The organism is Streptomyces sp. NBRC 110035 (assembly GCF_000829695.1).
Lineage (GTDB): Bacteria > Actinomycetota > Actinomycetes > Streptomycetales > Streptomycetaceae > Streptomyces.
The window spans coordinates 1-56,709 of sequence record NZ_BBNN01000026.1 but is presented as its reverse complement, the minus strand read 5'-3'; the positions used below and the strand labels follow the sequence as shown (position 1 = coordinate 56,709).

Annotated in this window: 50 protein-coding genes and 2 pseudogenes (1 of these 52 only partly in view); 24 read left to right on the top strand and 28 right to left on the bottom strand. The window is 72.7% G+C overall.

The annotated features are described in order from the left end of the window. A protein-coding gene (locus TU30_RS16395; protein WP_042170500.1) for a hypothetical protein crosses the window boundary here: on the bottom strand, positions 1–48 show its 5' portion. It extends 174 nt beyond the left edge of the window; 48 of the gene's 222 nt are visible here — the first part of the coding sequence; the start codon lies at positions 46–48; the stop codon falls past the left edge of the window. A 171-nt stretch (positions 49–219) separates the two neighbouring features. After that, entirely contained in the window at positions 220–690 is a 471-nt protein-coding gene (locus TU30_RS16390; protein WP_042170497.1) for a hypothetical protein, read from the bottom strand. 198 nt (positions 691–888) lie between these two features. Here TU30_RS16390 and TU30_RS16385 point away from each other — a divergent pair, with 198 nt between their 5' ends. After that, positions 889–1,863, top strand: a complete 975-nt coding sequence (locus TU30_RS16385; RefSeq protein ID WP_042170774.1) for a GlxA family transcriptional regulator — start codon at positions 889–891, stop codon at positions 1,861–1,863. Between the two features lie 19 nt (positions 1,864–1,882). Here the strand turns inward: TU30_RS16385 and TU30_RS16380 are convergent, their stop codons facing one another. Together TU30_RS16380 and TU30_RS16375 are read right to left on the bottom strand one after the other, a co-directional pair. Next, positions 1,883–2,143, bottom strand: coding sequence for a DUF5133 domain-containing protein (locus TU30_RS16380; RefSeq protein ID WP_042170495.1), 261 nt, complete (start codon positions 2,141–2,143; stop codon positions 1,883–1,885). A 60-nt stretch (positions 2,144–2,203) separates the two neighbouring features. After that, positions 2,204–3,973 (bottom strand): ABC transporter ATP-binding protein, encoded by a 1,770-nt coding sequence (locus TU30_RS16375; protein ID WP_042170493.1) that lies wholly within the window; start codon positions 3,971–3,973, stop codon positions 2,204–2,206. Between the two features lie 599 nt (positions 3,974–4,572). On the opposite strand from TU30_RS16375, the gene TU30_RS16370 reads away from it, so the two are divergent. After that, the gene (locus tag TU30_RS16370) at positions 4,573–5,775 is read left to right on the top strand and encodes a beta-1,3-glucanase family protein (protein WP_042170492.1); all 1,203 of its coding nucleotides are present in this window, start codon (positions 4,573–4,575) and stop codon (positions 5,773–5,775) included. Positions 5,776–6,042: 267 nt separating this feature from the next. Beyond that, complete coding sequence (locus TU30_RS16365; protein WP_042170491.1) at positions 6,043–6,249, top strand: hypothetical protein; 207 nt, start codon at positions 6,043–6,045, stop codon at positions 6,247–6,249. A 31-nt stretch (positions 6,250–6,280) separates the two neighbouring features. Here the strand turns inward: TU30_RS16365 and TU30_RS16360 are convergent, their stop codons facing one another. Both TU30_RS16360 and TU30_RS16355 read right to left on the bottom strand, forming a co-directional pair. Next, positions 6,281–7,801 carry a hypothetical protein gene (locus TU30_RS16360; protein WP_042170490.1) on the bottom strand — a complete coding sequence of 507 codons (1,521 nt, stop codon included), beginning with the start codon at positions 7,799–7,801 and terminating at the stop codon, positions 6,281–6,283. Positions 7,802–7,909: 108 nt separating this feature from the next. Next, positions 7,910–8,665: an HAD family phosphatase gene (locus tag TU30_RS16355; RefSeq protein WP_042170488.1), complete on the bottom strand. Its 756-nt coding sequence runs from the start codon at positions 8,663–8,665 to the stop codon at positions 7,910–7,912. 87 nt (positions 8,666–8,752) lie between these two features. On the opposite strand from TU30_RS16355, the gene TU30_RS16350 reads away from it, so the two are divergent. From TU30_RS16350 to TU30_RS16340, 3 genes are all read left to right on the top strand, one after another. Continuing rightward, a complete protein-coding gene (locus TU30_RS16350) occupies positions 8,753–9,409 on the top strand; it encodes a nucleoside/nucleotide kinase family protein (RefSeq protein ID WP_042170486.1) in 657 nt (218 codons plus the stop codon). Positions 9,410–9,452: 43 nt separating this feature from the next. Then, complete coding sequence (locus TU30_RS16345; RefSeq protein ID WP_042170483.1) at positions 9,453–10,370, top strand: MurR/RpiR family transcriptional regulator; 918 nt, start codon at positions 9,453–9,455, stop codon at positions 10,368–10,370. A gap of 214 nt (positions 10,371–10,584) precedes the next feature. Next, the gene (locus tag TU30_RS16340; RefSeq protein WP_042170479.1) at positions 10,585–10,959 is read left to right on the top strand and encodes a hypothetical protein; all 375 of its coding nucleotides are present in this window, start codon (positions 10,585–10,587) and stop codon (positions 10,957–10,959) included. Between the two features lie 26 nt (positions 10,960–10,985). Here TU30_RS16340 and TU30_RS16335 read toward each other — a convergent pair whose 3' ends face one another. Then, the gene (locus TU30_RS16335) at positions 10,986–11,762 is read right to left on the bottom strand and encodes a peptidoglycan-binding protein (RefSeq protein ID WP_042170477.1); all 777 of its coding nucleotides are present in this window, start codon (positions 11,760–11,762) and stop codon (positions 10,986–10,988) included. Between the two features lie 73 nt (positions 11,763–11,835). Continuing rightward, a complete protein-coding gene (locus tag TU30_RS16330; protein WP_042170475.1) occupies positions 11,836–12,675 on the bottom strand; it encodes a hypothetical protein in 840 nt (279 codons plus the stop codon). A 226-nt stretch (positions 12,676–12,901) separates the two neighbouring features. Between TU30_RS16330 and TU30_RS16325 the strand changes: the two genes are divergently transcribed. Continuing rightward, positions 12,902–13,318: a Zn-ribbon domain-containing OB-fold protein gene (locus tag TU30_RS16325; protein ID WP_042170472.1), complete on the top strand. Its 417-nt coding sequence runs from the start codon at positions 12,902–12,904 to the stop codon at positions 13,316–13,318. A 52-nt stretch (positions 13,319–13,370) separates the two neighbouring features. On the opposite strand, the gene TU30_RS16320 is transcribed toward TU30_RS16325, so the two are convergent. Beyond that, positions 13,371–13,757: a PPOX class F420-dependent oxidoreductase gene (locus tag TU30_RS16320; protein WP_042170470.1), complete on the bottom strand. Its 387-nt coding sequence runs from the start codon at positions 13,755–13,757 to the stop codon at positions 13,371–13,373. Between the two features lie 184 nt (positions 13,758–13,941). Between TU30_RS16320 and TU30_RS16315 the strand changes: the two genes are divergently transcribed. Further along, positions 13,942–15,306: a S1 family peptidase gene (locus TU30_RS16315; protein WP_078878315.1), complete on the top strand. Its 1,365-nt coding sequence runs from the start codon at positions 13,942–13,944 to the stop codon at positions 15,304–15,306. Between the two features lie 159 nt (positions 15,307–15,465). On the opposite strand, the gene TU30_RS16310 is transcribed toward TU30_RS16315, so the two are convergent. The 4 genes from TU30_RS16310 to TU30_RS16290 form a co-directional block, all read right to left on the bottom strand. Next, the gene (locus TU30_RS16310; protein ID WP_042170465.1) at positions 15,466–15,651 is read right to left on the bottom strand and encodes a hypothetical protein; all 186 of its coding nucleotides are present in this window, start codon (positions 15,649–15,651) and stop codon (positions 15,466–15,468) included. 457 nt (positions 15,652–16,108) lie between these two features. Continuing rightward, positions 16,109–17,071: an SDR family oxidoreductase gene (locus TU30_RS16300; RefSeq protein ID WP_234307881.1), complete on the bottom strand. Its 963-nt coding sequence runs from the start codon at positions 17,069–17,071 to the stop codon at positions 16,109–16,111. A gap of 105 nt (positions 17,072–17,176) precedes the next feature. Continuing rightward, positions 17,177–17,806 (bottom strand): MBL fold metallo-hydrolase, encoded by a 630-nt coding sequence (locus TU30_RS16295; RefSeq protein WP_042170461.1) that lies wholly within the window; start codon positions 17,804–17,806, stop codon positions 17,177–17,179. Next, entirely contained in the window at positions 17,806–18,891 is a 1,086-nt protein-coding gene (locus TU30_RS16290; protein ID WP_042170459.1) for an S-(hydroxymethyl)mycothiol dehydrogenase, read from the bottom strand. Before TU30_RS16290 ends, TU30_RS16295 begins: the two co-directional genes overlap by 1 nt. Before the next feature lie 212 nt (positions 18,892–19,103). Here TU30_RS16290 and TU30_RS16285 point away from each other — a divergent pair, with 212 nt between their 5' ends. The 11 genes from TU30_RS16285 to rfbC all read left to right on the top strand — a co-directional run bounded on the left by TU30_RS16285 (position 19,104) and on the right by rfbC (position 32,575). After that, complete coding sequence (locus TU30_RS16285; RefSeq protein WP_042170457.1) at positions 19,104–20,870, top strand: ABC transporter ATP-binding protein; 1,767 nt, start codon at positions 19,104–19,106, stop codon at positions 20,868–20,870. Positions 20,871–21,067: 197 nt separating this feature from the next. Next, entirely contained in the window at positions 21,068–21,433 is a 366-nt protein-coding gene (locus tag TU30_RS16280) for a nuclear transport factor 2 family protein (protein WP_042170454.1), read from the top strand. Positions 21,434–21,692: 259 nt separating this feature from the next. Continuing rightward, on the top strand, positions 21,693–22,166 hold the full coding sequence (locus TU30_RS16275) for a (2Fe-2S)-binding protein (protein ID WP_042170452.1): 474 nt from the start codon (positions 21,693–21,695) through the stop codon (positions 22,164–22,166). Continuing rightward, a complete protein-coding gene (locus tag TU30_RS16270; RefSeq protein ID WP_042170450.1) occupies positions 22,163–24,547 on the top strand; it encodes a xanthine dehydrogenase family protein molybdopterin-binding subunit in 2,385 nt (794 codons plus the stop codon). The genes TU30_RS16275 and TU30_RS16270 overlap by 4 nt, the downstream gene beginning before the upstream one ends. Further along, on the top strand, positions 24,544–25,398 hold the full coding sequence (locus tag TU30_RS16265; protein ID WP_042170449.1) for a xanthine dehydrogenase family protein subunit M: 855 nt from the start codon (positions 24,544–24,546) through the stop codon (positions 25,396–25,398). Before TU30_RS16270 ends, TU30_RS16265 begins: the two co-directional genes overlap by 4 nt. 194 nt (positions 25,399–25,592) lie before the next feature. Next, a complete protein-coding gene (locus tag TU30_RS16260) occupies positions 25,593–26,603 on the top strand; it encodes an AAA family ATPase (RefSeq protein WP_370626660.1) in 1,011 nt (336 codons plus the stop codon). Positions 26,604–26,608: 5 nt separating this feature from the next. Further along, positions 26,609–27,811 (top strand): VWA domain-containing protein, encoded by a 1,203-nt coding sequence (locus TU30_RS16255; RefSeq protein WP_078878321.1) that lies wholly within the window; start codon positions 26,609–26,611, stop codon positions 27,809–27,811. Continuing rightward, entirely contained in the window at positions 27,804–28,913 is a 1,110-nt protein-coding gene (locus tag TU30_RS16250; protein WP_042170766.1) for an XdhC family protein, read from the top strand. The genes TU30_RS16255 and TU30_RS16250 overlap by 8 nt, the downstream gene beginning before the upstream one ends. A gap of 41 nt (positions 28,914–28,954) precedes the next feature. Then, positions 28,955–29,662: an SRPBCC family protein gene (locus tag TU30_RS16245; protein WP_042170446.1), complete on the top strand. Its 708-nt coding sequence runs from the start codon at positions 28,955–28,957 to the stop codon at positions 29,660–29,662. Between the two features lie 363 nt (positions 29,663–30,025). Continuing rightward, positions 30,026–31,963 carry a glycosyltransferase family 2 protein gene (locus TU30_RS16240; RefSeq protein ID WP_042170443.1) on the top strand — a complete coding sequence of 646 codons (1,938 nt, stop codon included), beginning with the start codon at positions 30,026–30,028 and terminating at the stop codon, positions 31,961–31,963. A 3-nt stretch (positions 31,964–31,966) separates the two neighbouring features. Continuing rightward, on the top strand, positions 31,967–32,575 hold the full coding sequence (rfbC, locus tag TU30_RS16235; RefSeq protein ID WP_042170441.1) for a dTDP-4-dehydrorhamnose 3,5-epimerase: 609 nt from the start codon (positions 31,967–31,969) through the stop codon (positions 32,573–32,575). Here the strand turns inward: rfbC and TU30_RS16230 are convergent. The 6 genes from TU30_RS16230 to TU30_RS16205 all read right to left on the bottom strand — a co-directional run bounded on the left by TU30_RS16230 (position 32,565) and on the right by TU30_RS16205 (position 40,588). Beyond that, a complete protein-coding gene (locus TU30_RS16230; RefSeq protein WP_042170439.1) occupies positions 32,565–33,368 on the bottom strand; it encodes a methyltransferase type 11 in 804 nt (267 codons plus the stop codon). The two genes, rfbC and TU30_RS16230, sit on opposite strands and share 11 nt — an antisense overlap. Continuing rightward, positions 33,355–34,242: a dTDP-4-dehydrorhamnose reductase gene (gene rfbD / locus TU30_RS16225; RefSeq protein ID WP_042170435.1), complete on the bottom strand. Its 888-nt coding sequence runs from the start codon at positions 34,240–34,242 to the stop codon at positions 33,355–33,357. Before rfbD ends, TU30_RS16230 begins: the two co-directional genes overlap by 14 nt. Next, positions 34,239–35,228: a dTDP-glucose 4,6-dehydratase gene (rfbB, locus tag TU30_RS16220; protein ID WP_042170432.1), complete on the bottom strand. Its 990-nt coding sequence runs from the start codon at positions 35,226–35,228 to the stop codon at positions 34,239–34,241. Before rfbB ends, rfbD begins: the two co-directional genes overlap by 4 nt. After that, positions 35,225–36,292: a glucose-1-phosphate thymidylyltransferase gene (locus TU30_RS16215; RefSeq protein ID WP_042170428.1), complete on the bottom strand. Its 1,068-nt coding sequence runs from the start codon at positions 36,290–36,292 to the stop codon at positions 35,225–35,227. Before TU30_RS16215 ends, rfbB begins: the two co-directional genes overlap by 4 nt. A gap of 350 nt (positions 36,293–36,642) precedes the next feature. Beyond that, complete coding sequence (locus tag TU30_RS16210) at positions 36,643–39,096, bottom strand: SpoIIE family protein phosphatase (RefSeq protein WP_042170425.1); 2,454 nt, start codon at positions 39,094–39,096, stop codon at positions 36,643–36,645. Positions 39,097–39,301: 205 nt separating this feature from the next. After that, positions 39,302–40,588: a S1 family peptidase gene (locus TU30_RS16205; protein ID WP_042170423.1), complete on the bottom strand. Its 1,287-nt coding sequence runs from the start codon at positions 40,586–40,588 to the stop codon at positions 39,302–39,304. A 533-nt stretch (positions 40,589–41,121) separates the two neighbouring features. On the opposite strand from TU30_RS16205, the gene TU30_RS16200 reads away from it, so the two are divergent. Beyond that, a complete protein-coding gene (locus TU30_RS16200) occupies positions 41,122–41,835 on the top strand; it encodes an ATP-binding cassette domain-containing protein (protein ID WP_042170420.1) in 714 nt (237 codons plus the stop codon). Between the two features lie 155 nt (positions 41,836–41,990). Here TU30_RS16200 and TU30_RS16195 read toward each other — a convergent pair whose 3' ends face one another. Beyond that, complete coding sequence (locus tag TU30_RS16195; RefSeq protein ID WP_042170418.1) at positions 41,991–42,425, bottom strand: subtilase-type protease inhibitor; 435 nt, start codon at positions 42,423–42,425, stop codon at positions 41,991–41,993. 336 nt (positions 42,426–42,761) lie between these two features. Here TU30_RS16195 and TU30_RS34155 point away from each other — a divergent pair. Beyond that, positions 42,762–43,915, top strand: a pseudogene (locus tag TU30_RS34155) (alpha-hydroxy-acid oxidizing protein); the annotation flags it as partial. A 99-nt stretch (positions 43,916–44,014) separates the two neighbouring features. Here the strand turns inward: TU30_RS34155 and TU30_RS16185 are convergent. The 4 genes from TU30_RS16185 to TU30_RS16170 form a co-directional block, all read right to left on the bottom strand. Next, the gene (locus TU30_RS16185; protein WP_042170415.1) at positions 44,015–45,658 is read right to left on the bottom strand and encodes an RICIN domain-containing protein; all 1,644 of its coding nucleotides are present in this window, start codon (positions 45,656–45,658) and stop codon (positions 44,015–44,017) included. A 338-nt stretch (positions 45,659–45,996) separates the two neighbouring features. Beyond that, complete coding sequence (locus tag TU30_RS16180) at positions 45,997–46,374, bottom strand: hypothetical protein (RefSeq protein WP_042170412.1); 378 nt, start codon at positions 46,372–46,374, stop codon at positions 45,997–45,999. 3 nt (positions 46,375–46,377) lie between these two features. After that, positions 46,378–46,623: a hypothetical protein gene (locus tag TU30_RS16175; protein ID WP_042170409.1), complete on the bottom strand. Its 246-nt coding sequence runs from the start codon at positions 46,621–46,623 to the stop codon at positions 46,378–46,380. 143 nt (positions 46,624–46,766) lie between these two features. Next, entirely contained in the window at positions 46,767–49,010 is a 2,244-nt protein-coding gene (locus TU30_RS16170; protein WP_042170406.1) for a glycoside hydrolase family 9 protein, read from the bottom strand. 365 nt (positions 49,011–49,375) lie between these two features. Between TU30_RS16170 and TU30_RS16165 the strand changes: the two genes are divergently transcribed. Beyond that, positions 49,376–51,763: a SpoIIE family protein phosphatase gene (locus TU30_RS16165; RefSeq protein ID WP_042170405.1), complete on the top strand. Its 2,388-nt coding sequence runs from the start codon at positions 49,376–49,378 to the stop codon at positions 51,761–51,763. Positions 51,764–51,819: 56 nt separating this feature from the next. Here TU30_RS16165 and TU30_RS16160 read toward each other — a convergent pair whose 3' ends face one another. The 3 genes from TU30_RS16160 to TU30_RS36060 all read right to left on the bottom strand — a co-directional run bounded on the left by TU30_RS16160 (position 51,820) and on the right by TU30_RS36060 (position 54,868). Further along, positions 51,820–53,721, bottom strand: coding sequence for a ricin-type beta-trefoil lectin domain protein (locus TU30_RS16160; RefSeq protein ID WP_234307880.1), 1,902 nt, complete (start codon positions 53,719–53,721; stop codon positions 51,820–51,822). Between the two features lie 463 nt (positions 53,722–54,184). Then, positions 54,185–54,718 (bottom strand): flavoprotein, encoded by a 534-nt coding sequence (locus tag TU30_RS16155; RefSeq protein WP_042170402.1) that lies wholly within the window; start codon positions 54,716–54,718, stop codon positions 54,185–54,187. Positions 54,719–54,727: 9 nt separating this feature from the next. Beyond that, positions 54,728–54,868 (bottom strand): hypothetical protein, encoded by a 141-nt coding sequence (locus TU30_RS36060; protein ID WP_158719331.1) that lies wholly within the window; start codon positions 54,866–54,868, stop codon positions 54,728–54,730. Between the two features lie 270 nt (positions 54,869–55,138). Here TU30_RS36060 and TU30_RS16145 point away from each other — a divergent pair, with 270 nt between their 5' ends. Together TU30_RS16145 and TU30_RS16140 are read left to right on the top strand one after the other, a co-directional pair. After that, positions 55,139–55,576 (top strand): nitroreductase family deazaflavin-dependent oxidoreductase, encoded by a 438-nt coding sequence (locus tag TU30_RS16145; RefSeq protein WP_042170761.1) that lies wholly within the window; start codon positions 55,139–55,141, stop codon positions 55,574–55,576. 261 nt (positions 55,577–55,837) lie between these two features. Then, entirely contained in the window at positions 55,838–56,131 is a 294-nt protein-coding gene (locus TU30_RS16140) for a DUF4235 domain-containing protein (RefSeq protein WP_042170758.1), read from the top strand. A 58-nt stretch (positions 56,132–56,189) separates the two neighbouring features. On the opposite strand, the pseudogene TU30_RS34150 reads toward TU30_RS16140, so the two are convergent. Continuing rightward, positions 56,190–56,709: pseudogene (locus TU30_RS34150) on the bottom strand (transposase); the annotation flags it as partial.

Below are 56,709 nucleotides of genomic sequence, written 5' to 3'. Positions count from 1 at the left end.
ACCGCGCTCCGTGACGAGTCGGTCGTAGATGGGGGATTCCTTGAACACCCGGCAACGTGCCTCTCTGTCTTGTCGGCCCCGGGGCGGGGACGCGACTGACGAGTGTAAGCGCCCGGACATCATTCAGGGGGAATTCACCCATACGGCTTGACGCAGACCTGCACACGAGGGACAGCCGCCGCGCCCCGGGGCGGGAGGCACGGGCCGCGGCGGCTCCGCTCAGGCACCCGTGGTCGAACCGGGACGGACGATCATGAGGACCGTCACGGTCGCCCACAGCAGGCTGAACACGCCGGTGAACATGGCCAGCCGCACTGTCTTCTGCCGGTCGACGGACCGGTGCCGGGCCAGCTGCTCGACGAGTTCGTCCTGGCGGGGCAGGACGAACGCGACCAGGACGGCCGCGGCCGCCGCCGTCAGGCCGATGGAGGTGACGAGCCGGCCGTCGCCCAGGACACCCATGGCGAGTGCTGTGGCCAGTCCCAGCACGGGTACCGCGATGCCGATGCGGGCGTAGACCCGGCAGCGGTGCAGCACCTCGACGGTGGTCACCGCCGTCACGACGGGCCCGTCGCCCCCGGCCGGGGCGGCGCGGCGCACGGCCGGCGGGAACATGCTCGCCGCGACGGTCACGGGACCGACGGCGAGGATGGCGGCGAGGACGTGGAGAGACAGCAGGAACTTGGTCACCGGGGCTCTTTCCTTGGCGTGATCAGCGGCGAGGGCTCACGCTAGGGGCCTGCCGGGCCTCCACCCAGGGGCTGGATCGACAGCTTCCGACGGATTCCCGCCAACCCCGGCCACCTGCTCCCTCTCCGGTCGCTGCCCCACGGTGCTGCCCCCACCCCGGTTCTCACAAGTGGCGGGAATCCGATTACCGTGGCGTTCATGCACTCCGTGGCGATTCTGCTGCTCGACCGGGTCATCCCCTTCGACATGGCCGCCCCCATGCAGACCTTCGACTGGACGCTGCTGCCCGACGGCCGCCCCGCCTACCGGGTGCGGCCGTGCGCCGAGACACCTGAGGTGGCGGCGGACGGCGGGCTGTTCCTGCGCGTCGGCCGCGGGCTGGAGGCGCTGGCGGACGCCGACACGATCATCGTCCCGGGCCGCGCCGAGGGCGCCGCTCCGCCCTCCCCCGCCGTCGTCGCGGCGCTGCGCCGGGCGGCCGGAGCGGGCACCCGGATCGCCTCGGTGTGCGTGGGCGCGTTCGTGCTGGCGGAGGCGGGGCTGCTGGACGGGCTGCGCGCCACCACGCACTGGGTGGCCGCGGACCGGCTGGCCCGCGCCTTTCCGCACGTCGAGGTGGAGCCGGACGTGCTCTACGTCGACAACGGGCAGATCCTCACCTCGGCCGGTGCGGCAGCCGCGCTGGACATGTGCCTGCACATGATCCGTCGGGACCTCGGCTCGGCCGCGGCCGCGAACACGGCCCGGATGTCCGTCATGCCGCTGGAACGGGAGGGCGGGCAGGCCCAGTTCATCGTGCACAAGCAGCCGCCCGTGCCCCGCGGGTCGGCTCTCGAGCCGCTTTTCGAATGGATCGAGGACAACCTGGCGCACGAGGTCACCCTCAAGACGATGGCGGCGCGTGCCGGGATGAGCGAGCGCACCTTCGGCCGCCGTTTCCGCGAGCAGACGGGCACCACTCCGGTGCAGTGGCTGCTGCGGGCCCGGGTACGGCGCGCCCAGTACATGCTGGAGAACAGCGACCACACGGTCGAACGCATCGCCCAGCAGTCCGGGTTCGGCTCGCCCACGGCGTTCCGCGAGCGGTTCCGCAAAGTGGTGGGTACCACGCCGTACGCCTACCGGTCGGCGTTCCACGGGCGACGGGCCGTCGCGGGCACCGGCGGCTCGTAGCGGCCCGGGCGACGGCCCGTCACACGGTCAGGCAGCGGCCGTTCTCGCCGTCCGGGTCGGCGGTCCGGCCATCGGCCACGGTCCGCCCCCGGGCGAGCAGCGCGTCCGCGCGGGTGACGGCCTCGCGGACACCGGTCGTTCCCGTCATCACGCAGAGCGTGTACGTGATGTCCTCCAGCTCGCGCGCCGCGACGGGCGAGGGCCGCTCCGCCTGCGCGATCTGCAGCGTCGCGTAACGCGTCAACAGTTGCCTGAGGGTCTTCGGATCCGGTACCAGCACGAACGGCGCCTCTCTCTGGGTGTGTGGCTGCGCCTACCCCCGTCCCGTGCGAACATTCCCTCAGGCCACCTGCCCGCTGTGCAGCGCGGTGTACGCCCCTCCCCGGCGCAGCAGTTCGTCGTGGGTGCCGATCTCCTGGATCCGGCCGTCCGCCATCACCACGATCCGGTCGGCACCGCGCACGGTGGACAGCCGGTGCGCCACGACGAATGTGGTCCGTCCGCGCAACAACCGGGCGAGCGCCCCCTGGACCAGCGCCTCGGAGCGGGTGTCCAGCGCCGAGGTCGCCTCGTCGAGAACGAGCACCTTGGGGTCCCTGATCAGGGCGCGGGCGATGGCCAGGCGCTGGCGCTGTCCGCCGGACAGGCGTGCACCGCGCTCCCCGACGAGGGTGTCGAGACCCCGGGGCAGCCGGTCGACGAACTCCAGCGCGTTGGCGTCGCGCAGCGCGGACCGCACCGACTCGTCGTCGGCGTCGTCCATGCCGTAGGCGACGTTCTCCCGGATCGTGCCGTCGAAGAGGATCGACTCCTGGGGCACGACCGACAGGAAGCGCCGGTAGGTACGCAGGTCGAGACCGTTCATGTCGGCGCCGTCCAGGAGCAGGCGGCCGGAGGTCGGGCGGATGAAGCCGATGACGAGGTTGAGCACAGTGGACTTGCCCGCGCCCGAGGCACCCACGAAGGCGACGGTCTCGCCGGGGGCGACGTCGAGTGTGAAGTCGCACACGGCAGGGCTCTCGTCCCGCTGGTAGGCGTGGCCCACGCCCTCGAACGTCACCGCGCCGCGCAGGGCGGTGACCTCCGCCCTGCCCTCGTTGTCCTCCAGTTCAGGCGCTTGGAGCACCTCGCCGACCGACCGGACGGACTCGAGGCCCTTGGTGATGACCGGAGCCAGGCTCGCCAGCGTCGTCGTGGAGTTGGTGAGCGTGGTCAGGAAGGCGCTCAGCATCACGACGTCGCCGGCGGTGACGCCCCAGACGTCGTAGTACGAGATCAGCGCAGCGCCGGCCAGGACGAGGACGCCCACCACGTTGAGCACGACCCAGGCCAGCGAGCCGAACCGGCCGTTGACCAGGTCCAGGCGCATGCCGGAGGTGAGCAGTCTGTTCAGGGTGCCGTCCATCCGGCGCAGGGCCTTGCCCTCCAGGCCGTGGGCGCGGGTGACCGGGATGAGCCGGGTCATCTCCGTGACCCGGGAGGACAGGGTCTCCACCTCGTGCCGGAAGTGCTCGTTGTGGGTCCGCAGCCGGGACCGGAGCCGGGCCACGAGCAGGGCGGCGGTGGGCACGACGACCAGGAAGACGGGCAGGAACTCGGGCGTGCGGATGCCGATGATGACCAGTCCGCCGATGAGTACGGTGGTCGCGCCGAGCCCCATCTCCGCGGTCTGCTGCACCATCTGTTCGACGGTCTCCACGTCCCGCACCACCTTGGCCTGGAGCACGCCGGCGCTCACGCGGGAGTGGTAGCCGATGGAGAGCTGCTGCATCCGCGTGCACAGGGCGGAGCGCAGGGCGGTACCCATGCGGCGCACGCTGCCGTACAGGAGACGCACGTAGAGCAGGTGCAGCGGGTAGTTGACCAGCAGGATGAACATGATGACGCCGGTGCTGGTCCAGAGCTGTGAGATCGGCCGGTGCTGCACCACGGTGTCGATGATGGACGCGGTGATCAGCGGCAGCAGCCAGATGGGACTGTGCTTGACCGTGAAGACGCCGACCGCGGCGGCGAGCCGGCCGCGGTCGGCGCGGAGCAGATAGGCGAGGGTGCGGACCGGGTGCTCGCCCCGGTAGCGGTGGTCGAGCGGTCTTGCCGGCGACGACGCCATCGGCGGTGGTCCTCCCCTGAGGCCGGGTACGGCGGTTGAAGCCTGGTGACGGCGGTGCGGCGAGCACCGACTCAGTACACGCTTTCCCCGGGCCGGGGCAGCACCTTTGGATGCCGCCCCACCGCATCTGACAAGCGGTTCCAGCCTGGTCTCCGCAGCGCGGGAAATCCAATAGAAGAACGCGAACGCATTCAGCGGGGACGGCTCTGAATCGCGTGCGGGGCGGGCACCGGAGCCCGGACCCCTCCGGGGAGGGCGACTGCCGGCCGACCACGGGGTGGAGTGCTCTCCACACGCTCCGCTCACCGCCGCCGCGGCCGGACTTAAGTGACCCTTAAGAAGCACTCAAGCACGCGTGCGGCTCCCCCGGACGCTCAAGAAACCGCTGTTCAGGGCAGGTCGAGGGACAAGTCGGACCTCTTGGCGGAGGTGGTTGCGGCCCGTACCGTCAAAGCCGCGCACCGGACATCGACGCACGGCGTGAGAGCGCTCTCATCACACGAGCGAGGGAGTACTCCGGATCCGGGCCCCACACCCGGTCGGCACGTTGTCGGGTACCGCTCACCAGGAACAGCTCGATCACCTCAGGAGACCCCCACATGACCCCCCGTCACCAGCGCTCCCTCGGCCGCCGGAAGGTTCTGTTCGCCCTCGGCGGGGCGGCCGTGGCCGTGCCCGCCGCCGCGCTCGCCCCCCACGCCCTCGCGGAGGCCTCCCCGGACACGCGGTCCGCAACGGCCGCCACGGGCCCGCTCCCGCTGACGGTCGTCAACGACAGCGGCTCCTTCGGCAACGCGAACGTGCACCTCTACATCGTGGGAAACCAGGACGGCCGTCAGGTCCGGGTCGCCCCGGACGGCAGCCTGGCCCCGGTCTCCCTGTCGGACAACGGTGCCGACGGCTTCACCGACTACGCGATCAGCCTGGCCGGCAGTGGCGACATCCGGCTGTCCCTGCCGTACATGTCCGGCCGCATCTACGTGGCCCTCGGCCAGAAGCTCAAGTTCAAGGCCGTCGCGGACGGCAACGGCAACGCGGCGTTGCAGTACCCGGCGGGCTGGGTCGCCTCGGACCCCAACCACGGTGTGCTGCACGACTGTGCGGAGTTCACCCACAACTCCGCCGGCATGTTCTGCAACACCACGATGGTCGACGTGTTCAGCGTGCCGATGAACATCCGGCTCACCGGTTCCAAGGACCAGTCCGTCGGCGTGTTCCGGGACGGGGGCCGCGGTGCCGCTTTCGACGCGCTCAGGCAGGTGGAAGCGTTCTCGCGGCTCGTCGTGGGCGACACCCGGATCATCGCGCCGGGGCACGGCCTGGACGCGGGCCTGTTCGCCGAGGACCACCTCGCCCCGTACATCGACGAGGTGTGGAGCACCTACACCGGACGTGACCTCAGGGTGACCACGAACGCCGGTACCTTCACCGGCCGGGTGCGCGGCGACCGGTTCACCTTCGACGGGCCCGCCCAGGTCTCCTTCGCCAGGCCGTCCACCCGGGACGTCCTCTTCTGCGACGGGGCGCTCGCCGCCCCGAACGACGGCACGACCGGCCCGGTGGCCGCCGTGCTCGGCGCCGGCTTCAACCGTTCGACCCTGCTCAGCCATCCCGACCAGCCGACCACCGACGCCTCGGCCTTCTACCGGACCGAGTTCACCAACCATTACTCAAAGGCCGTGCACACGGCCACGGAGGACGGCAGGGCGTACGGCTTCGCCTTCGACGACGTCGCCGGCTTCGCCTCGTACATCCAGGACACGGCTCCCACGGGCATACGTCTGACGCTGTCGCCCATCTAGTCCGGAAAGCCGGGGCGGTGGAGCGTCGAAGGGCCGGCGGACGGAGGGCGCCCCGGCTCGCGTCCGTGGTGGCCCCAACGGCGTGTGCCGCCGGCGCGGGCAGGTTTTCCACGGGCCGGGGAAGGTACTCCTGCACATGAGGAGCGGCCCCTTCGAGGCGGCGCCCCCGTGTTCCGGATGCACGGCGGGCTCCCGCGTTGAATGGTGATACCGGACCCGATGACCGCACCGGGGCCACCACAGCCATCCGGACCCGAGGAGTAAGAGATGCCGACGTCCCAGCCCGAGGAGTCACGGCCGCCCGAGGAGCGCACCACTCCGGACGGCCTGCTCCACGCCCGTACCGGCACCGACGTGTCACCGGAGGACCTCGTCCTTGCCTCCGGCAAGGATCTCACCCCGCAGAATCTCGAATGGGCCAGGCGCAAGCTCGAGGAGGAAGGTCCCGCCGCACTGGACAAGATCCTCCCCTGACCCCTGCCCGGCCCTCCCCGTTGCCCGCCCGTCACCCCGGCCCGACCGTGGCCGCGGTCCTCGGGGCGGCCTGCCCCGGCGTCGGCGCGATCCTGGCCCGGAGGTCGCCGATCGTGTGCGCGGACCAGGCGCGGGCGTAGCAGGGCGGGGTTCCGCCGGGGCCGGTGAGCGCGGCGACGGGCACGCGGTCCGCGGCGCTCAGGATCTCCGCCACCGTGATGTTCTCGTTGTTCCCGCCCGTTCCGCCGGAGGAACAGCCGGTGTAGTAGGCCACGGGAATGGCTTCGTGACCGGTGATCAGGCAGGGCGGGCGGACGCCGAGCCGGTGCAGTTCGCCGGCGGTGCGGGCCCAGTCCCGGCGGTTGCCGGTGGTGCGGTCCACGATGTGCACCAGGACGGCCGACTGCACGGTCAGATGCCCGGCCAGCGCGAGCGCGACCAGTGACGTCACGACCGGCCGCCGTCTCCCGGACGGTGTGCCGACCAGATGCCACAGCGCGTCGGCGACGGGGATCGCGAGCAGGGCGTAGGCGGGCTGGAGGAAGCGGGGAGCCGCGTACCCGATCATGAAGAGGTACGGGAGGGCGGCCGTGACGGCGCAGGCCAGCGGCAGCACGGTGCGCAGCACGCGCCGGGCCCGTACGGCGACGACCAGCGCGATGACGGCCAGGAGCGGCAGGGCCAACCACCAGAGGGTGATCACCGGATGGGGCATCGCCCCGGTGCACGGACGGCACAGACCGCGCCCGCCCAGGCTGCGCATGTGGTCGTCGACGGCGAGGTGCAGGCCGAGTCCTCCCTGGATGCGGGAGGCCTCGGCCAGCCGCTCCCCCGGGCCGCCGTACCAGGCGTAGGCCTCGGCCAGCCACTCGGCCGCGCCCGCCCCGAGACCCGCCGCGAGTGCGAGCAGCGGGCGGACGCGCCGGCCGGCCAGGGCGAGGGCCAGCAGCGGAACCGTCACCCATACGGCGTCGGTGGGCCGCATCAGCGCCATCAGCGCGGCCCCCGCCGCGATGCCCCGAAGCGCTCCGCGCGCGGAGCGGTCGGCGTGGTGGCGCAGGAAGCAGCCGACGGCGATCAGGGCTCCGAGTGCGACCCACTGGTTGGGCATGGCCTGGGGGCCGTAGAAGAGGGTCACCCACAAGGACGCGAAGAGGACGCCGCCCGTGACCAGGACCCGGGTGGGAAACAGCCCGCGCCAGGCGCGCAGCGCCAGGTACAGGCCCAGGCCGGACAGGACGGCGAGGTAGACCCGCAGCAGTGCGGTGGACTCCGACCAGGAGGCGACGGGCGCCACCAGGAGGGGGACGCCCCGGGAGCGCGGGGCGCTGAAGAAGGCGGCCGGATGGTGGGAGGTGACCTGACTGACGTAGACGATCTCGTCCCAGCCGAGTCCCAGCGCGGGGCGGACGAGAACGAGTTGGGCGACGGCGAAGACGGCGGCCAGGACCGCGAGCGGTGCGGTGCCGCTCGCGGGACGGGATGCGCCCGGCGAGGGCGTACGTCCGCGTCGCCGTCCTCCGGCGAGAAGGTCGCTCCTGCCGTCGGCCATCGTCCGTCCTTTGTCCTGTGTGCCGCTGATCCAGCCGATCACCTACGCGCAAAAAGGTACAAATTAACCCGCTAAACGCGCCGGGGCAGGCGGGGGCGTCGGATGCGGTCACCGCTCTGCGGGACCTGCGGGTCCTCCGGTGAGTTCGGCGAGGTCCGTCACGACCCGGTCGGCGCCACGGGCGTAGAGCGCGTTTGGCCGGCCGACGCGGTCCACGCCGACGACGTATCCGAAACGACCGGCGCGGCCCGCGTCCATGCCGGCCAGCGCGTCCTCGAACACGGCGGCCCGGCCGGGCGGGACCCCGAGGTCCCTGGCGGCGGCGAGGAAGGTGTCCGGGCGCGGCTTGCCGGGGAGGCCGCGCTCGGCGGCGACCACACCGTCCACACGGGTGTCGAAGAGGCGCTCGGCATCGATGGCGCGCAGCACGTCCCGGCAGTTGGCGCTGGCGGAGACGACGGCCGTGCGCAGGCCGTCGGCACGGGCTGCCCGGACGTAGCGCAAGGTGCCGTCGTAGGCCTCCACTCCGCCGGCGCGGATCCGTTCCAGGAACAGCTCGTTCTTGCGGCGGGCGAGCCCGTGCACGGTCGCGGCCCCGGGCGGATCGTCCGGCGCGCCCTCGGGCAGGTCGAGACCGCGGGAGGCGAGGAAGACGCGTACGCCGTCGGACCGCGGGCGGCCGTCGACGTACGCGGCGTAGTCGGCGTCGGTGAACGGCCGGAAGCGCGTGCCGTCCCGCTCGCGCAGGAAGGTGTCGAACGCCTGCTTCCAGGCCGCCGCGTGAACGGCGGCGGTCCTGGTGATGACACCGTCGAGGTCGAAGAGGCAGGCCAGGATGTTCTCGGGCAGACCCAGATCCGTCATACGGGACATGGTCCCCCGTCCCGGTGGACCGCACCCGGCGACGGGCGGGCAGCGGGCGGGGCAGCCGGGGGTGGCACACTCTCCCGTATGGCGCCGACCTTCGACGATCTCCTCCACCGGGCCCGAGCCCTCGGCCGGGACGGCCGGCGCGCGGTACTCGGCATCGCGGGCAGTCCCGGGGCCGGAAAGTCCACGCTCGCCGGGGAGTTGGTACGGGTACTGAACGGCACCGGGGAGCCGTGGGCCGCCCACGTCCCGATGGACGGCTTCCATCTCGCCGACGTCGAACTGGACCGGCTCGGCCGCCGGGACCGCAAGGGCGCCCCGGACACCTTCGACGCGGCCGGGTACGCGGCTCTGCTGCGGCGGCTGCGCGAGGAGACATACGGGGACGTCGTGTACGCACCCGGTTTCGAACGGGTGCTGGAGCAGCCGGTCGCGGGGGCCGTCGCGGTGCCGCCGACGGCCCGGCTGGTGGTGACGGAGGGGAACTATCTGCTGCTGGACACCGGCGCGTGGGCGCGGGTGCGGCCGCAGCTCGACGAGGTGTGGTTCTGCGAGCTGGACGAGAAGGAGCGGGTCCGGCGGCTGGTGGCCCGGCACGTGGAGTTCGGCAAGCCCCGGGACGAGGCGGTGGCCTGGGTCACGCGCTCGGACGGACCCAACGCCGAGTTGGTGACGCGGACCCGGCACCGCGCGGACCTCGTGGTTCCGGCGTCGGCGGTGCCGTGTGTCCACAGGTGACGGACCCAATCGAACCGTCGTGGGAGACGAAGGAGGCGCCCCGGTGCCATCGCCGCAGCAGACACGCGCACAGGCATCCGCGATCACCTCGGGGAGCGCGGACCGGGACACGGAGGTGTCCCCGACGTCCCAGCTCCGCACACTGTTCGACCGGCCCCGCCTCTCCCCCGGGCAGCGGCGCATCGCCCAGTATCTGATCGAGCACCTCACGGAGGCCGCGTTCCTGTCGATCACGGACCTCGCCGAGCGCGTCGGGGTGAGCCAGCCCTCGGTGACCCGGTTCGCCTCTGCGGTCGGCTTCAGCGGCTACCCCGCGCTGCGGGAGAAGCTCCAGGCGATCGCCCTCGGCGCGCTCCCCGGCGGGCCCGCGGAGGAGAACCGGGGCAACGAGCTGCAGGCGGCGGTGGACGCCGAGATCGAGAACCTGGAGAACCTGCGGCGGGACTTCGCCGATCCCGGCCGGGTCGTCGAGATCGGCCGCACGCTGGCGGCGTCCGTGCCGCTGACCGTCCTCGGGCTGCGCATCTCCGTGTCCCTCGCCGAGTACTTCGGCTACGCCGCCCGCCGTATCCACCCGGACGTCCGGCTGGTGACCCGCGGCGGCAGCGTCGCCTACGACGCACTGCTGCAGTCACGGGAGGCCGGCGGCTCGTGGGTGCTGGCGTTCTCCATGCCGCGGCATGCCCAGGAGACCCTGACGGCGGTGCGGGTCGCCCGGGACGCGGGACTGAAGGTCGCGCTGATCACCGACCTGGCGCTGGGCCCTCTCGCGGACGAGGCCGACGTCACCTTCGCGACCGGCACCGGGTCACGTCTGGTGTTCGACTCGTACGCCGCCGCGGGCGTGATGTGCGCGGCACTGCTCCAGGCCATGACGGACGCGGACCCGGAGCGGACACAGGCACGGCTCGACGAGTACGAGCAGGTCGCCGACCAGCATCAGTTCTTCCTCCGGGACTGACGGCACCATCGGGCGGACCCTCCCCTTCAAAGCACGCATGAATGTTTTCATGCGCCTTGAAAACCGGATGGCATATATAAATACTGCTGGCGGATCACGGCATGTCCTGCGCGAACGCCCAAGACCGTCGGACCGCCCCCCGGACCGGGCGCCGCACCGGACCGGGGCAGCCCCACCCGTCGCCCACCCCAGCGACGCCGCACACCCGGAAGCGATGATCATGACCGTGACGTCCACGCGCCTCAGTCCGGACTGGCCCTGCCAGGTCAAGGCACCCGGCAGCTACGACTGGGAGCGCTCGGCGGCCAGGTGGCTGCGCGAGCTGGTACCGGCGCGCTACGCGAGCTACCCCGCGTTCATCCGGCACCCCGTCCTGCTGGCGCGGCACGCCCAGATCCAGGTCGAGCACGAGATCCGGGTGGCGCGCACCGCCCTGCAGACGGCACGGGCCGACCTGCCCCGGCTGGGCCTGCACGAAGGGGTCATCGAGCACACGATCAAGCTGTACGCGGCCGAGGTCATGCAGTTGCAGCACATCGCCCGCAGCGTGCGCGCGGTCACCCGGGCACTGGCGGAATCGGGCCGCTGACCGGGGCGGGGCGCGCCGGTCGGGCGTCATCCCGTACGGGACTCCAGCGCGCGGCGGGTGTCGTCGCCGTAGACGCCGGTCTCGTCGCCCCGGACGCCGTACCAGAGCTGGAACCGGGCGACGGCCGCCGACAGGGTGGCGTCGTAGCGGCCGCTGGCGGCGCCGTCGCGGTAGACGTCCGGGATGCGCAGGAGACGTTCCTGGAGTTCGGTCACCTCGGGTCCCGAGTCGCCCTCGCTGAGGAACCCGGGGGCGTCCGGGGCCCGCGCGGGCGGTGCGGCGGGCGCGGTCGCGGGCGGACTCACGGAGGGGCGGGAGCCGGGCGTGGCACGGACGTCGGAGTTCTGCCCCAGGAGCAGGACCGCTCCGCCGAAGCCGAGGACCGCCGCCGCGGCCACGGCGATCGCCACGGCGGCCCGTCGCGTCGCGGGACTGTGCGTGCCGGCGTGCGGGGAGCGGCCGGGCGCAGTGCCGTCACGCGAAGGGCCGTGGGGTGAGCGGCGCCGGGGGGCGGTGCGGCCGGACGCGGGAGCGTGGTGCGTGAAGCTCTCGTGCGCCGGGCCGGGCACGGCCGCCGGCGGCCGGCTGGGGGGTTCGGGGGCGGCCGGCGGGAACTCCTGCGTCTCGTCCTGCGCACCGGCCACGGGCCGGGGCAGGGTGACGGACTCGTAGCCCTCGCGCTCCTCCCGTTCGAACTCCTTGAACAGTTCGGCGAGCGCGTCCGTGCGGCGGGGGCGCAGGACGCGGACGGGCTCGAGGGGCGGGCCGTCGTGCGGCTGCCCGGGGTCGGACGGCGTCGGCACGCTGCTCTCCTTCCGCTGCGCACGAGGGCGGGACCGCCCACGGGAGGAGATACGCACCGGGAGTGGCGGAGGTTCAACCGGCGGCACGCAGAAAGCGGTGCAGGGAAGCCGTCATGGTGGACGCGAAGGACTCCCGGGACGCCGCGTCCAGGGCGTCGAGGGACAGGTACGGGTTCAGGTCCTCCAGCTCGACCAGCAGCAGTCCGCCGTCCGGGGCACGGCAGGCGTCGACCCGTTGGATGCCGTGGTCGAGGGTGTTCCAGTCGACGAAGCCCCGGGCGAACTCCAGGTCGCGCGGGGTGGCTTCGTACGGCTCCAGCCGCCAGCGCCGACCGGGGTCCGGGGCGTACAGGGCGTACTGGATGTCGTGGTCGACGAAGTAGAAGGAGACCTCGTACGCGAAGTCGATGTACGGCTGCACCAGCACGCTGCCGACGACGAGCTCCCGTACGGCGTCCGCGGCGACGACACGCAGCCCCGTCGAGTCGGCGCCGAGCCTGGGTTTGACCACGTACCGGTCCGCCGGGGGCAGCAGGTGCAGGTCCTCCGCGCGGTCGACGGTGGGGATCACCGGCCGCCCGGCGGTGCCCAGTTCGAGCAGATACCCCTTGCCGGCCATGTCGCCCCGGCCCGTGAGCGGGTTGCAGACCGGCTTCCCGGTCTCCGTGGCCCGCTCGCGGAAGGCGTCGTAGGCGTCCGGGTACGTCATGACCGGGCCGCTGTTGCGGACGACCACGGCGTCGAAGCCGTCCAGCCGCGCAGCCGCGTCCCGGGGGTGACAGAGCGTCAGGTCGAAGTCGGCGCGCAGCCGGGAGGCGAGCCGGACGTCCTCGTCGCCGTAGCGGCGCCCGCGGGCCGGATACGTCGGATCGGTGACGTACAGGAGGCGGGGACGGGGGCGGGCGGGCGCCATGCGGGGCTCCTCGGGGGACACAGGGACCTGATCATACGAATGATCCACCGGTGCCGGAACGGCGCGGGAACACGGCGGACACCATCAGAGGGTACGGAGTGCCTTTACGGGTGACACTGAGTGCCATACCCTGTCGCTGTGCACGGTGGCGCAGGACACACCGGGCACATGCGCGCCGGGGCACCGTGCGCGCGGGATGGCGGCCGGGTGCAGGGAGTTGACCAGCGTGTACCACCACTCAGGAAGCGCGGCCCAGCAGGCAGCCGGCACCACGACGGGTCTGCTCGATCACCAGGCGGCGAACAGTGCGGAGGCCTTGGCCTTCCAGCGGTGCACCTGGTGCGGCACCGCGATGTACCACCGGCTGCTGTGCCCCGTCTGTCAGGGCAGCGACCTGCGTACGGAGCGCAGCGCGGGCGTCGGCACGGTCCGCCACTCCACGACGCTGCACCGCAATACGCCGGCCGCCCGGAACGTGTCTCTGATCGAGATGGCCGAGGGCTTCGTCGTCCGCGGCAGGGTCATGGGACCGCCGATCGGCATCCACGGCGGGGACCGGGTGCGGCTGTCCACGGCCAAGGACCCGGTGCGCGGGGAGCCGGTCTTCCAGCTCGTCGACGAGCCCTGCCGCGCCTGGACCTGACCGTCCGCCCGGCAGCCCCCTCCGGACAGCAGGAGTTCAGTCGGCCGGAGCTTCAGTCGGCGAGCGTGACCCGGATGCCGACGGTGCCGTCCCGGCCCCGGCGCAGTCGGCTGCCGAGCAGCGTCAGCCGGCCCGGCAGGCCGTACTTGCGAGCGATCAGCTCGCGGTAGCGGGCAGTGGTGTCCGCATCGCAGATCGCCGCGGTGGCCGGGACCTGGTCACCGCTCGGGCGGCCGCGCACGTCACAGGGGCCGACCAGGACATCGGCGCGGGCCCGGATGCGCTTCACCTTCCAGGAGTCGGCGGCGGTCCAGACCCCGAGCGTGTCCCCGTCCCGCACCACCCACACCGGGGTGGCCACCGGCGTGCCGTTCCGCCGGTGGCTGGTGACCAGCAGGTACTTTCCCGCTCCGAGCCGCTCGAGCAACGCGTTGTCCATATCCGGCAGTCTAGGTCCGGCCGGCGCCTCCTGCGGTCGGTGCGCGGGCCGGTCGACACCTCCCGGCATCGGATCGCTCCGGCGGTGAACACGGCGGGGCCCGTGTCCGTATGGACTGAGGGCACTCGACTCAGGGGAGGCCCCGCGGTGTTCGCACCGCGCTGCTCTGGTTCGGGAGTCATGCATGAGGCACGCACGACGACGGGTCGTCCGGCGAGTGACACGGCTGGCTGCCGTCGGCGGACTCCTCCTCGGAGCGACGATGGTGACCCGCGCCGTCGCGAGCGAACCCCCGGCGCCGGCCCCGGTTCCGTACGCCGCGTCCGAGGAGGACACCGGTCCCGGCTCCGCGCTCGTGTCGCGGCTCGGCTCCTCCCGTACGGCGGGCAGCTGGCTCGGCGAGGACGGGCGGACGGTCGTCGCAGTCACCGACGAGAAGGCCGCGGCCGAGGTGCGGAAGGCCGGCGCGGACCCGAAGATGGTGCGCCACAGCATGCGCGACCTGAAGTCGGCCACTCGGACGCTGGGGTCGGCGCCGCGCGTACCGGGGACGGCCTGGGCCATGGACTACCGGTCGAACGAGGTGGTGGTACGCGGCGACAGCACGGTGTCCGCGGACGACTGGTCCGATCTGACCCGAGTGGCGGAAGGAGCCGGTGGTTTCGTTCGCATGGAACGCACCGAGGGCACCTTCACCACGCGGATCAACGGGGCGGAGCCCATCCTGTCGACCGCCGGGCGCTGCTCCGCGGGCTTCAACGTGACCGACGGCAAGCGTGAGTTCATCCTCACGGCCGGGCACTGCGGGCCGGACGGGTCGGTCTGGTTCGCCGACGACGGAGGCAGGAGGAAGGTCGGCACCACGGTCGGCGGCAGCTTCCCCGGCGACGACTACTCCCTGATCGAGTACGACGGCGGCCGGGCCGGTGAGGACGCCGGTGTCGTCTCGGTCGGCAACGGCCAGGGCGTACGGATCACGGGCGTCGGCGACCCCACCGTCGGCCAGCGGGTGTTCCGCAGCGGCAGCACCAGCGGGCTGCGCGACGGGGAGGTGACGGCGCTCAACGCGACGGTGAACTACCCGGAGGGCACGGTCGGCGGCCTCATCGAGACCAATGTGTGCGCAGAGCCCGGTGACAGCGGCGGCCCGATGTTCTCCGAGGGCATCGCACTCGGTGTGACGTCGGGCGGCAGCGGCGACTGCCGGCAGGCGAACGGTACGACGTTCTTCCAGCCGGTCACGAAGGCACTGGCGCAGCTGAAGGTGGACCTCCTCGTGGCCCCGGCGGCCGGGGGCGACGCGGACACGGCCGCCCCCGCTCCGTCGACGGAGGGCGCGGCGGCGGCTCCGGACACCGCGTCACCGGGTTCGTCGGCGGCGGGGACCAGTACGTCGACACTGCTGTCCCGCCTGGCCGACCCTCGGAACGTGGGACCCGGGATGCTGGTCATCGGGGGCAGCCTGATGGCTCTGATGGCGACCCGCTGGATCCGGTCGGAGCAGGACCGCAAGGCGTACCAGCGGTACTACTCGGCGACATGGGGCTGAGCCGGGCACCGGCCCGGGCATCTGCGGGGATGCTCACCCGTGCCCCGGGCGGCCCCGGCCACGAGGAAGGCGGATGCGTCCCGGCCGAGGCCGGGGCGGAGGGAGGGAGGGAGGGAGGACCGGCGAGGGGAAAAAAGGCGGCAGAGCCCGTGCGGCGCCTCAGGCCGCCTCGGCCCGCTCGGGGAGGGCCGCGGCCCACTCCTGGACGAGGCGCTGGTACTCCGCGCGCTGCTCGCCGCTCAGCGTCCCGCCCGACCGGAGCCACAGGGCCCGGATCTCCTCGTTGACCTCGGCAGCCGATCGCTCGGGTGACGGTTCGAGAGTGGTGGACATGCTGTGAAGCATAGGGCCACCGACGTGAAAGCCGCGTGAGCATTAATGACCCAATCCGACATAACGGACAGTGTTGCTGATCACGTCCATCTGCCATGGAACGTGGGCGATTTCACATCCCCGAGCCCCCGTCCGCAGCCCTTTCCATCCCTGGTGAAGGGCACGCGTTCATGACGTCCTCGCCCGGTGTCGTCGGCGCCGGCCGGTTCGCCGCCCTGTTCCAGGCGCGCCCCGGCCTCGGTGACCTCCACGTCGGCGAGCCACTGCAGCCCAACGGTCACGAGGGCGTCCACACCTGCCTCGTGGACGACTTCGTGACCGCCGGGAGCACCCGTGCCCTGCCCTCGGTGAGCGCCCGGGCGGCCGCCCGTCGCCCACCCGTCGGCACCGCAGGGCGGTACCCGGCTGAAAATCCCGGGCTTCGGGGACGCGCCGCAGGCGTGACCGCGGCAACGGGGAGAGCGAACCGTCAGCGGTAGCCCGTGACGTCCGCCGGCTTGCCCGGGTCCTGGACCTCGACGAGGTAGCGCCAGGCGTCCGGACGGCTGCCGTCGAGGTCGGTGAAGCCGTACTCGCGGGCGAGGCCGCCGCTGGAGAGGGAGGTGCCGTTGAAGCGGGACACCCGTGGGTCGGCGGCAAGCGCGGCGACGGCCCGGCCCACGTAGCGCGGGGTCTCGGAGATGGCGAAGTGGGGCACGCGGGTCAGGGCGTCCCGCCAGTTGTCCTCCCCCACCCCGAACTCGTCGAGCATGATCTCCGAGCGGAGCCAGCCGGGGGTGAGCGCGAGGGCCGTGGCGCCGCGCGGGCCGAGTTCGTGGCCGAGGGCGAAGGCCATGCGCAGGACGGACGTCTTGGCGAGGTCGTAGAAGAAGGAGACGCGGTAGGCGTCGCGGTTGTAGTCCGCGGTGCCGTCGGTGACCTCGACGACCAGGCCGCCGGGGTGACGCAGCAGCAGGGGCAGGGCGTGGTGGCTGGTGACGGCGTGGGTGTCCACCGCGAGCCGGAGCAGGCGCAGACCCTTGTCGAGGTCGTGCTCCCAGACGGGGGCGTCCCATTCGAAGAGCTTCTCGCCGCCCCAGATGTCGTTGACGAGGACGTCGAGGCGGCCCTGCTCGTCGGCGATGCGCTCGACGAGGGCCTTGACCTGGGCGGGGTCCAGGTGGTCGGTGGGGACGGCGATGCCCCGCCCGCCGGCCTCGGTGACCAGGTCGGCGGTGTCCTCGATGGTCTCCGGGCGATCGTACTCGGAGCGCTCGGCGCGGGTGCTGCGTCCGGTGACGTAGACGGTGGCGCCCACCGCGCCCAGTTCGACGGCGATGCCCCGTCCGGCTCCCCGGGTCGCTCCCGCGACCAGTGCGACCTTGTGCTGCGACGACCCGTCGTTGCTCGACGGGCCGTTGCTGTTCGACGACCCGGTGGTCGACTCCGGCATGATCCGGCCTCCCGTCACGTGCGACAGCGATCTGCTGTCGTTACGAGCGTGACGGGTAAGCCGGACATCCTCTGTCACCTTTTCCCGGCAGTCACCGAAGCGGCCTCAGTGGCCGCGGGCGATCCACTCCTCGAGGTGCGGGGCCTCCGCGCCGATGGTGGTCGGATCGCCGTGGCCGGTGCGGACCGTGGTCCGGGGCGGGAGCGTGAGCAGCCGGTCCCGGATCGAGTCGATGATCGTCGGGAAGTGGGAGAACGAACGGCCGGTGGCGCCGGGACCGCCCTGGAACAGGGTGTCGCCGGTGAACACGGTGGCGAGCCCGGGATCGTACAGGCAGACCGCCCCGGGCGCGTGCCCCGGCGTGTGCAGCACGGTGAGGTCGGCGCCGGCCGCCTCGATCACCTGGCCGTCGACCAGCCAGGCGTCGGGGTCGCGGTCCGGGTGGGTCTGCCTCCACAGCGGCAGGTCGTCGTGGTGCAGCCAGATGGTGGCCCCGGTGCGCTCGGCCAGGGCGGGTGCGGCGTCGATGTGGTCGTTGTGGGCGTGGGTGCACACGATCGCCTTCAGGTGGCGGTCGCCCACGGCCTCGGCGATGGCGTCGGCGTCGTGGGCGGCGTCGATGACGATCACCTCGTGGTCGTCGCCGACGATCCACACGTTGTTGTCGACGTCCCAGGTTCCGCCGTCGAGGCTGAACTGCCCGGAGGTGACGAGGTGTTCGATGCGGGTGGTCATCAGAGCACCACCACCGAGCGCAGCACGTCACCGTGGTGCATCCGCTCGAAGGCCTTCTCGATCTCGTCGAGCCGGATCGTCTCGGTGACGAACGCCCCGAGGTCCAGACGGCCTTGCTGGTGCAGGTCGATCAGCATGGGAAAGTCGCGCGAGGGCAGGCAGTCGCCGTACCAGGACGACTTCAGGGAGCCGCCGCGGCCGAACACGTCGGCGAGCGGCAGTTCGAGCTTCATCTCCGGGGTGGGCACGCCGACGAGGACGACGGTGCCGGCCAGGTCGCGGGCGTAGAAGGCCTGTTCGTACGTCTCGGGGCGGCCCACGGCCTCGATGACGACGTCGGCGCCGAAGCCGCCGGTGAGTTCGCGGATCGCCTCGACCGGGTCGGCTGTACGGGAGTTGACGGTGTGGGTGGCGCCCATGGAGCGGGCGGTCTCCAGCTTGCGGTCGTCGATGTCGACGGCGATGATCCGCGCCGCTCCGGCGAGCTGGGCGCCGGCGATGGCGGCGTCGCCGACGCCGCCGCAGCCGATGACGGCGACGGAGTCGCCCCGGCCGACGCTGCCGGTGTTGATCGCGGCACCGATGCCGGCCATCACACCGCAGCCGAGCAGGCCGGCGACCTGCGGGGAGACCGTGGGGTCGACCTTGGTGCACTGTCCGGCGGCGACGAGCGTCTTCTCGGCGAAGGCTCCGATGCCGAGCGCCGGGGAGAGTTCGGTGCCGTCGGTGAGGGTCATCTTCTGCTTCGCGTTGTGCGTGTCGAAGCAGTACCAGGGGCGTCCGCGCAGACAGGCACGGCACTTGCCGCACACCGCACGCCAGTTGAGGACGACGAAGTCGCCGGGGGCGACGTCGGTCACGTCGTCGCCCACCGCCTCCACGACACCCGCGGCCTCGTGGCCGAGCAGGAAGGGGAAGTCGTCGTTGATGCCACCCTGCTTGTAGTGCAGGTCGGTGTGGCACACCCCGCAGGCCTGGATGCGGACGACCGCCTCGCCCGGCCCCGGGTCGGGTACGACGATCGTCTCGATGCGTACCGGCTCGTCCTTGCCCGGTGCGATCACGCCGCGTACTTCCTGCGCCATGGTGCTGGCTCCTTCGTCTCCCGGTGGTACGTCCTGTCGACCCTATGCGACCTGCCCGTGACCCGGCCGGTCGGCTCCACAGCAGGTCGTGGCGTTCGTACCGGTGTTCCGCATCCGTGTTCCGTGCCGGGTGGACGGGGGGCGACCCTGCGTGTCCCGGGGCCACCGCTGCGACGTAGCCTGAACTCTCCGCCCGACGCCCAGGGAGTGACGTGACCAGCGCAGCGCCGAAGGCAGTACAGAAGTCGGGTCCGCCCGCCTGGCGGACACTCCTCGGTTACGTGCGGCCTCACCGGTGGGCCCTGCTGGGCGGTGCCTCGTTGTCCCTGTTGACGGGCGCGACCGGTCTGATGCTGCCGCTGGTCGCCCGGGGCCTGATCGACGACCTGTCGGACGACCGGGCCATCACCGGCGCCCTGGTGCTGATGTCCGCCCTCGTCGTCGCCAACGCCGCGCTGGGCGCGCTGGGTTCGTACGTGCTGCGGCGTACCGCCGAATCGGTGGTGCTGGGGGCGCGGCGCTCGCTGTCGTCGTATCTGCTGCGCCTGCGGATCACGGCCGTGGACCGCAGTGAGCCCGGCGACCTGATGGCCCGCATCACCTCCGACACCACGCTGCTGCGGGAGGTCACCACGGACTCGCTGGTGGGCCTCGGCACGGGCGGTCTGACGCTGGTCGCGACCATCGCACTGATGGGCTTCGTCGACCCGGTACTGCTGGGGGTCACCCTGGCCGTGATCGTGGGTGCGGGGACGGTCCTGGCGCTCATCGTGCCGCACATCAGCCGGGCCAGCCGGCAGGCACAGGACGCGGTCGGCGTGATGGGGGCCTCCCTGGAACGGGTGCTGGGCGCGCTGCGCACGGTGAAGGCCTCCGGTGCCGAGCCACGGGAGGAGCGCGCGCTGCACGAGGCGGCCGAGGAGTCGTGGCGGCAGAGCGTGCGCGCCGCCAAGTGGTCGGCGGCGGCGGGCAACACGGCGGGGCTCGCGATGCAGGTCGCCTTCATCACGGTGCTCGCGGTGGGCGGGGCGCGGGTGGCGACGGGCGCCATCGACATCGGCACGCTGGTGGCGTTCCTGCTGTTCGTCTTCTACCTCATGATGCCGATCCAGAGTGTCGTCGGCGCGATCACGCAGTACCAGACGGGCAGCGCCGCCCTGGCCCGTATCCAGGAGGCGCTGCGGCTGCCCGCGGAGCCGGCCGCGGGGCCCGCGCTCCTGCCCGCGCCGGGTGCCGCGCCCGCCGCGCTCGCCTTCGACGACGTACGCTTCCGCTACGCGGACGATCTGCCGTACGTGCACCACGGAGTCTCGTTCACCGTGCCCGCGCAGGGCATGACCGCGTTCGTCGGCCCGTCCGGCGCGGGCAAGACCACCGTCTTCTCGCTCATCGAGCGCTTCTACGACCCGGACTCCGGGGTGATCACCCTCGACGGGCGGGATCTGGCCGACTGGGAGCTGTCGCGGCTGCGGTCCTCGATCGGCTACGTGGAACAGGACGCGCCCGTCCTGTCGGGTTCCCTGCGCGACAACCTCCTGCTCGGGAACCGGGAGGCGGACGACGACGCGGTGGCGCGGGTGGTGAAGACGACCCGGCTCGACGGGCTCGTCGCCAGGCTCCCGGACGGGCTCGACACCCTGGTGGGGCATCGGGGCACCAAACTGTCCGGCGGAGAGCGCCAGCGGGTGGCCATAGCCCGCGCGCTGCTGCGCGGCCCCCGGCTGCTGCTGCTCGACGAGGCCACCTCGCAGCTCGACGCGGTGAACGAGGCGGCGCTGCGCGACACCGTCGCCGATGTGGCCCGGACGACGACGGTGCTGGTGGTCGCGCACCGGCTGTCGACGGTGACGATGGCCGACCGGATCGTGGTGATGGACGCGGGCCGGGTCCGCGCGGTCGGCACGCACCGGGAACTGGTGACCGCCGACCCGCTGTACGCGGAGCTGGCGGCGACGCAGTTCCTCGCGACGAGCGGGTGATCCCTCTCAGCCGGTCCGCCCCGGACCCGGACAAACGGTTCCGCCCGCCGGCCGGGGGAATCGGGCGGGGCGGGGAGCGGGCGGGCCGGGGAGCGGGCGGGGCGGGCTTGCCGTACTCACCGGGCAGGGGGAGGCTCGTAGGTGAGGCCCGGCGTGGCCCGCTCCGGACCGGGCCGAGGCCCTCGAAGGAGGTCATCATGACAACCTCGGCAGGACCCCGCTTCGGTACCGACACACTGCGCCGGGGTCTCGAGGCCCCGACGGCCGCGCCCCTGACGGCGCTCTACGCGGACGACGCCGAGCTGCGCATCGTGGACCGCAACACCCAGCCCAGCCACCCCATGGTCCTGCGCGGCCGGGACGAGATCGCCACCATGCTCGACGACGTCTACAGCCGTGACATGACGCACCAGCTGGAGCGGTGCGTCATCCAGGACGACCGGGCCGCCTTCAGCGAGACCTGTGTCTACCCGGACGGGGTGCGGGTGTACTCGGAGTCGATGGTCTCGCTGCACGACGGCAGGATCACCGACCAGACGATGATCCAGGCCTGGGACGAGTGAGCGGTCCGTTCCGGCCGGGCGCGGTGTAGGGCGCCGGGAAGCACAGGACACGGACCGGGCACCCGTGCTCCGGTCATGGAGCGCGGGTGCCGGCACCGCGGACGTCTGCCGTGAACGCGCCGGAGCTCAGCGGTGGATCGACGCCCGACAGGTCGGTGCGCACCACTCGCCGTCCTGCGGGACCGGCCCTAGAGTGACCTGCGTCACCCCCATGGTCCGCCGACACTCCGTATCCGCCCGCACGGTCTCTGGAGAGCACATGACCCGTATCTCGGTGAAAGTGGACGGCACGACGTACGAGGACGAGGTGGAGCCCCGTCTGCTGCTGGTCCACTACCTGCGCGACCGGCTCGGCCTGACCGGTACCCCGGTCGGCTGCGACACCTCGAGCTGCGGAGCCTGCACGATCGAACTGGACGGCATGAGCGTGAAGAGCTGCTCGGTGCTGGCAGTCCAGGCCGACGGGGGCGAGGTGACCACCGTCCAGGGGCTGGCCCGGGACGGCGAGTGGACACCGTTGCAGCGCGCCTTCCACGAGCAGCACGCGTTGCAGTGCGGCTACTGCACCCCCGGGATGATCATGGCGGCGCGTGATCTGCTGCGCGAGAACCCGGACCCCGACGCGGACGAGGTGCGCGATGCGCTCGAGGGCAACATGTGCCGCTGCACCGGTTACCAGAACATCGTCCGCGCGGTCCTCGCCGCCGCCGTGTCGGAGGAGGTCACGGCATGACCGACCAGAGCACCGACCGGAACGTCGAGCGCGAGGTGGGCCGGGGCCGGCTCCGCAAGGAGGACGCCCGGCTGGTCACCGGGCAGACCAACTGGACCGACAACATCTCCGTCACCGGTCTGCTGCACATCGCGATCCTGCGCAGCCCCGTGGCGCACGCCCGAATCGAGCGGGTCGACGTCTCCCCCGCCCTCGAACGCCCCGGTGTGGTCGCCGCGTTCAGCGGACGTGACCTGGCCGAGGGACTCGGTTCGCTGCCCTGCGCCTGGCCGGTCACCGAGGACATCGTGCTGCCGGACCATCCGCCGGTCGCGGTCGACGAGGTGCGGCACGCGGGCGATCCGGTGGCGGTCGTGGTGGCCCGCGACCGCTACGCGGCGGCCGACGCGCTGGAGGCGGTCGAGGTCGACTACGAACCGCTGGAGCCGGTACTCGACCTGGAGGCGGCACTCGCCGAGGGCGCCCCGCTGGTCCACGCGGACAAGGGCACCAACCGCAGCTACGTGTGGCCGCTGAAGGCGGGCGAGGACTACGAGACGGTCAAGCGGCGTGCCGACGTGGTCGTCAGCCGCCGCTTCCACCAGCAGCGGCTGATCGCGAACGCGATGGAGCCGCGCGCGGTCGTCGTCACGCCGCTCGCCGCCTCCGGCGAGTACACAGTCTATTCGGCCACCCAGGTCCCGCACATCCTGCGGGTGATGCTGGCGACGGTCACGGGGATCCCGGAACAGAAGCTGCGGGTGGTCGCCCCCGACGTGGGCGGCGGGTTCGGTTCCAAACTCCAGGTGTACGGGGAGGAGGCCGTCGCGCTGGAGGTCGCCCGGCGGCTGGGGCGGCCGGTGAAGTGGACCGAGTCCCGTTCCGAGGGCTATCTGGCCACCCACCACGGCCGCGGCATGATCCAGGACGTCGAGGTCGCCGCGACCGGCGAGGGCAGGCTGCTCGGTCTGAAGGTCGACCTGCTCGCCGACATGGGCGCCTATCTGATGCTGGTCACGCCCGGCATCCCGATCCTCGGCGCCTTCATGTACCCGGCGATCTACAAGATGGACTCCTACGACTTCACCTGTACGGGTGTGTTCACGACGAAGACACCGACGGACGCGTACCGCGGCGCCGGGCGCCCGGAGGCCACGTTCGCCATCGAGCGGATCATGGACGAGCTGGCGGCCGAGCTCGGCATCGACCCCGTGGAGGTACGGCGCCGGAACTGGATCCGGCACGAGGAGTTCCCGTACGACTCGATCGCGGGCCTGACGTACGACAGCGGCAACTACGAGGCGGCCACCGAGAAAGCGCTCGCGCTGTTCGGGTACGACGATCTGCGGGCCGAGCAGCAGAAGCGCAACGAGCGCGGCGACACCGTACGGCTCGGCATCGGTGTGTCGACGTACACCGAGATGTGCGGGCTCGCCCCGAGCCGGGTGCTGCGGGACCTGCGGTACGCGGCCGGCGGCTGGGAGGCGGCGAGCATCCGCATGCTGCCCACCGGCAAGGTCGAGGTGGTCACCGGCACCAGCCCGCACGGGCAGGGGCACGTGACGAGCTGGAGCCAGATCGCCGCGGACGTGCTGGGCGTGCCGTTCGAGGACATCGAGGTGGTGCACGGCGACACCAGGGCGGCCCCTCAGGGCATGGACACGTACGGTTCGCGATCGCTGGTGGTCGGCGGGTCGGCGGTGCACCACGCGGCCGGGAAGGTGGTCGAGAAGGCCCGCAAGGTCGCTGCGCACCTGCTGGAGGCGAACGAGAACGACCTCGACTTCACCGACGGCGTGTTCAGCGTCAAGGGCTCGCCCGAGGCGCGCAGGACGATCCAGGAGATCGCGTTCGAGGCGTTCACCTCGCACGACGTGCCCGACGGCATGGAACCCACCATCAACGCCGACCAGGTGGTCGATCCGGAGAACTTCTCGTACCCGCACGGCACCCACCTGTGTGCCGTCGAGGTCGACACCGAGACGGGCAGGACCCGGATCCGCTCCTACGTCTGCGTCGACGACGTGGGCCGGGTGATCAACCCGGTGATCGTGGAGGGACAGGTGCACGGTGGTCTCGCCCAGGGCATCGCGCAGGCGCTGTACGAGGAGGCCGTGTACGACGACGAGGGCAACCTGGTCACGGGCACCATGGCCGACTATCCGGTCCCGGTGGCCGGTGACCTCCCGGAGTTCGTCACGGAGCGGACCGAGACGCCGGCGACCTCCAACCCGCTGGGCGTCAAGGGCGTCGGCGAGGCGGGGACGATCGCCTCGACGCCCGCCGTGGTCGGCGCGGTCGTGGACGCTCTGCGGCCGCTCGGGGTGAACGACGTGACAATGCCGTGCACGCCCGAGCGGGTGTGGCGGGCAGTGCGCTCGGCGAAGGAGGCCTCCGCATGATCCCCCCGTCATTCGACTACGCCCGGCCCACCGGCCTCGACGAGGCGCTGCGGGTGCTCGCCGACGGCGGTGAGGAGGCGAAGGTGCTGGCCGGCGGGCAGAGCCTGCTGCCCCTGCTCAGGCTGCGGCTGGCCTTCCCCGAACTGGTCGTGGACATCGGCCGGGTACCGGGGCTGCGCGGAGTGCGCGAGGACGGCGGCACGCTCGTCATCGGCGCGATGACCACGCACCACGAGGTCGTCCGGGACCCGCTGGTGCGCCGGCACGCCGGACTGCTGGCCGCCGCCACCCGCACGGTCGCCGACCCGGCCGTACGGCACCGGGGCACCCTCGGCGGCTCGCTGGTGCACGCGGACCCGGCCGCGGATCTGCCCGCGGCGGTGCTGGCCATGGACGGCGAGCTGGTCGTCGCCCATCCGGCCGGCCGGCGTACGGTCCCGGCCCGCGAGTTCTTCGTCAACTACCTGGAGACGGTGCTTGCACCCGACGAACTGCTGGTCGAGGTGCGGGTGCCGAAGACGGACGGCTGGGGCTTCCACTACGAGAAGTTCCACACGGTGGCACAGTCCTACGCGATCGTCGGTGTGGCGGCGCTGGTGCGTCGCGACAACGGACGGATCGCAGAGGCGCGGGTCGGGCTGAGCAACATGGGCGCGACCCCGCTGCGGGCCACGGCGGCCGAGCGGGCCCTGGCCGGCTGCGACGACGCGTCGGCCGTGGCACGGGCCGCGCAGTCGGCGCCGGACGGCACCCAGCCACCCCAGGACACCTCGGGCTCGCCCGAGTACCGGGCGCACCTGGCGCAGGTGCTCACCCGGCGGGCGGTGCTGACCGCGGCCGGGATGGGGTGAGGCCGATCAGCGGCGGAGCGGGAAACGACGGGCCGGGCCGGGCCGGAGCGGACCAGGACGAACCGGAGCCGGGCGGGTACAGGACAGGCCGGACGGAACCGGGCGGGACGGAACCAGGCAGGCGCGGGACAGGCCGGACGGAACCGGGCGGGACGGAACCAGGCAGGCGCGGGACAGGCCGGACGGAACCGGGCGTGAGGCGGCCCGGCGGACCGGGACCGGGCGGGCCGGGCAAGGTGGGTGCCGGACCGGTTCCGGGCCCGGGGACGACCGGACCGCGTGCCGCGGCGTCCGTACCGGGCCCGGCATCGGGCAGGCCGGACCAGGAGGCTTTCGGGCCGGACGAGGTGCGGGCCCGGCTGGAGGCGACGGGGTATCTCGTCGACGACGGGCTGGCCATCGCCTGCTTTCTCGCGCTGAAGCTGCACCGGCCGGTCTTCTGCGAGGGCGATCCGGGCGTCGGCAAGACCGCGCTGGCGACCGCCCTCGCCCAGGCACTGGACGCCTCGCTCATCCGGCTCCAGTGCCACGAGGGCATCGATGCCTCCCAGGCTCTCTACGACTGGGACTTTCCCCGTCAGCTGCTGCATCTGCGGGCCGCCGAGGCGGCCGGGATCACGGACGCCGACCGCCTCGAGGGCGATCTGTACGACCGCCGTTTCCTGATCACCCGGCCCCTGCTGCGGGCCCTCGAGACACAGCCGTGCGTGCTGCTCGTCGACGAGATCGACCGTGCCGACGACGAGTTCGAGGCCTTCCTGCTGGAGCTGCTGTCGGAGTTCTCGGTGACGATCCCGGAGCTGGGCACCGTACGGGCAAAGGTGCCGCCGGTGGTCGTGCTGACCTCGAACCGCACCCGGGAGGTGCACGACGCGCTCAAGCGGCGTTGCCTGTACCACTGGTTCGGCCATCCGGACTTCGCCCGCGAGCTGGCCATCGTCCGACGCCGGCTGCCCGGGGTGTCGGCGCGGCTGGCCGAGCAGGTGACCGCACTGGTGCAGGCGCTGCGCGCGCAGGATCTGCTCAAGCCGCCGGGGGTGGCCGAGACGATCGACTGGGCGCAGGCCCTGGACGCGCTCGGGGCCGACGAGGTCGACGCGGACCTCGCCGTGGCCACGCTCGGCTCCGCCCTGAAGTACCGGGAGGACACCGAGCGGGCCCGCGGACTCGACCTGGCGGCGGTGCTCGCCGCACGAGGGAGGTGACGGACGTGACCGGCACGGCGGACGGAGCGCGCGAAGCGGTCGCCGTGCTCCTCGGATTCGCCCGTGTCCTGCGCGCGGCGGGCGTCGACGCGAGCGCAGAGCGGGTGCACGCCTTCCTGCGCGCGGTGGACGCCCTGCGGCCCGGGGCGCGGACGGATGTGTACTGGGCGGGGCGGCTGACACTGTGCTCCGGCCGGGACGATCTGGAGCGCTACGAGCGGGTCTTCGCCGCGTACTTCGGCACCGGCGAGCCCGGCGGGCCGCCGGTGCCGGCCACGCCCCGGCCGCAGCGGCGGCTCGTGGTGCGCGACGTCGCGGGCCGCCGGGCGGCCGGTACGGAGGAGGAGCGTCCGGGGCCGCCCCTGGCCGCCCGGGCCAGTTCCACCGAGACGCTTCGCCACCGCGATCTCGCGGACCTGGCCGACGGCGAGCGGGAGCAGGTGCGGCGGCTGCTGGCGGCGCTGGCCCCGTGCGGCGAGGTCCGGCGCACGGCGCGGCGCCGGCCTGCCCGGCGCGGGGACGTCGATCCGCACCGGACCGTGCGGGAACTGCTGCGGCGCGGCGGCGAACCGGCCCGGCTGCGGCGCCGGGTCCGGGCCGAACGGCCGCGGCGGCTGGTGCTGCTCGTCGATGTCAGCGGGTCGATGGCACCGTACGCGGACGCGCTGCTGCGCTTCGCGCACGCCGCCGTACGCGGCCGGACGGCGGAGGTGTTCACGATCGGCACCCGGCTGACCCGGGTGACCCGGGAGCTGTCCCACCGGGATCCCGGTCCGGCTCTGAACGCGGCCTGGGCCGCGGTGCCCGACTGGCGCGGCGGGACCCGGCTCGGTGAGCTGCTGCGGGAGTTCCTCGACCGCTGGGGGCAGCGGGGCATGGCCCGTGGCGCCGTGGTGGTGCTGATGTCGGACGGCTGGGAGCGCGGCGACCCCGAACTCCTCGCGGCTCAGATGCGCCGCCTGCACCGGCTGGCCCACCGGGTGATCTGGGCCAATCCGCTCAAGGCGCGTCCCGGTTACGCGCCGCTGGCCGCGGGGATGGCGGCGGCGCTGCCGAGCGTGGACGTGTTCGTCGAGGGCCACAGCCTGGCCGCCCTGGAGAACCTGGCGACGGTGGTGCGGGGTGCCTCGCCCCACGATGCCGCCTCCCCCGGCCGGGCCGTCCCCGGCCCGTCCGCCGCACCCCGGGGAGGAGCCCACCGTGCGTGACATCCTTCCGGCGCTCACCCGCTGGTACGCCGCGGGCCGGCCGTTCGGCCTCGCCGGCGTGGTCGGTACCAGCCGCAGCGCACCGCGCGACCCGGGAGCGGCGATGGCCGTGGGGCCGAACGACGAGGTGGTGGGCAGTGTGTCCGGGGGGTGTGTCGAGGGGGCGGTGTTCGAGCTGGCGCGGGAGGTCGTCGCCGACGGCGAGGCCCGCCTGGAGACCTTCGGCTACAGCGACGACGACGCCTTCGCGGTCGGCCTGACCTGCGGCGGCGAGATCACCCTGCTCGTGCGCCCGGTGACGCCGGAGCGGGATCCGGCGTTCGGCGCCGTCGCGGAGTCGGTCGCCGCGGGCGAACCGGTGACCGTGGCGACGGTGACCGACGGTCCCGCGCCGCGCGGGGCGACGCTCGCCGTGTGGTCCGGCAGGCTCTCGGGCTCCCTGGGGACGGCCGGCCTGGACGCGGCGGTCGCCGCCGACGCACGCGGTGAACTCGCCCTCGGTGCCACGGGTCTGCGTCACTACGGGCCCCGGGGGCAGCGCCGTGAGGACGCGGTGGAGGTGTTCCTTCAGTCCTTCGCGCCGCCACCGCGCATGCTGGTCTTCGGCGCGATCGACTACGCGGCGGCCGTGGCACGGATCGGGGGCTTCCTCGGCTACCGCGTCACCGTCTGCGACGCCCGCCCGGTGTTCACCACGCCCCGTCGTTTCCCTGAGGGCGTCGAGGTGGTCGTGGACTGGCCGCACCGTTATCTGCAGGGCACGGAGACCGACGAGCGCACGGTGATCTGTGTCCTCACCCACGATCCGAAGTTCGACGTGCCGCTGCTCCAGGAGGCGCTGCGCCGGCCGGCCGCCTGCATCGGCGCGATGGGCAGCCGCCGCACCCACACGGAGCGGCGGGACCGGCTGGTGGAGAGCGGGCTCACCGGGGCCGAGATGTCCCGGCTGCGCTCACCGGTCGGGCTCGACCTGGGGGCCCGTACCCCCGAGGAGGTGGCGGTGTCGGTGGCCGCCGAGATCGTCGCGCTGCGCTGGGGCGGCACGGGCGCACCGCTGTCCGTGACCGAGGGCGCGGTCCATCCGCCCGCACCCGCGCCCTGAGCGCCCCCTGTCCCCGAGAACCGAGCCGCGAGGTGGAAGCCATGGAGCTGCATCACGAGTTCACCGTTCCCGTCCCGGTCGACGACGCCTGGCCGGCGCTCCTCGACATCGAACGGATCGCGCCGTGTCTGCCGGGGGCGACCGTCGAGGAGTACGACGGCGAGGCGGTGACCGGCTCGGTGAAGGTCAAGGTGGGCCCGGTCACCGTGACCTACCGGGGCACGGCCGTCTTCGAGGAACGGGACGGAACGGCACACCGGATGGTGCTGGTGGCCAGTGGCCGGGAGACCCGGGGCCAGGGTACCGCGCGGGCGACCGTCACGGCGACGCTCGGCGAGCGGGACGGCGGCACGGCGGTGTCCGTGCGCACCGATCTCACCGTGACCGGGCGGCCGGCCCAGTTCGGCCGCGGGGTGCTGGCGGACGTCGGCGAGCAGATCATCGGCCGGTTCGCCGCCTGCCTGTCCGAACAGCTGACGCAGCCGGCCGGCGCGGCCGAAGAGGCGGCCGCGGCTGATACGACCGGTACGGCCGGCACAGCGGGGACGGCCGGTGCCTCGGGGGCGGCCGAGGCTGTCACGACCGGTGCGGCGCAGCCCCTCCGGCACACCGGGGCCCCGCAGGACGAGCCCCTCGACCTGCTGCGCGCCGCTGGTCTGCCGGTCGCCGAGCGGGCCGCCGCGGTGCTCGCGGGCGCGGCGGTGGTGGGCCTGCTGGTGGCGCGGATCTGCAGGCGACGGCGGACCTGACACCGGGACCGACAAAGGGGCGGAAAAGGGGCGTGTGAACCGTGCCGGTTCGGGTAGTGGGCCTCATGACACCTCCGATCGCGGAAGGAGGTCCGTGAAGAGCGAATCCGTTCGCAGCGTCCGGACCGCTTCCACCGACACGAAGCGGTCCGGCCCTCCGCGCGCCGGCGCACCGGCCCTTACCTGACCAACCATCAAGCGCCCCTCGCGGCAAGCGGATCACCCCTACGTGTGAGGGGTGATCACGGCACGGTCTCGACGGCGTCCGGAAGACGGGACCCAGGTGGCCACGGGGTTACGATCGGGCAACGCGCACCAAGCCGCCCGTTCGACGGCAAGCGACCCGAAGGGCCACAAATCCAGATGCCGGTCAAGGTCAGCGTCATCGTCCCCGTGTACAACCCGGGGGTCTACATCGAGGACTGCATCTCCTCGCTGCGACGGCAGTCCCTGCCTCCCGAGGAGTACGAGGCGGTCTTCGTCGACGACGGTTCCACCGACGGCACTCCCGCACGGCTCGACCGGCTGGCCGCCGAGGACCCGCGGATGCGGGTGATCCACCAGGAGAACTCCGGCTGGTCCGGCACACCGCGCAACGTCGGGATCGCCGCCGCCCGCGGCGAGTTCGTGATGTTCGTCGACAACGACGACTACCTGGGCGACGAGGCCCTGGAGCGGATGTACACGTACGGCGTGGCCAACGGCGCGGATGTCGTCGTCGGCAAGATGGCCGGCAAGAACCGCGGTGTGCCGGTGGAGTTGTTCCGCCGCAACCACCCGCGGGCCACGGTGGAGAACGCGCCGCTGATCGACAGCCTCACCCCGCACAAGATGTTCCGCCGGGCGTTCCTCGACGAGATCGGGCTGCGTTTCCCGGAGGGGCGGCGTCGGCTGGAGGACCACGTCTTCGTCACCGAGGCGTATCTGCGGGCGGCCAACGTCTCCGTGCTCAGCGACTACGTCTGCTACTACCACATCCGGCGTGACGACGCCTCCAACGCCGGTTTCCAGCGTTTCGATCCGGTGGGTTACTTCACCAACCTCCGCGAGGCGCTCGACGTGGTCGAGCGGTACACCGGACCCGGCCCGGTGCGTGACCGGCTGTTCCGCCGGTGGCTGCGGGTGGAGATGGTGGAACGGCTGCGTGCCCGGCGGCTGCTGGGGCTGCCGGACGACTACCGCCGGGAGTTGTTCGGCGAGATCCACAAGGTGGTCGTCGAACGGTTCGGACCTGCTGTCGCGGCCGGGCTGCAGCCGACGCAGCAGGTCGTCGCCTCGCTGACGGCGGCGGACCGGTACGACGACGTGGTGGCCTTCGCCGAGTGGGAGGCCGCCGTCGCGGCGACGGCGGCGCCGACCGGCGTGGAGTGGGAGGGCGGTTCGCTGCGTCTCGGTTTCACCGCCGAATACGCCTCCGCGGGCGCGCCGATGACGTTCCCCGCCGACGCCGTCCGCGCTCCGCTGGCCGATACGCCGAAGAACGTGGAGGAGGCGGTGGCGTGGGTCGGCGCCCAGACCGCGGCCCGCTTCACCGAGGCGACCGCCGATCTGCTGCTGCGTGAACGCTCCAGCTCCGCCCAGTACTTCCAGCCCGTGGAGTTGACCCGGGAGAAGGCCCCGGTGGACGGCGGGGAGCGGGTGCGACTGGTGCTGCGGGCGACGGCCTCGGTCGACCCCGGCGTGCTGCCGGGTGACGGGGTCTGGGACGCCGTCGTACGGGTCAGGCTCGGCGGCTGGACCAAGGAGTGCCGTCTCGGTCCGGTCCCTCGTGCCACCCGTCCGGAACCGTACGCGGGCGTCGTCGACGGCCGGGCGGTCCTGCCGTACTGGACGGAGCCGCACGGCAACCTCTCCCTGGACGTCGCGGTGAAGGGCAGGCGGCTCGGCCTCGGCCAGGTGCGGCGGCCGGACGTCACGGTCTCCGGCGCGCGGCTGCGCGCCCGGATTCCGCTGCACGCGGCGGACGGCACGCCGGTGCGGCTCCGGTTCTCCTCCGCGGGCCGGACCCTGTACGCGCCGGGCTCGCTCACCGCCGAGCCGCAGCGGCCGGGGTCGCGGCTGGAGGCGACGCTGCCCTCGGGACTCCCCCGCGGTGTCTGGCGGGTGGCACTCGACCTGGACCGGGAGGCCACCGAACCGCGTTTCTCCGGGCTGCCGTTCGCGCTCCGCGCCGGCCGGGGCGGGGTGCTGGTGGTGCAGGTTCCGCACCCCGGTGCCGGACGGAAACTGCTGCGCAGGGCACGGCGGGTGCTCGGTGCCGCCCGTGCGAGGGTGGCGCCGCTGGTCAAGGGAAGGCGGTGACCGGTGCGCGCACTGGATCTGGAGGGTGCCTGGGTATTGGAGCCCAAGGTGTTCCCGGACGACCGGGGCAGTTTCCACGAGTGGTTCCGCGGTGAGGAGTTCCGTGGGGCCACGGGCTACGACCTGTCGATCGCGCAGGCCAACTGCTCGGTGTCGCGCCGTGGGGTGCTGCGCGGGGTGCACTTCGCGGACGTGCCGCCCGGCCAGGCCAAGTATGTGACCTGTGTGCGCGGCGCGGTGCTCGACGTGGTGGTGGACCTGCGGCTGGGGTCACCGGCGTACGGGAGCTGGGAGGCCGTCCGGCTGGACGACGACAGCCGGCACGCGGTGTTCCTCGCCGAAGGGCTGGGGCACGCCTTCATGGCGCTCACCGACGACGCGACGGTGGTGTACCTGTGCTCGACGGGTTACGCGCCGGGCCGCGAGCACGGGGTGCACCCGCTCGACCCGGCCCTGGGCATCGAGTGGCCGCAGGGCATCGACCCGGTGCTGTCGCCGAAGGACGAGCAGGCGCCGACGCTGGCCGAGGCGGAGCGCCTCGGCCTGCTGCCGTCGTACGAGGCCTGCCGCGCACGCTCGAAGGAACTGCGCGGCAGGGGGCTCAGCGGCTGACGCCGACCTGGTCGAGCGCGCGGCGCAGGGGCTCCCAGCCCAGGCGCCGCGGCAGGCCGCGGTTGCGGGCCTGGGCGAGCGGGCGCCAGAAGCCGGCCTCGATCAGTGCCTCGGGCGGCACCGCGCCGGCCCGCTCCAGGATCGTCTCGGGCACCTTCTGCGGGTCGGGAACCTTGTACTCGGCCATGATTTCGTCGTACTTGTCGTGCAGCACGGTGTTGTCCGGGTCGGCGCCGAAGATCACGAGCTGGCCGGTGGGCTGGGTGTCGACGAGAATCGTCACCAGGTCGGGGCGGTGGCGCGCCAGTACCTCGGTGATCTTGTAGACGTCGCCGGTCCAGGCCGTGGTGTGGCGGTCCCGGGCCGCCTCGTCGACGCTGCGCGGCAGCATGTCGTCGAGGACGATCACGCTGGCCCAGTCGGAGTGCTTCTCGACGTTCATGAGGTCGCGCAGGGCGTACTCGAACAGGTGCATGCCGTCGATGAAGGACAGGTCGAGTGTGGTGCGCCGCCAGTGCCCGACGGGACTGCGGCCCCGGCGGAGGTTGCGCAGCGGGTGCCGGCCGCCCTTGAGGTGGGCCAGCGGGTTGTCACGGACGAAGAAGTCGTCGCTGGTGGCCTTGACCAGGTGGACGTCGCACTTCAGTTCCGAGACGACCTTGAAGGCGGGGTCGACCGCGATGCTGGGGACGCGTGACAGGCGCAGGCTGCGGCCGTCGTTGACACCGATCTCCAGGTAGTTGCGGTTGGCGCTGACCTTGTGCAGTGCGCGCAGGAACTCATGGCGTTTCACGAAGGGGACTCTCCTTGCGGATCCGGGGCAGTGCTTCGTGCAGGGCGACGCGCCAGTCACGCGGTACCGGCAGGCCGATGTCCTGCCAGCGGTCGTGCGCGAGGACGCTGTACGCGGGGCGCGGTGCGGGCCGGGGGAAGGCCGCCGAGGTGGTGGGCCGTACCCGGTCGGGGTCGGCCCCGACCAGCTGGAACACCTCCCGGGCCAGGCCGTACCAGGTGGTCTCGCCGGAATTGGTGGCGTGCAGGACGCCGTGCACGTCGTCGCCGAGGCGGGGGCCGAGGTCGGCCATGCGTGCGGCGACGTCCGCGCTCCAGGTGGGTTGCCCGCGCTGGTCGTCGACGACGTCGACGGTGGGGCGGCGGGCCTCGAGACCGATCATCGTCCGCACGAAGCTGGTGCCGTGGACCCCGTACAGCCAGGCGGTGCGCACGACGGCGCTCGCGCCGGGCAGCTCCTCCAGCACGGCCCGTTCTCCGGCCAGCTTGGAGCGGCCGTAGGCGGTGCGCGGGGCGGTCGGGTGGTCCTCGGGACAGGGGGTGGTGCGGGCCTCGCCGGAGAAGACGTAGTCGGTGGAGACGTGGATCAGCCGGGCGCCGTGCGCGGCGCAGGCACGGGCGAGCAGGCGGGGTCCGTCGCCGTTGACCCGGGTGGCTTGTTCCTCGTCGGTCTCGGCGTCGTCGACGGCGGTGTACGCGGCGCAGTTGACCACGATGCCGGGGCGGTGCTCGGACAGGGCGTGCTCGAGCGCCTCGGCCCGGGTGATGTCGAGGGCGGCCCGGTCGAGGCCGGTCACCTGTTCACCGCGCCGGGCCAGTTCGTCGACCGTGTCCCGGCCGAGCATCCCGCCCGCGCCGGTGACCAGCCATCTCATGCCTTTCCTCCGGTGACGCACTGCTTGAGCGGCTCCCACCAGGTGCGGTGGTCCCGGTACCACGCGACGGTCTCGGCGAGGCCGGCGGTGAAGTCGTGGCGGGGGTGGTAGCCGAGTTCGTCGCGGGCCTTGGTCCAGTCGACGGAGTAGCGCAGGTCGTGGCCCTTGCGGTCCTCGACGTGCTCGACCCGGTCCCAGCCGGCGCCGCAGGCTTCGAGGAGGAGGCCGGTGAGGTCCTTGTTGGTGAGTTCGGTGCCGCCGCCGATGTTGTAGACCTCGCCGGCCCGGCCCCTGGTCCGCACGAGGTCGATGCCCGCGCAGTGGTCGTCGACGTACAGCCAGTCACGGACGTTGAGGCCGTCGCCGTAGAGCGGGACCTTCGCGCCGTCGAGGAGGCTGGTGACGAAGAGCGGAATGACCTTCTCGGGGAACTGGTGCGGGCCGTAGTTGTTGGAGCAGCGGGTGACGCGGACGTCCAGGCCGTGGGTGCGGTGGCAGGCGAGGGCGAGCAGGTCGGAGGAGGCCTTGGAGGCGGAGTACGGGGAGCTGGGTTCGAGCGGGTACGTCTCGGTCGCCGAGCCCGACGCGATCGACCCGTACACCTCGTCGGTGGAGACGTGCACGAAGGTGTTCACGTCGTGGCGCAGGGCTGCGTCGAGGAGGATCTGGGTGCCGAGCACATTGGTGAGGACGAAGTCGGAGGCGGTGAGGATGGAGCGGTCGACGTGCGACTCGGCGGCGAAGTGGACCACCTGGTCCGCCTCGGCGGTGAGTTTGCCGACGAGGTCGGCGTCGCGGATGTCTCCGCGGACGAAATCGAGTCGGGGGTGCTCGAGTGGGAGGTTGTCGAGGGTGCCGGCGTAGGTGAGCGCGTCCAGCACGGTGATCCTCGGCGCATCGGCGGCGTCGGGCGCGTCGGCGGCGAGCAGCCTGCGGACGTAACGGGAGCCGATGAAGCCGGCGGCTCCGGTGACGAGAAGGTTCATGAGTGGATCTGCACCTTGCTGTGGTCTCCGAGGACGAATCGGTGGGCGCTGGGAACGCTGGGGGCCGGGGTCACCTCGACATGGCGGCCGATCAGTGAGGACTCGATGCGGCGGACGCCGTCGATCGAGGAGTCCCGCAGCACGATGGAGAATTCGAGTTCGCTGTCGGTGATCCGGCAGTTCTCCGCGACGGAGGTGAAGGGCCCGACGTAGGAGTCGCTGACGACCGTGCCGGAGGCGATGACGGCGGGGCCGACGACGCGCGAGTTGGTGATCCGGGCCCCTTCCTCCACGACCACCCGGCCGATGGTCTCGGAGGCGTCGTCCACTTCGCCGTCGATCCGGCGCTCGACGCCTTCGAGGACGGACCGGTTGACCTCCAGCATGTCGACGACGTTGCCCGTGTCCTTCCAGTAGCCGTGGACGACCGTGCAGCGCACCTCGGCGCGGGAGTCGATCAGGTGCTGGATGGCGTGGGTGATCTCGAGTTCGCCGCGCCAGGAGGGCTTGACCGCGCGCACCGCGTCGTGGATGGCGGGGGTGAAGAGGTAGACGCCGACGAGGGCGAGGTCGCTCTTGGGACGCTCGGGTTTCTCCTCGAGGCCGATCACCTGTCCGTCCGCGTCGAGTTCGGCGACGCCGAAGGAGCGGGGGTCGGCGACCTGGGTGAGCAGGATCTGGGCGTCGGGCCGGTGCCGGCGGAACTCGTCGACGAGTCCGCTGATGCCGCCGACGATGAAGTTGTCGCCGAGGTACATCACGAAGTCGTCGTCGCCGAGCCAGTCGCGGGCGATCAGCACCGCGTGGGCCAGCCCCAGAGGGCGTTCCTGGGGGATGTAGGTGATGCGCAGGCCGAACTTCGATCCGTCTCCCACCGCGTCCTCGATCTCCTCGGCCGTGTCGCCGACGATCATTCCGACGTCGGTGATGCCGGCGTCCGCGATCGATTCCAGCCCGTAGAAGAGCACGGGCTTGTTGGCCACGGGGACCAACTGCTTCGCCGAGGTGTGGGTGATCGGCCTCAGCCGGGTGCCGGCACCGCCGGACAGCACGAGAGCCTTCATCTGCCTCACCATAGTGGTGCACGGCGCACGGAATATCACTTGTTTTAATGCTTCATGGCGAAATCCCCGGCAAGACCCGTCCAGTTGCCGTGTTTCCGGCCCATGACCGCTGATGCGCGCGCAAGGGGGACGCCCGATCCCCTGTCGGGCGTGTCGGCCCGTCCCGGCGCGGTCCGTCAACGCCCTTACACGGGCGGGGGGTTCCCGGGGTGCGGTTCGGGCAGGTCGGGTGCGGAGGTGTACCGGGCCGGTGACGGCCGGCGTGGGACGGGATCGCGGCCCGGCGGCCTGTCACCCGAAGGGATGACACCGGTGCCGGGAGTGTTGTCGACGCCCGGGACGACGCCCGCTCACCGGTGCGCGCCGAGTTCCGCCCACACCTGTTTGCCGCCGCTGACCGGCAGGGTTCCCCAGGCCGCCGACAGGGCCTCGACGAGCAGGATGCCTCGGCCGCCGGTGGCCTCCCAGCCGATGCTGCTCGGCTTGGCGGGACTGCGGGGCGAGGCGTCGGCGACCGCGAGGCGCAGCCGGTCGCCGACGAGGGTGAGGTCGAGACGGACCTGCCCCTCGGTGTGCACGAGCGCGTTGGTGACCAGCTCGGAGACGACGAGCAGGGCGGCGTCGAGGTCCTCGGTGGCGTCCCAGGAACGCAGGGTGCGCCGGGTGAAGCGGCGGGCGTGACCGACGGCCTGCGGCACCCGCCACACCGTCCAGGTCTCCCGCAGCGGCCGCAGGGTCATGCCCTCGTAGCGCATCAGGAGCAGGGCGACGTCGTCGCTGCGCGGGGCCTTGCCCAGCAGGCCGTCGGCGACCACTCCCAGGTCGGCCGGGTCGGCGGCCGCCAGCCGGCGCGCGAGGTGGTCCATGCCCTCGTCGATGTCGGCCTCGACGGTCTCGACCAGGCCGTCCGTGGTGAGGGCGACCACCGTGCCGGGCCCCAGCCTCAGCGGGCTCATCGGGAAGTCGGCCTGGGCCGTGACGCCGAGCGGCGGACCGCCCTCCACCTCCACGATCTCGGTGCTGCCGTCCGGGTGACGCAGCACCGGCGGCAGATGCCCGGCGCGTACACACCAGGCGGAGCCCTGCTCCAGGTCGACGTCGACGTAGCAGCAGGTCGCGAAGAGGTCGCTCTCCATGTCCACGAGCAGCCGGTTGGTGTGCGAGACCACCACGTCGGGCGTGTGCCCCTCGACGGCGTAGGCGCGCAGCGCGGTGCGCATCTGTCCCATGAGGGTGGCGGCGCCGGCGCTGTGGCCCTGGACGTCGCCGATGACCAGGGCGACGTGGTTGTCGGGCAGCGGGATCACGTCGTACCAGTCGCCGCCGAGCTCGAGGCCGGCGGTGCTGGGCAGGTAGCGGGCGACGGCGACCGCACCGGGCAGCCGGGGCAGGCGGCGCGGCAGCAGCTGGCGCTGGAGCATGCCGACCAGTTCGTGCTCGGCGTCGAAGGCGCGGGCCCGCATGAGGGCCTGTCCGGCGAGACCGGCGGCGGCGGTGAGCAGGGCGCGCTCATCCGCGCCGAAGTCGTGCGGGGTGTCCCAGCCGATGAGGCAGGCACCGGCCGTCCGGTTGCCGGCGGACAGCGGCAGCATGGCGAGACCACCCGGTCCGACCTCGGCGAGGGAGGTCTCCAGAGCGCTGCCCGCGGGCCATATCCGGGCCCGGCCCTCGCGCAGGACGGCAGCGAGCGTGGGCATGGTGCGCACGGGCGCCTCGGGCCATTCGGTACGCCACTCGGCGCGCCACAGGTCCGGCCAGGCGTCCGGTTCCGGCGGGTCGAGGACGGTGACGACGAGCCGGTCGCTCTCCAGTTCGGCAACCGCGATCCGGTCGGCCCTCAGTGGCCCGCGCAGGGCCGCGACCACGGCCTTGCCCACATCGCGGACCGTCACCGCGGTGGTGAGTGCGGTGGCCAGGCGCTGTACCCGGGCCACGTCGGTGACGTCGGCACGCAGGGTGGAGGCGTCGGCGACGGAGCCCACCAGGCGGGCCGGACGGCCCTCACCGCCCGGCAGCAGTCGGCCGCGCAGTCTGAGCCACTTCGGCGGGCCGGCGGGCTGTACGACCCGGAACTCCAGTTCGCGCTCGCCGATGGTCATGTGGTCGGACTCGACGACCGACATCACGGAGGGCAGGTCCTCCGGAACGGTCCGGCCCACGAGGGTCTCGACGCGTCCGTCGAAGTCGTCCGGACCGAGGCCGAAGAGGTCCAGGATGTCGTTGCCCACCCGGACCCGTCCGGTGTCCATGGCGAGGACGAAGGCATCCGGTGCGGGGTCCCCGCCGCCGTCGGGCGCCGGCTGCCGCCCGGGAAGGGCGACCGCGTCGGTGACGAGTCCGAGGCAGACGCGGTCGTCGGTGTCGAAGCCGCCGGGGCGCTCGCTGACGGCGAGCAGACAGCCACCGGAGTCGTGGCGCACGGGCAGCGCGGCGAGGGAGAAGTCACGGGCCGGGACGCGCCGTGCCTGGGCCTGGGCGGCGAGTTCCTCGGGGCCGAGCCACACCGGCCGCCGCCCGCGTACCGCGTCGGCGGCCGGGGAGTGCCCGGCGGCGGAATAGCTGTCCCGCACCCCGCACAGGGCCCGCGGGATCCCGGCCGACTCCACCAGGCGCAGTTGCTCGCCGTCTCCGCTGGGCGTGTACACGGCGACGAAGGCGGCGCCGGCGAAGACCAGGGCCTGCTCCAGGACCCGGCGCACCCGGTCCGGCGACTCCGGCTCGGCAGCGATCGTCGCGAGGGCGCCTTCCGCACGCAACGTTCTCGTGCTGCGTCCCGCAGCGCCCTCACCGACCACGTTGGCCATTACAGCGCTTATACGACATCTACGCAGCCCCTGCGGCATTCTCCCGCCCCTCCGGCGGAGCCGGGACAAGAGCGGACAGCACACAGCCGGGGCGCGGCTCGCGGGCCGGGCAGGCCCCGGCCCACGAGCGGGCAGGACGCGTGCTGATCCCCGCTGCCGGTGTGTCGGCGGGCCGGGGGCCCGGTGACGGTTCGGCGGGCGACGGTCAGTGGGTCTCGGCCAGGCCGTCCTCGGCGCCCTGGCCGGCGCCGTAACCGGCTCCGTCGTCCTGGCCCGCTTGCTCGCCGCCGACCTCGCCGGCCTGGTCGCCCTCGCCGCCGACCTCTTCGCCGCCTGCCTGGTCGCCGGCTGCCTGGTCGCCGGCTGCGGCGCCGCCGTCGCCGAGCGTCGCGCCGACCGCCGCCAGGGCGGTGGTGACCGGCTGGAAGAAGGTCTCGCCGCCGACCGTGCAGTCGCCGCTGCCGCCCGAGGTGAGGCCGATCGCGAGGCCGTCCTGGGTGAACATCGAGCCGCCGCTGTCGCCGGGCTCGGCACAGACGTCGGTCTGGATGAGACCGGTGACCGTGCCCTCGGGGTAGTTCACCGTGGCGTCGAGTCCGAGGACCTGGCCGTCGGCGAGCCCGGTGGTGCTGCCCATCCGGAACACCTCCTGGCCGACGGCGGCCTCGGCGGCCTCGGTGATCTGGAGCGTCTGGCCGCCCACGTCGACGTCGCTCGGCGCGTCGGTGGCCGGGTCGTCGTACCGGACGAGTGCGAAGTCACCCTCACCGGGGAAGACCGCCTGGTCGACGGTGGCGATCGGCTGTCCGTTCTGCGCGTCGGACCACTGGTCGGCCGCGACCGCGCAGTGACCGGCGGTCAGGAAGGCGGGCGCGCCGTCGTCCGCGGTGACGTTGAAGCCGAGCGAACAGCGTGCGCCTCCGGAGAAGATCGCGTCGCCGCCCGAGGCGAAGGTCCTGAAGGTGCCCGCGGACTTCTTGATGGTCGCCATGCCGGAGCCGAGGCCCTGCACGGTGGACTCCAGTCTGTCCCACTTCTCGCCGGTCACCGTGGAGTCGGCGGTGACCAGGATCTTGTTGGTGCGCGGGTCGACGGCCCACGAGGTACCGGGGATGGTGGCCCCGGACTTCAGCGTCCGCTCGCCCGCGGCCAGTTCGGCCATGCTGTTGTCGACCTCGCGGACGGTCGCGCCCGCCTTCTTCGCCTGCGCGATCACGCTGTCGTCGTCGCCGGGTACGACGTTGACGACGAGCCGCTGCCTGTCGCCGTCGTAGTAGGAGCCGGCGAACGCGTCGCCGAGGAGCCCGGCGAGCTGTGAGGCGAGGTCCGAGGCATCCGTCGCCTTGAGGGTCCTCGGCGCGGCCGCCGCGTCGTTCGACGCTCCGTCCTGCGACGCGTTGGCGCTGGGGAGCAGGATCACTGCGGCGCCGAGCGCCACCACACCGCCCACCGCGATCGCGGCCTTGCGCTTCGGAATTCGCTTGTGACTCAAACTTCTCGACCTCCTGGGGGGACCGGAGTCGTGCCGCCGTTCGGCGGCTGTCGGGGCGCCTGGATGGCTGTTGGTACGCACGGGCCCGACGGAGCGTTCAAATCCCTTTGCGGTCAGTCGGTTTGCGCCACGAAGTCGACCGGCCGGCACGCGCGGCACGGCACCCCGCCCATCCTCGGGACGGAGACACCCACCGCAGGCGACCGCATACGTTCCGTCGCCCTCCCGGCCCGGAATCCCGGCTGCGGCGAATCTGCACAGCGCACGCTCAACCCGGTCACCGCAGCGGGAAGCCGCCCACGGGCCGGCTGCCTTCTGATGCCTTTCGGGGCCGGTGTGCCGGATTTCTCCCGAGGGGTGCAAGCGGTGGGAGGGGGCGATGCGGTGCCCCCTGCGAAGAAGCCGCCACCGGGCCGTCGCCCTGTCTGCACGCCTGGGCGCGGCACGACCGCATGTTGCCTGGTGGGAGGTTTGCTCGAGTGAAGGGCCGGACCCGGGGCGTGCTTTGATCCATCGCACCGGAGGCGCGGCGGGTGCCCTTCCGGTACTCGGACGACGGTCCGCTGGTCCTCGACGACGTCTCCTTCGAGGTCCGGCCGGGCGAGTTCGTGGCGGTCGCCGACCCCAGCGGCTGCGGCAAGTCCACGTTGCTGCGGCTGCTCATCGGCTTCGAGAGGCCGCTGTCGGGAAGTGTGCCGTACGACGGTCAGGGCCTGGCCGCGCTCGACCGGTCGGCGGTACGGCGCCAGTGCGGTGTGGTGCTCCAGCACGCCCAGCCGTTCACCGGTTCCTCCTGGACGTCATCTGCGGCACCGAGCCGTACACGCCCGAGCAGGCGATGGCGGCGGCCGAGATGGCGGGGCTCGCGGAGGACATCCGGCGGATGCCGATGGGGGCTGCACACCATCGTCTCGGGCAGCGGGGCGGTCTCCGGCGGCCAGCGGCAGCGGCAGCGGCAGCGGCAGCGGCTGATGATCGCCCAGGCGCTGATCCGCCGGCCGCGCATCCTCTTCTTCGACGAGGCGACCAGTGCCCTGGACAACGAGACGCAGCGCACGGTGATCGGGAGCACCAAGGCGCTCCGGGCGACCCGGGCCGTCACCGCCCACCGGTTGTCCACCGTGATGGACGCGGACCGGGTGGTGGTGATGGAGGACGGCAGGGTGGTGCGGCAGGGCCCGCCGGACCGGCTGCTCGCCGATCCGGGCGGCCGGCTGCACGAGGTGGTGCGGCGTCAGATGACGTGACGCGTCCGGACACCCGCCCCCGGACACGCCGGAGGCCGGGGGCGGCCCCACTCCGCCCGCCGGCCTCCCTTTGCGGGGCCGCACGTTCCGCGAGGAGGTCGGCACTCCCCAGTACCCGACCGCCACGCGGTCACGGGAACCGTGCGGTCCCGGTCTCAGAACGCGAGGACGCCCGAACCGTGGGCGTTCATCACGCACTCGTTGGCGAAGGTCCGCTCGTACGAGAGCCGCTGCCCCTGCCACACCCCGTCGACGGTGACGACGACCGGGTCGTACTGATGGGTGCAGAACACGCCCTCTCTCGGCGCGAGGGCCTGCAGATCACCGTTCACCTCGGCCAGTTCCCCGCACGCGTCGGCCGCGGCCGGGTGGGTGCCGGAAGGGCCGGGGGCGCAGGTCAGGGTGACCGCGCGCTCCGGTGTGACGGCCATGGCGCTCTCCCCGTGGCCCATGCTGAGCACCAGGGCCGACGGGGCGTAGAGCGCGGACGGTGCGCTGCCCGGCGCGGCCGACGCGGCCCCGGACAGAGATGCGCAGACGGCTGCGGCGGTCAGGCCGATGGTGGTGGCCCAGCGCGCGGTGTTCCGCATTGTGTGCATCCTTCCGCTCGTTTCGACGAGTCGCCGGCCCGTGCTCGGTGGTGCCGGACCGGCGAGCGGGAGTCTGCCGAGTCCGCCGCGGAAACACACATCGACCGGGCCGCTTTCAGTAACATTGCGTATTGAATCAGTGGCGCGAAGTCACGGAACGCGTGGGCGTGAGCCCGGTAACCGCACGGGTGGTGCTTGCAGGAAGTGGCCAGATGGCCGGATTCCCACTGTTTCGCAATAGGCCTGAAACATTCCGCTTCCGTTCCCGGCGGACCGTTCCGCGATGCCTTCTGTTCATGATTCATTCGGCTCGACGAGGAGGGGCGGGGACGTCGCATGGCCGGACACCGGGCGGACTTCCCGTACGAGATCCACCTGAACGGGATGACGGGTGCCGTGCCCCGGCTGCCCACGGACCTGACCCGGCTGGGGAGCCGACCGAGCGGCGGCTCGGGCGGGGCCGGTCGGTCATGCGGCGGGCAGCACGGGCGGCGGCAGTACCGCGCGCGCCAACCGGGCGGCTCCGGCCCGCCACCGGATCGTGCCGCGCATGCTGCGGGACGTGCACGAGCGTGACCTGTCGGTGGAGGTGCTCGACAGCACCCCGACCGGCGCCGGCGCCGGCGCCGGTCGGGGTGCTGTCGCTGATGCACCCGGACACCGAACCGGCCGCCGCGCGGGCAGCTGCCGCGCAGGGTGTGCCGTTCGTGCTCTCCCCCACCTCCAGCACGCCGATGGAGCAGGTCGCGGGGACGATGGGCGACGCGGAGCACCGGTTCCAGCCGTACTGGCCGAAGGACCCTGAGATCTCCCGGAGTTTTCTCGGCCGAGCGAGGGCCGCCGGGGTCACGGCCTTGGTGGTCACCCTGGACACTCCCCTGCCGTCCTGGCGTCCGCGCGACCTGGACCAGGCTTTTCTGCCGTTCCTGCACGGAGTGGGCACCGCCCACCACTTCTCGGACCCCGCCTTCCGGGCCGGCCCGGCCGAGCCCGTGCACGAGGACCCGGACGCGGCGGTCAGGCGTTTCGTCGGCATGTTCTGCGACCCCGCCAGACCTGGCCGGACCTCGCGTTCCTGCGGGAGAACGGGGACGGGCCGATCGTTCTCAAGGGTGTGCCGCATCCGGACGACGCCCGGCTCTCGGCCGATGCCGGGAGGGACGGGGTTGGTGGTGTCCCACCACGGAGGCCGTCGGGTGGCCGGGTCCGCCGCGGCGGCGGACGCGCTGCCCGGTGCGGTGGCCACTGCCGGCGACCGGCTGACCGTGCTGCTCGACAGCGGTGTCCGCACCGGTGACGACGTCTTCAAGGCCCTTGCCCTCGGCGCGCGGGCGGTGCTCCTGGGGCGGCCCTACGTCTACGGGCTCGGCCTCGACGGGCAGGCGGGGGTCGAGGACGTGATCCGCTGTCTGCTCGCGGAGCCGGACCTCACCCTCGCCCTGCCCGGGCACGCCACCTCGGCCACGGTCGGGCCCGGCGACCTCGTGGAGGGCACCGGCCGACCCGGCCGGGGCGTCGGGTTACCGGGCCGGGGGTACCGGGCCGGGGCGCGGGCTACCGTGCCCGCTCCCCCGCCCCGGCCGCGCGCTTCACGTCACCGGCCCGGCCGGTTCCACGGACCCTGCCGCCGGGGTACGGGGCCGGCCGATCGACAGGACGTCCTGGGCCGAGGACACCGGCTCGGTCAGCCAGCGCTGGTTCTCGCTCCGGTCCCGCACCCTGATGACGATGTCGGCGTTCGCATCGGGGGCGGCCGGCACGAGCGCCAGCTGTTCGTCCCAGCGGGGCAGCAACTCGCCCTGCTCGGTGAGGTCGTAGCGCACGTCGTCGGCCCGGCTCTCGCCGGCGTCGGCACAGGTGGCGAGGACGACGACCCCGGCGTCCTTGTGCGCGTCCAGACACAGGCCCGGGTCGGCCACACTGCGCAGCAGCCCGTCCTCCTCGTAGGTCCACTGCTGGCTCAGCCGCGAGGAACACCCAGCGAGCCGGGTGCCGGTGCCGTCCTGGGGCTCGCCCCGGGTGTCGAGGCACAGCCCGGAGGCGATGTTGCGCAGGAGGGCCGGTTCCGGCCCTGTGGGCAGTCCGGCCACGCCCGGCGGGGACTCGGTCGGTACGACCCCCCGGCCGTCGGCCGCGCTGGTGGCACCGGTCGGGTCGGTGCCGCTGCCGTCGGAGGGGGAGCCCCCGGCGATGAGCACGCTCACCAGCACGCCGGCCGAGACGGCTCCGAGGCCGGTGAGCAGGGTCCTGGTGGAACGCACCGCGTCCGGGCGCCCGAGACCGGTGAGGCGTGGGGGGGCGGGGATCCGGGACAGCAGGCGGTGCCGGCTGCCACCGGACCGTCCGCCGCCGGAGCGGTGTCCGCGGCGGGCCGCGCGGCCGCCGCGCGGGCCCGGTGTCGCCCGGCCGGGACGCGAGTCGAGGTAGCGGCGGGCGCCCCAACCGAGAACGGCCTCGGCGATGAGCGTGCCGAGGTCCCCCTCGAAATGACTGAGTTGCTCGGCCGCGTTCCGGCAGTAGCGGCATTCCGCCAGGTGCTGCTGGACATCGGGGAGCAGTGTGCCGCCACGGCGGATGGGGACGTCGAGGAGTCGGTTGTAGAACCGGCAGTCCTTCGTCGGCGCGAGTTCCTGATGGGCCTGGAGACAGCCCTGACGGAAGGTCTCACGCGCCTGCCGGAGCGTGCCCGAGGCGATGTCGGCATCGATGCCGAGAAGGCCGGCCGGGACGGACACGGGTTCCGCCTCGACCTCGACGTGCCAGAGCACACAGCGGGCGAGGCCGGGCAGGGACCGGAACGAACGATGGGCCAGTGTGCGGTTCTCCGGCGTCATCGTCCTGGCCGCGCGCATGCCGCGTCCGCCGGCCGGCTTGAGCAGTTCCGGCAGGGCACCGGCGCTCCGGTCGTCCGAGGCCCATTCCCGGACCGTGTCCCGCACGGCCACCAGCAGCACCGGCCGCAGGGCAACGGCCGGTTCGCCGAGGGCGACCCGGTTCAGGACACGGTGCTGCGCCGCCGCGGTGACCATGGCGGCGGCCGGCCCCGACGAGGCGAGGCAGACGGTCGCGTAGTCGTGCATCGCCGGCCAGTGACGTGTGGTCAGCATCGCGACGGAGTGGGCGGCCTCGCCCTCCGGACGGCCTCGCAACCGTGCGGCGAGGGACTCGTCGGACTCCCCCGGATCCCCTCCGGGAGAGGGATACGGAGACCGGGGGGAATAAGGGGTGGGCACTGAGGCGGTTCCTTCCCACGCGCAGGTGACACAGAAGTTCTGACGCCGAAAAGGGAGGTCCCAGGTGGTCCCTACCTCTTTGGCGGCGTTGCGCGGGAGGGGGCCAATTCACCGATGGTGAAAGCGGACCCGGTTCATCGACGCGCGTGCGACCCCGGATTTTACCCCCTCACGGGTGGCTCACTCTCGCACAACCGGAACACGGCCAACAAGGCGCCGGGGAAACCTCCGCTCGTTGACAGGAAGTCAAAAGGAAAAACATGGCCGGAGTCGTCGGCATCGGCTTTCCACCTGCGTTTTCCCGTGGTTCACCCGGTTCTCGCATTCCGGCGGTGGTATCAGATCTGCCAGGAGCGGAGCCGGTCGGCGGCCCCGTAGACGTCCGCCGTGCCGGACATCAGATCGCGGGCGAGGTCGACGATGGCGCCGTAGGGCGGGTCGATGCCGGCACCGCTGACGAACATGTACGCCACCGCCGTGGCGCACGCGAAGCGGGCGTTGGCCGACGGCAGGGGGCGGAGCAGGGCGAGGGTGTGCAGCAGGGCGGCGGCCCGCCAGGCCGCGTCCGAGTCCACACCGAGGCGGGGCGGATCGACGCGGTGCCGGGCGACGGCCGCGACCAGCGCCGAGAAGTCGTTGATGGTGGGCTGGTCCGGAAGGACCTCCTCGTGCCGCTGGAGCAGCCAGGGCACGTCGATGTGCAGAACGGATGTCATCGGTCAGGCGGCCCGTCCCGCGCCCTTGGCCCGCGGTTCGTCGTCCGGGAAGGCGGCGGCGAACTCGTCGGCGTGCGAGTCGAAGAACCGGCGGAAGGCCTCCGCGCCCTCCTGGAGCGCCCGGTGGCGGGCGATGTCGGCCGCGGCCGCCTCCCGCACCAGCGCCTTCATCGACGTACCGCGCTCCTTGGCGATCTGCCGCAGGTCCTCGAGCTCGCGGTCGCTGAACTCCACATTCAGAGCAGGCATGCCATCACGGTACCGCTCGGGTACTCGATCGTAAATACCACCAGCTCAGAGCGGCTATGAGGCGGTACCGAAAGGATGTGCCGGAGGTGTCGCCCCGGTGAACGGGACGACACCTCCGGCGCCGGCGCGGGTACCGCGGTCCGCTACCCCTGGTCGGCCACGAAGGAGGCCATGCGGGTCAGGGCCGCGTTCCAGTTGATGGTGTGCTCGTTGGTCGACCAGGACTGGATGTCGTCGATGAAACAGAACTGGCCGACGCAGCCCTGGAGCACCGACTGGGCGTAGGGGTCCTGGATGCTCGAGTTGGGTCCACCGGAGAGGGTCCCGGCGGGCGGGTTCGGCAGCGCCGGGTCGAGCTGGCGGGCGTACCAGCGGCTGTGCTGGTTCTGCGCACTGACCTCGCCGTACCCGGTGACGTAGGAGATGTTCAGGGCGTTGCGGCCGAGGATGTAGTCCATGCTCTGCAGCGCGCCGTCCCGGTACTTGGCGGCACCGGTGAGGTCGTGGGCCGTGGCGAGGACGACCGCGTTGTTGAGCACCTGGTGGCTGGAGCCCCAGTCGTAGACATTGCCGGCCGGTGCGTAGGGCATGCCGTACGGGTGGGCCTTCAGCGTGGCCAGGTAGCGGTCGGCGCCCTTGATGACGGAGCCGCGGACCCTGTCCCGGCCGGGCAGCTTGTTCGGCACCGTCGCGAGGTCGAGCCGGCCCGCCGCCGCGGTGCGCGACCAGTCGAAGCCGAGGGGGCCGAAGATGTCGGCGGTGTGCACCGGGGAGTTCAGGACGTACTCCTTGAACTGCTCCTCCCCCGTGGTGAGATACAGCTCGGCCGCAGCCCAGTAGAACTCGTCGCTCACCTCGTCGTCCGGGTAGGCGCCGCCGCCGATGCCGTCGTCCGGGCTCGCGTACTCCTCGGGGTGGGCGAGCGCGGCCGTCCAGGCGGTGCGCGCCGCGGCCAGGGCCTCGGCCGCGAACTCCCTGTCGTGGGGCCGGTACAGGCGGGCCGCCTGGGCGGCCGTGGCGGCGAGGTTCAGAGTGGCGGCGGTGCTCGGCGGATGCAGTTCGCGCTTCTGCGGGTCGTCGCCGGGCAGCAGCGGCAGCCCGGTCCACTGCTCGTCGTGGATCTTGTGATGGGCCATGCCGGCCAGCGGCTCGCCCTCGGGCACCTGCATCTTCAGCAGGAACTCCAGTTCCCAGCGGGCCTCGTCGAGGATGTCGGGCACACCGTTGCCGCTCTCCGGGATGTCCAGGGTGCCGTCGCCGAGCTTGTCCGCCCGGCCGGTGCGGGCGTGCCGGGCGCGTTCGTAGGTGCTGAGCACCTCCCAGGTGCTGATGCCGCCGTTGACGACGTACTTGCCGTGGTCGCCGGCGTCGTACCAGCCGCCGGTGACGTCGAGGGAGTAGTCGCAGACGCCCGGCTGGCAGGGCACGGCGCCGTCGCCCTGGTTGGGGGCCGCGTCCAGGTGACCGGCCGGGCGGGCATAGCCGGGGCGCAGGTCGTCGCGGATCTCGATGCCGCTGCGCTGGGTGTAGTAGTACTTCGCGGAGTCCAGCCGCAGCCGTTCGTAGGCACCGGCGCCGATGTCGAACGGCCGGCTGGTCTCGCCGTCCACCGTGAGGGTGTAACCGGTGCCCCGCACGCGGTGGGCACCGAAGTCCACCGAGTGGACGTTCTGCCCGGACGACCCGTCCACGCCGCGCGGCAGGGTCATGCCCTGCCTGACGACCCTGCCGCCGGCGTCCTTCAGCTGCCAGGGCAGCCGCCCGGTCGCCCCGGTGACCAGGGTGGCGTTCTTCGGGCCCGCGGGAAGGTAGCCGACCTGGTTGACGCGGACCCGGGGGCCGGTGTCGGGCTCGTACGGCTCGGGCTCCACGCCGCCCAGCAGGGACACGTCGTCCATGCAGAAGCGCCAGGGGTCAGGGCTGCCGCCGAGTTGGAGACCGACCTGGCCCTGCTCGGTGTCCACGGGCGCGGTGAAGGTGTAGGAGTACGTGTCGCCGGAGACGCTGAGCTGCGGGGACACCTCGTAGTAGGTGTCGTACGGGGCCACCGACAAGCCGACGAGCGCCCGGACCACGTGGCCCGCGGGCGTGCCGTTCGCGGCGAAGGAGAAGCGGTACGACTCCCCCTTCACGAGGGTGATGTCGTTCTGGCCGACGGCGGCGTCCCACCGGTTGGTGGTTCCGCCGGGGACGTCGGCGCACAGGCGGCCCTCGGACAGGCTCGTGGTGACACCGGCGGAGGCCCACCAGGGTTCGGTGGTGGTGTCGAAGGTGCCGTTGCGGACCTGCTCGGCCTCGTCCGCCCCGGCCGGGGCGGCGGGCAGCGCGGTGAGCGCGGTGGCCAGCAGGCCGGTCAGGGACAGCAGAGCGGTTCTGCGTCTGTTCACGTCTGGGCTCCTCTGGTGGGAGGACACGGCGGCGGCTACGGATGGGAGCGCTCCCATCCGTAGGGAGCCATCGTTGTGGCAGGTGTGACACTCCGTCAACGGGCGGGACGGGAATGGTGACGAACACCGGCGGGCGACGCGTGAATACCGGCCACGTGCCGGAGCGGCACCGGACGGGACCCGGGCAGGACCCGGGCGGTGGGCGCCCCGGGCGTCACTCCCGCCCTTGCCCTCCCGTCCGTCCTCTCCCGCCCGCGGGACCCCTGCCAGGGCGGGGTTCCGGTCCACTCCCACCTTTGACGCACTAGGGTGGAACTCTGGCGATCGACCGGTTCACGGTGAGTGTGCGCGATGGAGTGGCGACGATGAGAGCGGACGACCCGTTCGACGATCCGGCAGCGGCTCGTGCCGTCATCGCCGCCGACGGCACCGTCACCCGGTGGAACGAGGGCGCCCGGCAACTCCTGGGTCACCGGGCGGAGGACGTGGTCGGCCGCCCCGCGGCCCTTCTGCTCGCCGACGGCGCACAACCGCCCCCGCCGCCGGCCGGCCCGCGCTGGAGCGGCACGCTCGCGCTGCGGCACCGGGACGGCGGCACCGTCACCGTGTGGATGCTCGCCCACCGCGGCCGGCCCGAGGACGGTGACACCGAGGGCTGGCTGGCCGTCACCCCGCTGCCGTCCGGGCGCACCGATCCCACTGGAGATCCGGTGCTCTGGGCTGCGATGGTCCAGTCCCCGTGCGCCACCGTCGTCTTCGACACGGAGCTGCGCCTGCACGGCGCCAACGACGCGATGGCCGATCTCCTCGGGCTGCCGGCCTCCCACCTGCGCGGTCTGACGCCCAGCGACATCGGCGGCCGGCCCCGGCACGCGGAGCTGGAGCGCCACATGACCCAGGTGCTGCGGACGGGCCGGGGCCACGATGTGCAGACACGCGTGCAGGCGTTCGGCAAGCGCCAGGACGAGGCCTGGCTGGCCCGGATCGCGCCTCTCACCGACGACGCCGGCCGGATCGTCGGCGTCTGCGTGACGGCCCACGACTTCACCGAGCAGAGCCGGGCCCGGGCCCGGCTGCAGCTGGTCAACGAGGCCAGCATGCGCATCGGCACCACCCTCGACGTCACCAGGACGGCGCAGGAGCTGACGGAGGTCTGCGTCCCCGCGCTCGCCGACTTCGTCAGCGTGGACCTCCTCGAGCACGACCACGGTGCCGACCCCACCGGCCCGCTCACCCTTCCGGTCCCGCTGCGCCGGGTCGCCCACCGGTCCCGCACGGCGGGGAGCCCCGAGTCGGTCGCCGACGCGGGCGAGGTGGTCGTCTACCCGGCCGCCGCGCCTCAGGCCGACTCGCTGATCGCCGGGCACAGCGTCGTCGCCTCGGTGCCCTCCGGTGACCTCGATCCGTGGCTCGCGGTCGACGACGCCCGCGCCCGGCAGGTCCGGGAGTTCGGCGTCCACTCGATGCTGTCCGTCCCGCTCCAGGCCCGCGGTGTCACCCTCGGCGTGGCGGCGTTCACCCGGTTCCGGCACCCCGAGCACTTCACCCATGACGACGTGCTGCTGGCCGAGGAGATCACCGCGCGTGCGGCCGTCTGCATCGACAACGCCCGCCGCTACTCCCGCGAACGCGAGACCACCCTCACGCTCCAGCGCAGCCTGCTCCCCCGCGGTCTGCCCCGGACGGCCGCGGTGGACGCCGCCTCCCGGTATCTGCCGGCCGCGCGCACCGGTGTGGGCGGCGACTGGTTCGACGTGATCCCGCTGTCCGGGATGCGGGTGGCCATGGTGGTGGGGGACGTCGCCGGCCACGGCATCCAGGCATCGGCAACGATGGGTCGGCTGCGTACGGCCGTGCGTACCCTCGCCGACATCGATCTGGCTCCGGAGGAGCTGCTCACCCACCTCGACGACCTGGTCCTGCACCTCTCGCACGAGTCGGGCGGTGACGCCGGCCCCGGCGAGGTCGGCGCGACCTGCCTGTACGCGGTGTACGACCCGGTGTCACGGCGCTGCACCCTGTCGAGGGCGGGGCATCCGCCGCCGGTCCTGGTCCCGCCAGGGGGACCGGTGCGCATGCTGGACATGCCGTCCGGGCCGCCGTTGGGTCTGGGCGGGCTGCCCTTCGAGTCCGTGGAGGTGGAGCTGCCCGAGGGCAGTGTGCTGGCGTTCTACACGGACGGTCTGGTCGACGGCCGGGGGGACGACAGCGACGCGGACGCGGGCTCGCGCATGTTCTGCGACGCCCTGTCCCACGCGACCCCCGGGTCGCTCGACGAGGCCTGCGACCGGGTCCTGCACGCCATGCTCCAGTCGGGTCCCGCCACGGACGACGTGGCGCTGCTGCTGACCCGCACCCGCGGGCTGCCGTCCTCCCAGGTCGCCACCTGGGACATCCCGGCCGACCCGTCGCTCGTCGCGCCGGTGCGCAAGCAGGTCCTCGACCAGCTGGGCGTGTGGGCGCTGACCGAGGCGTCGTTCACCGTCGAACTGGTGGTGAGCGAGCTGGTCACCAACGCGATCCGCTACGGGGCGCCGCCGATCCGGCTCCGGCTGATCAGCGACGCGTCGACGCTGATCTGCGAGGTGTCCGACACCAGCCACACCGCCCCGCATCTGCGGCGCGCCAAGACCTGGGACGAGGGCGGCCGGGGGCTGCTCCTGGTCGCCCAGCTCACCCAGCGGTGGGGCAGCAGGCACACCGCCGAGGGCAAGACCATCTGGGCCGAGCTGGGGCTGGCGGAGGAGCTGTGAGCACCTGACCGGCCCGCTCCTCCCGGCCCTCGCCCTGCCCCCGGCTTCCCCCGGCCCTAGCTCTCGTCCTCGTCCTCGACGCGGCCCCGGGTGACGACCTTCATCTGGAGATCGGGCTCCGGGGTGTCGATCGCCCAGCGCTGGGCGTCCGTGTCGTCACGGGCCTTGAGCACGAGGGCGCCCGAGCCGTCGGTCGCCGCGGGTGCGAGGCCCAGGTCCTGACCGGAGCGGGGCACCAGGGTGCCCTGGACGGTGAAGTCGTAGCGTGCGCTGTCGGCGTCCTTCCGGGTCTCGCCCGGGCACCGGGCCAGGCGCACCGAGTAGCCGAGGCGGGAGTCGAGGCACAGGTCCGGTTCCGCGGCGTTGCGCAGCAGCCCGTCGGTCTCGTACGTCCACTGCTGGGCGCCGACCGCCGCGCAGGCGGTGAGTTCGGTCTCGGCGCCCGCGACGGCCCGGCCGCCGACGACACCCACGCACAGGCCGGATGCGGTGTTGTGCAGCCGGCCGCTCAGGGCGCCCTCGACGGCTGCTTCGGAGCGGAACGACGACGGGTCGTCGGGCGGGCTGCCCGTGGCGGCGCCGGGGGATTCGGAGGGGCGGTCCTCGCCCCGCGCGGCGGCGTCCTCGGCACCGCCCGTGGTCCACAGCACCAGCGGGAGGACGACCAGCCCGCTGACCGTGAGGAGGCCCGCGGCGAGGTGGCGCCGGCGCGCGGCCCGGCGCGCGGCCTTCCGGGCGACACGGGAACCGGCGCGGAGCACGGCGCCGCGAGGGCCGGTACGGTCGGCCGCGCGCCGCCGCCGGGAACGGACACCGGACCGGGAGGCCGTCCGCACGGTAGCGGCCGGGGCCCCGGCGGTCGGGGGGGTGCTCGGTACCGGGGGCACCGTGAGGGCCGCGGGGGCGGCGGACGTGGTGCGGGGTGCCTCGGTGGGGAGGGGCGGGACCGGTCTCCCCGTGTCCGTGAACGACTCGCCCTCCACCGCCGGAGGCTCGCCCGCAGGCACGGCGAACCGATCGGCCTCCGTGTCCGGGCGTCCGTCGGCGGGGCCGGGGAACTCCGCGCCGATGACCCCCTCGGGCGACGGCCGCTCCCCGGCGGCCGACTCGTCGGTGACGTCGGCCGCCTGCGCTCTGCTCTGCGCGTACTCCCGTGCGCTCCAGCCCAGGACCCCCTCGGCCAGGGCCGTACCGAGTCCGCTGGTGAAGCAGGCGAGTTGGTCCGCAGCGTGCCGGCAGTGGAGGCAGTTCTCCAGGTGGGTGCGCAGGTCCGGGTCGAGTTCGGTGCCCGCGCGCCGGTAGCTCACCTCCAGCAGGCGCAGATAGCGCCGGCACTCCTGGTCGGAGGCGAGTTCGCCGTGGAGTTGGAGGACTTCGTCCCGCAACCGCTGCCGGGCGCGGCGCAGTTCGGTGCGGGCGCCCTCCTCGTCGAGGGCGAGCAGCCCGGCGGGGACGTGGAGCGGTTCGGATTCGACCTCGGTGTGCCAGAGCAGACAGCGCGCGGACTGCGGCAGTCGTTGGAAGGCCCCTGACAGCAGGCGCCGTTCGGGCTGCGGCAGAAGTCGTGCGGCCGGCCGCCGGCCGCCGTCGGCGGAGGCGGCGGTGAGATCGGGGTGGAGCATGTCGCGCCGGTGGTCCGCGTCCCACTCGGCAGCGATCCGGCGTACGGTGACGAGGAGTTGGGGTCGCCATGCGGAACTCGGGCCGTTGTGCCGCAGGGTCTCGCCGAAGAGCCGGGTGAACGCGGCAGTGGTGAGCATACCGGCGGAGCGCGGGCCGTCGGTGCACAGCCGGGCGTAGCCGAAGACCGATTCCCAGTGCCGGTCGAGGAGTTCACCGACGGGGTGCAGTGCCGGGGCGGCCCCCGTCCACTTCCGCAACTCGTCGCCCAGCTGTTCGTCCGTCACGTCGAACGCATGGGCCGGGGCCTGGGAATTCGACAGGCCGGTGTCCTTCACGGATGCAATCCTCTCGGGGACGCGCGACATAAAGTCCGTACCAGCGGACGCGGGGCCTCGCCGACGATACGACGGGAGCCCGCCCGTACTGGATTCGAAATCTCGAACACCCGCCCGGAGCAGCCCTTTTGAAGCCTGGGTGGCATGCCGGGGCAGCGTCGCGCACCCCAGGACAAAAGGCATTGCCCGCGCGACGGCAGAACCCACTTTTGCACAGGCCAACGACCAGGAACAAGAGATTCCGAGGTTTCCCGCATTCCTCGTACGGACACAGTGGTTTGACTGTACGTCATCCTCTTTCGAGCCGCTTAATTCACGCGCCCAATCATCCGATTCGACGGCCGGTGTCCGAAAAGGCGATGCGGACACACGCCGCGCAGCCCTCTCCGTTGCCATGTGCGCGTGCGGGTCCCGGCACCCGGGGTCTGCGGGTGCACGCGGAACCACTCGGCTCCGGCCGCGCTCATCGAGGACGTACGAGGTCCAGGGCCCGCTCCCAGTGGAACTCGGGCCGTTCGCCGTCCGGCACCGTCTCCCCGGTGTACGGCTCGCCGAAGCGGACGCCCATGGCGGTGAGCCGCTCAACACTGTCCCGGTAGGCGGGGTGGGTGGCCAGCGCGTCGCCGACGCACGGCAGGACGGCGACCGGCACACCGAGCCCCGCGGCCTCGCACAGGGTGCCCAGCGCGAGCGTGTCGGCGATTCCGGCCGCCCATTTGTTGACGGTGTTGAAGGTGGCGGGCGCGACCACCACGGCGTCGGGCGCCGGGAAGGGGCGCGGTTCGCCGGGGGTGCGCCAGGCGGACCTGATCGGTCTGCCGGTCTGTGCGCGGACCGCGACGGCGTCGAAGAACCCGTTCAGGGCGATGGGTGTCGCAATGACGCCGACCTCCCAGCCCCGCTCCTGCGCGGCGGTGATCAGTTCGCCGACGCCCGCGGCGACACCGGCAGCACAGACGACGACGTGGAGAAAGGGCTTCCGGGTGTGTTCGGTCACCCGGAAAGCCTATGACCTGGACGGCGGGGCGAGACGGGCGCGGTACGGGCGCACGGTGGGCCGGACGGTCCGCCGGATCCCGCCGAACACCACCGCGTCGTCGCCCTCGACCAGGATGCGCCCGCTCTCGGTGGCGGCCGCGTCGGGCACCTGGTGGGCGGCCGGTTCCCGGTGACGCGGCCCGGGTCGCCGCGGCCGATCCGGCGCAGCGGTTTCTTCCCGGGGGCGCGGGGGCCGGCGGGCGGGGCGGTCCGGGCCGGGGCACGGTCATGGCCGTGCCGTGGACACGCCGATGACGCCGTGAGGCCGGAGGTCGTGTACGGTCCGGCCGACACTGGTACAAAACGAGTTGGTCCGCATGGTCCGACGGTCGTCCAGGAGAGCGGGCCGGCCATGGGCCTCGACGACGGGACGGATGGCATGCCTCTTCACGGCGAGTACGAGCCAAGCCCCACGCAGTGGGTGCGCGACCAGGTGGAGCTGTACGAGAGCTCCGGCGGCACCGAGGGGACGACCCTGCAGGGCAGGCCGGTGGTACTGCTGACCACGCGGGGGGCCAGGAGCGGCAAACTGCGGAAGACCCCGGTGATGCGCGTCGAGCACGAGGGTCGTTACGCGGTGGTGGCCTCGCTGGGCGGGGCACCCCGGCACCCGGTCTGGTACCACAACCTCAAGGCCGACCCGCAGGTGGAACTGCGTGACGAGCAGGTTCTGCGGGACATGACGGCCCGTGAGGTGACCGGGGAGGAGAGGGCGCAGTGGTGGGAGCGGGCCGTCGCCGCTTTTCCCCCGTACGCCGATTACCAGGAGAAGACGGACCGGGTGATCCCGGTCTTCGTGCTGGAGGCGCGCGGCTAGGTTCTCTCGTCCGGGGGCCGTGGGGAGTCACCCGGTCGGCACTTTCCCCGGTTCGGTGTGCATGAGGCACCGGACGGCGGGCACTCGCGGGTCGGGCCCCGCCGCGTTCCCCCGTCGCGGCGGGGCCCGACCCTGCCGCGCTCACCGTGGGGGATGCCCCGGTCGGGCCCTGTCGGGCCGTGCCGAGGGCGGAAAACGGGGAACGTGGGTCGCAGGTACTTTCCGAACGCCGACACCGACTGGGAGATCCACGTGGCGAAGATGAAGAGCAAGAAGAAGCTGCCCCTGGCCTACAAGCCCATCGGGTTCGCGCTGGGCTGGACGAGTGGCGCCGTGGCGGGGATGGCGTTCCAGAAGACGTGGAAGCTGATCCGGCACGAGGACGACGCCCCCGACGCACTGAACCGGGACCGCCGTTGGGGCGAGATCCTGCTGGCCGCCGCGATTCAGGGCGCCATCTTCTCGGTGGTGCGCAGCGCGGTGAACCGGGCGGGCGCCAAGGCCGTCGAACGCTCGACGGGCTCCTGGCCCGCCGGCGACAAGGGGACCGCCTGACCCCCGGCCCGGACCGCCGTACGGGGCCCCGGCACCCCTGGGGGATGCTGTTGGTTGATCCGGGGCCTGCCTGCTTCGCCCCGTCGATCGTTTGATCGGCGGGGCGAAGTGCTGCGAAGTGGCTGGTGCGGGTGCGGGTGCGGGCTCGGGGTGTGTCGGTGAGGTGGGCGTCGATGCGGGCGAGGTTGGTCGCGGCGCCGGTGAGCTGGTGCTGGAGGATGGTCTTCGCGAGGCCTCGGTAGCGGGGTCTGCGCAGGCCGCAGTGTCCGACGGCCTGTGGGATGGTGCCCTCGACACCGGCACGGGTCTTGTACCTCTCCTTCCGGGCATCGGTTCGCTGCTCGGCCCGGGCCGTGCGGACGGTTTCGTGTCCGTCGCGGCCCTGCCGGAGGTTGAGCTCGCGGCGTCGTGGCGAGGGTGAGTTGACGCAGTCACGCAGGTGAGGGCAGGGACGGCAGTCGGCCGGGCTGAAGCGGACCCGGATGACGGGCAGGTTCTGCTGGGAACGCCGCTCGGCCCACTGCGTACTGACGACACCGTTCGGGCAGGTCACCCGTTCGCGGTCCCAGTCGATGGTG

What these genes read in the sequence shown, in the direction of transcription:
- rfbB (WP_042170432.1), bottom strand. Translation starts at nt 35,228, where the DNA reads ATGAACCTTCTCGTCACCGGAGCCGCCGGCTTCATCGGCTCCCGTTAC.
- TU30_RS16295 (WP_042170461.1), bottom strand. Translation starts at nt 17,806, where the DNA reads ATGACCACCCGCATCGAACACCTCGTCACCTCCGGGCAGTTCAGCCTC.
- TU30_RS16355 (WP_042170488.1), bottom strand. Translation starts at nt 8,665, where the DNA reads ATGACGGATCTGGGTCTGCCCGAGAACATCCTGGCCTGCCTCTTCGAC.
- TU30_RS16245 (WP_042170446.1), top strand. Translation starts at nt 28,955, where the DNA reads ATGGAGCTGCATCACGAGTTCACCGTTCCCGTCCCGGTCGACGACGCC.
- TU30_RS16370 (WP_042170492.1), top strand. Translation starts at nt 4,573, where the DNA reads ATGACCCCCCGTCACCAGCGCTCCCTCGGCCGCCGGAAGGTTCTGTTC.
- TU30_RS16145 (WP_042170761.1), top strand. Translation starts at nt 55,139, where the DNA reads ATGCCTCTTCACGGCGAGTACGAGCCAAGCCCCACGCAGTGGGTGCGC.
- TU30_RS16385 (WP_042170774.1), top strand. Translation starts at nt 889, where the DNA reads ATGCACTCCGTGGCGATTCTGCTGCTCGACCGGGTCATCCCCTTCGAC.
- TU30_RS16265 (WP_042170449.1), top strand. Translation starts at nt 24,544, where the DNA reads ATGATCCCCCCGTCATTCGACTACGCCCGGCCCACCGGCCTCGACGAG.
- TU30_RS16215 (WP_042170428.1), bottom strand. Translation starts at nt 36,292, where the DNA reads ATGAAGGCTCTCGTGCTGTCCGGCGGTGCCGGCACCCGGCTGAGGCCG.
- TU30_RS16330 (WP_042170475.1), bottom strand. Translation starts at nt 12,675, where the DNA reads ATGGCGCCCGCCCGCCCCCGTCCCCGCCTCCTGTACGTCACCGATCCG.
- TU30_RS16375 (WP_042170493.1), bottom strand. Translation starts at nt 3,973, where the DNA reads ATGGCGTCGTCGCCGGCAAGACCGCTCGACCACCGCTACCGGGGCGAG.
- TU30_RS16180 (WP_042170412.1), bottom strand. Translation starts at nt 46,374, where the DNA reads ATGACATCCGTTCTGCACATCGACGTGCCCTGGCTGCTCCAGCGGCAC.
- TU30_RS16275 (WP_042170452.1), top strand. Translation starts at nt 21,693, where the DNA reads ATGACCCGTATCTCGGTGAAAGTGGACGGCACGACGTACGAGGACGAG.
- TU30_RS16315 (WP_078878315.1), top strand. Translation starts at nt 13,942, where the DNA reads ATGAGGCACGCACGACGACGGGTCGTCCGGCGAGTGACACGGCTGGCT.
- TU30_RS16210 (WP_042170425.1), bottom strand. Translation starts at nt 39,096, where the DNA reads ATGGCCAACGTGGTCGGTGAGGGCGCTGCGGGACGCAGCACGAGAACG.
- TU30_RS16240 (WP_042170443.1), top strand. Translation starts at nt 30,026, where the DNA reads ATGCCGGTCAAGGTCAGCGTCATCGTCCCCGTGTACAACCCGGGGGTC.
- TU30_RS16290 (WP_042170459.1), bottom strand. Translation starts at nt 18,891, where the DNA reads ATGGCGCAGGAAGTACGCGGCGTGATCGCACCGGGCAAGGACGAGCCG.
- TU30_RS16350 (WP_042170486.1), top strand. Translation starts at nt 8,753, where the DNA reads ATGGCGCCGACCTTCGACGATCTCCTCCACCGGGCCCGAGCCCTCGGC.
- TU30_RS16175 (WP_042170409.1), bottom strand. Translation starts at nt 46,623, where the DNA reads ATGCCTGCTCTGAATGTGGAGTTCAGCGACCGCGAGCTCGAGGACCTG.
- TU30_RS16365 (WP_042170491.1), top strand. Translation starts at nt 6,043, where the DNA reads ATGCCGACGTCCCAGCCCGAGGAGTCACGGCCGCCCGAGGAGCGCACC.
- TU30_RS16340 (WP_042170479.1), top strand. Translation starts at nt 10,585, where the DNA reads ATGATCATGACCGTGACGTCCACGCGCCTCAGTCCGGACTGGCCCTGC.
- rfbD (WP_042170435.1), bottom strand. Translation starts at nt 34,242, where the DNA reads ATGAGATGGCTGGTCACCGGCGCGGGCGGGATGCTCGGCCGGGACACG.
- TU30_RS16320 (WP_042170470.1), bottom strand. Translation starts at nt 13,757, where the DNA reads ATGGACAACGCGTTGCTCGAGCGGCTCGGAGCGGGAAAGTACCTGCTG.
- TU30_RS16300 (WP_234307881.1), bottom strand. Translation starts at nt 17,071, where the DNA reads ATGCCGGAGTCGACCACCGGGTCGTCGAACAGCAACGGCCCGTCGAGC.
- TU30_RS16140 (WP_042170758.1), top strand. Translation starts at nt 55,838, where the DNA reads ATGAAGAGCAAGAAGAAGCTGCCCCTGGCCTACAAGCCCATCGGGTTC.
- TU30_RS16360 (WP_042170490.1), bottom strand. Translation starts at nt 7,801, where the DNA reads ATGGCCGACGGCAGGAGCGACCTTCTCGCCGGAGGACGGCGACGCGGA.
- TU30_RS16280 (WP_042170454.1), top strand. Translation starts at nt 21,068, where the DNA reads ATGACAACCTCGGCAGGACCCCGCTTCGGTACCGACACACTGCGCCGG.
- TU30_RS16270 (WP_042170450.1), top strand. Translation starts at nt 22,163, where the DNA reads ATGACCGACCAGAGCACCGACCGGAACGTCGAGCGCGAGGTGGGCCGG.
- TU30_RS16310 (WP_042170465.1), bottom strand. Translation starts at nt 15,651, where the DNA reads ATGCTTCACAGCATGTCCACCACTCTCGAACCGTCACCCGAGCGATCG.
- TU30_RS16195 (WP_042170418.1), bottom strand. Translation starts at nt 42,425, where the DNA reads ATGCGGAACACCGCGCGCTGGGCCACCACCATCGGCCTGACCGCCGCA.
- TU30_RS16165 (WP_042170405.1), top strand. Translation starts at nt 49,376, where the DNA reads ATGAGAGCGGACGACCCGTTCGACGATCCGGCAGCGGCTCGTGCCGTC.